Genomic DNA, 42,458 nt, shown 5'->3' on the forward strand with positions numbered 1-42,458 from the left:
AATGAGTTTTTATATTTTCCTAAAGGTACAATCCCTCCTTCGCGGATACTCAATTTCGCATCGGGAATAATCTTATCCATATCAATGGCATTTACCCGACCTAGACCTTTACACTTGGGACAAGCTCCGTGTGGAGAGTTAAAAGAAAAGCTATGTGGCGCTGGTGTATTGTAGGATATTCCCGTTGTAGGGCACATCAATAAACGGCTATAAAATCGTAGCTCGTCCGAATCCTTATCCAGAATCATGGTGATTCCTTTTCCATGCTTCATAGCGGTTTGCACCGATTCTTTTAAGCGTTTATCGCCTACTTCTTCTACCACTAACTTATCAATCAGCACTTCGATGCTGTGATTTTTATATCGATCGACCTTATAGCCATGATGAAGCTCGACAATTTCGCCATCGACCCGGGCATACAAAAAACCTTTACTTCGAATTTGCTCGAATAGCTCCTTATAGTGACCTTTGCGACCTTTTACAATGGGAGCAAGAATCAAGATTCTTTTATCCGCAAATTTTTCATGAATTAAATCGATAATTTGCTCATCGGTATATTTCACCATTTCTTCGCCCGTTTCGTAGGAATAGGCTATACCTGCTCTTGCGTAGAGCAGTCGAAGAAAATCGTATAGTTCGGTAATCGTTCCAACAGTAGAACGAGGATTTTTGTTGGTGGTTTTTTGCTCAATAGAAATAACAGGACTCAAACCTGTAATTTTATCTACATCCGGGCGTTCCATTCCCCCCAAAAACTGTCGGGCATAAGCCGAAAAAGTTTCAATATATCTTCTTTGTCCTTCGGCATAAATGGTATCGAAAGCCAAAGAGGATTTTCCACTTCCACTTAAACCTGTAATTACCGAAAGTTTGTTTCTTGGAATGCTTACGTCTATATTTTTGAGGTTATGAACACGAGCGCCTAAAACTTCGACATTTTCGGTCTCCAGCTGTTCTTCCCCATTGCTGTTCTTTTTACTTGTACTACTCAATTTACAATCTCCTTTTACACCCACTTAATTTGCTACTTTACTGCAATCGAATCTGAAGGGTTTTTATATTCAGAAAATGCAAAATTAATATATCCTTTGGCAGGAAGCGTAATTTCGTACTCTTTTTTAGATAAATTTGTGAGATAAGCTTTACGAAGCCAAGGGTTAAAATGCTTTAGTATCTTATAATTAACTCCATTTTCCTTTGCAAAGACAGCAAAATCGTCCACTTTACCAGTCACTTTTACTTTCCGAGTAGGAATATTTGGATACAAATCGGATAAGCGGTATCGAAAACCAAATTCTTCAGAATTCTCCATTATTCTTTTAATAGCCATAATTCGAAATACATACCGACCTGTTTCTTCGCCTAAAAGCAAATCGAAATAATCGCCAGCATCCTGTAATTGCAATTGCTTATCGATAAACCTTCTGCCTGCATTGTAGGATGCGGCAACCAAAGTCCAGCTTCTGTATTTCTCGTAAGACTGCTTTAAGTACTTACAAGCCGCAATGGTCGATTTTTCTATATTATATCTCTCATCCACCTCTAATTCAACCTCTAAACCATAATCCTTTGCTGTTCCTTTCATGAACTGCCATATTCCTACTGCACCAGCAGATGACTCGACCGTAGGAACTAATCCGCTTTCGATCAATGCTAAATATTTAAAATCATCGGGTATCCCCTGCTCTTTTAATATTGGTTCGATAATAGGAAAATAACGATTGGCTCTTTTAATAAAGAGAAGTGTTTGCGATTGCCAATAGGTGTTCACCAACAATTCACGATCGAATGATTCTTTTACATCCCATCTATCCAAGGGAATATTTTCACCGGCAAAAATCATTTTTTCGGGCATTTTTAATGCATACACATTGTATTTACTCATATACTCGCTTCCAATATGTTCCGTAGTGGGATCGTCGACCTTTGAATAGTTAAAAAGTTGAGCTGCCATGTAAATACCTACAAGGACTACGATAAAAATGATGCTGTTTTTTAATGAAGTATATGGATTCATGCTTATTTTTTTTATTTGGCTATCAAAAGTATAAGATTCTACTGTATTTCAATCAAAAATGTTCCGAAATATTATCTATTTCCATCCCTAAAAAATACTTGTTCATCAAGAATGATTCTAAATAATTTAAATGAACTATTTCCCAAGTTTTTTTGGTTTTAAAAGCAACAAAATTGTTCCGATTTCGTTGTATCTTAGATAAGCTATTGCATCACAACACCTATTGGTAATTACGCACCTATTCCAAAATCCAACAGAATGAAAAACTATCTTTTTATTCTTTCTTCCTTTTTGGCTAGCATCTTCTTAGCAGCATGCGATGGTGACGCTACGATCAACTTTCCTACCAATATTATTCAAGATTCAAGAGTGTCGGACTCTACTTTTCAGATTCTTTTAGACGATGCCAGGTTGCTTTGCTTAAACTTGTATTTAAATGAGGAGACTCAAGAATTAAACGATATCGAAATTAATGAATCGCATGTAGCACCCTTTGTGTCGGCGCTTCAAATGGTGTTTTTAGATTCGCTGTTACCAGCTACTCAGGAAATCAGGAACTATCAAATTCATGCTCTTTGCAGGCTGCAGTTGCACCAAGGAATACTGCTTTCCGATACTATAAATACACCTATTAACTCGTGGTATCGGAATGGTTATTCCGACTACAAAGCCTTGGATAATTACATTTACAAATACAGTATTAGTCTTGATTCCATCGGAAATAACCAATACAAATACCAATCCGAAATTGGCATCAATCAGTTGGCGCTGGCCTCGGAGCTAAAAAGCATGGCTTTTATTCTTAACGCCAAAGCTAGCTCGTGCATAGGCGATGGTTCGCAAATTGAAATTATGGATTATTCGTCCGATTTTATTCACCTAATTTATAGTTACGGCTGGGGCGATTGTCCTTCGGGATGTATCAATAGACATTATTGGGAATTAGGTGTGTATGGTTCTGGCATGGTTGAAATTATTGCAGAATCGGGCAGTAAATTACCATAAAAGCAAAGCATTATTCCGTTTTCCCTTTTCGGTTTTCTCCGAAGAAATAAGACCAAAGCGCGAACGGCTATAGCTTCCCATTTCGCACTCGTTTTCAAAATCCTTTTTTTACTTGAGCCTTTTTTATAAATTCACTTCTCAATAAATTAAAAGGAAATTATGCAATACAATTTTGATGAAATAATTGAAAGAAAAAATACAGACTCTATAAAATACGATGCCCTGGGAAAATTCTTTGGCAAGGACGATCTTCTTCCCCTTTGGGTTGCCGATATGGATTTTAAAGTTCCACCATGTATTTCGGATGCCATTCTTAAAAGAGCCAATCATGAAATTTACGGCTACTCTTTTCGCAGCGACAAGTGCATTGAGAACATTCAAAACTGGCTCAAAACCAGACACAATTGGTCGGTTCGTAAAAAGTGGATCTCCACTAGTCCGGGAGTAGTTACCGGCCTATCTCTTTTGCTAATGAGCTTAACCAATAAAGGAGACAAAATAGCGGTTCAACCTCCTGTTTACAACCCTTTTTATCAGGTGGTAAATGACACCAAACGAGAGTTGGTTTACAACCCTTTGATAAGAACCGAAACGGGCTACGAAATGGATTTTAAGCAACTCGAAGAATTGGCAAAAAATGGAATAAAAGCATTGATACTGTGTAATCCTCACAATCCGGTTGGAAGAGTATGGACAAAAAAGGACTTGCTTCAACTTGGAGATCTTGCCAAAGCCTACGATTTTTTTATTATTTCTGATGAAATTCATCAGGATTTAATTTTAGAAGGATACAAACACATTCCGCTTGCTTCCTTATCCGAAGATTTAAACCAAAGAACCATTACCTGTATTGCTCCTTCGAAAACTTTTAATGTTGCAGGCTTATCGAGCTCCTTAATTATTATTCGAAATTCGGTATTTCGGAAAAAATACAAAAGATTGGTATCGGCCTTGCACTTAGATTTGGGAAATTTATTTGGACAGGTTGCTATGCAGGCCGGTTACGGGGAAGGAGCCGAATGGCTGGATCAGCTAATGATCTACTTAAAAGGCAATGTTGATTTTCTAAGAGAATATCTAAAGGAACATATCCCGGGAATAAAATTGGTTGAACCCGGAGCCACTTATTTACTTTGGTTGGATTACCGGGCGCTTGGAATTTCGACTGAAGACCTGCATCGCTTATTAATTAATAAAGCAGGTTTGGCAGTAAACGAAGGAACCAAGTTTGGCCCCGAAGGAGAAGGATATCTTCGCATTAACATTGGATGCCCAAGATCGGTACTCGCCATTGCTCTCGACAAAATAAAACAGACAGTAGATGAATTAAAGCATTCCTAATGAACTAATTCCAAGAAGTTTTACTCGCAAGTGCGGAGAAATTACAATTAAATGCAATAAATAATCGGTTGGGAAGGGTTACCTTTTAGCAAATAAGAGAATAAAGAGGTGAGATTAGTTTAGAAGCTAAATATCTTACAAAAATAAACGACGATTAACTGTTGGTTTTCTCACAAAACCTGCATCTGTTTTTTACACCCAAACCCCCGACAAACTGCTATCGGGGGTTTATTTTTACAAAAAAACATACTTTATTGGTCATCCACATCCTTCCTTCGCAGTATATCGCGTCTCTGTGTTAAAAACGTTCGTTCTGCGGATAAATCATTCCATCCTGTGGATTTACAAGCTCTTCTGCGGATCAATCGACAGGTTCTGTGGCAAAAAATGCTGATGATCTAAAAATATCTATTGCTCTTACTAAAAATCTAAAAGAGGTGGCAATAGAAATAGAACCAGACTGGTCTACTTATTTTTACATTAAAAAAGATGGGAAATGGGTGATCAATGAAGATAAGAAACCTTTGATAAACTATATAGAGTAAGCTCTCCACTTTAAAACAGCCCCAAATTAGAAACGATTTGGGGCTATTTTTATTTGCACATTGGCATTTGCATGAATTAAAGATGCAATAAACACAATTTTCTCCCTTTCCGGCGGGTTTGTTCTTACCTAAAAATAAATTACTTTCGGGTGCTCAAACACACAATATTATGAACTGGAATAAGCCTTGGTTTCAATTTTCTATCCTTTTACTATTAGCCTTTGTATGGGGCAGTTCTTTTATTCTCATGAAAATTGGTTTAAAAAGTTTCACCAGTGAGCAAGCTGCTGGTATCAGAATGCTTACGGCCTCTTTAGTTCTGTTGCCCTACTCCATTAAAAATTTAAAATTTCTACAGCGAAAAGACCTAGTAAATCTGCTAATTGCCGGTTTTATTGGAAGTTTTATTCCAGCATTTCTCTTTACCAAAGCACAAACTCAAATTGATAGTGCTTTAGCGGGAATGCTAAACTCCATGACTCCGATATTTACTTTAATTATTGGAATGCTTTTCTACAAAACTAAAATGAAGTGGCTACAAATAACTGGTTTGATACTTGGATTTTTTGGAGCCATTGGTCTAATTACATCGGGTCAAGATTTATCCTTCGGAAAAATCAATAGCTATGCCTTACTTATTGTACTCGCCACTGTTTTTTATGGAATAAATATCAATGTAGTTAAAGCACGCTTATCCCACTTAAGTGGTGTTCAAATTACCTCATTGGCATTCTTTTTTACCGGACCTGCTGCACTAATTTATTTGGCGACAACCGATTTCGAACCTGTTTTAGCATCAGCAAACTGGCCCATTCATTTCTTAGCACTATGTACTTTAGGAATTATTGGAACTGCGTTGGCAATGCTACTAATGAATAGTTTAATTCGTTATGCTTCGGCTGTTTATGCCTCATCGGTAACCTATATTATTCCTGTATTTGCAATTTGCTGGGGAGTACTCGATGGAGAGAAAATAAACGTTCTGCACATTAGCTGTATGGTGCTAATTCTTTTGGGTGTTTATCTGATCAATCGGAAAAAATAAGTCTGCAAGTCGCTAGTCGAAATTCAACTCCAGAATCATTTTCACTTTTGAACTTACTGCTTTTCCTCCTGATTCGGCTGGATACCAATCTCCTGAATCTAGTAGCAAACGTTCAATTTCTTTTACTAAAACAGCATCAGGATTGCCTTTAAACCTGATATCGCTTAAAGCACCATTGGCTTCTACTTCGAAAGTAAATTTTACTTTGTGAATACCTTGCAGGAGTTTAAACTTCTTACTTTCTAAGTTTTCGATAAGGTAATCTTCAAACTTAGAAACAGTGGCAAATTGATTTGGCTTGGCTTCATGCCAGTGTGTATTTCCACGCTCTGTTTTACTTGTTCCGTAGCCTACAACTACTACTTCACTTATTTCATCTTGATTCATTTCAAGAACAACCAATAAAGAAGAGTCGGCTAATGCATTTACCTCTTTTGGCTCAAAACCGACAAAAGAAGCCACCAATCTGTAATCTTCATTCGTATCCGATGCATTCAATTTAAATTGTCCATCCAAATCGCTAACTACACCATTTGCAGTTCCCTTTACCACTATGCTAACCCCAGGAATCGGTTTATCCTCCTCATCCACCACTTTTCCTGATATTATCCGTGAACTTTGTAAGGCATTATTTGCAACGGCTTTTTTGGCAGATTTTAATCTTCTTACTTTTTCAACTTCCGCCCCCTCGAGCTTCTTATCGAGAGCTCCTAGCATATCTCTTGAAGATAAGTCTGTTGCTATTTCAGAATCTTCCTCTTCTATAACGGAATAAACAGTCGATTCAATCTCTTCAACTTCTTCACTTTTTACAAGAGGAACAATTTCGTCTTCCACCTCTTTATCCTCACTCACAACCAACAACTCCTCTTCCATGACCGCTTCGGCATCAGAAATTTCCATTTCCAAATCCTCATCAAGCATTTCCATCATATCAACAGATTCTGTATCCTGATTTACTATTTCGGGTTCGGCAATAGGGCTTTCTATTTTCGGTGTTAACTCTTCCATTTGGTCACCAATCATTTCATCCGGCACAGAATATTGATTCAAATAGTAAAGCACCGACCCCAAACCAAGTAGAAGTATCACACTTGCCGCATAAGGAAACCAAATTGGTATTCTACGTTTCTTTTCTTTTGTACGAGCTTGAAGAAAATGATCCAAATCAGTCATGTCTTTTTTAAAATCCTCAACATCCAATTTCGACAAACCATCGAAAGCCTCGCTCTCGAAAGCATCTTGCATCATCTGTTTTTCAAAAGCGTGCTTTTCCGTCTTCTCCAGCTTGTTGCCGAAGTAGTCTAAAAAGTTTCGATATGTCAATCTGCCTTTAAACTTCATGTTCTTTTTCCAATTGCTCCAAACAAATTTTCAGGTTACGCTTCCCATTCTGAATGTAGCTTTTCACTTTTTTCTCTGCGATTTCTAATTCCTCAGCTATTTCTTTATATCCTTGTTCCTGATAATAAAACAGCTGTACGCAATCCTTTTGCTCTTTTTTTAATCGCTCGATACAATGCTTTAAATTCTCTTGCATCGACGAATTCAAGTCCTCATCTATAGGATGCACAAATTCTGCAGATTCCATATTTTGCTCTACAGAATATTTTTCAAATCGATTTTTAGTCGCCTTTTCTTTTCGAATTTCCATCAAGCAAAAATTCTTAGTTACTACAAACAACCAGCTCTTAAAATTCTTTATCTCAAATTTAGGGATTTCAATGATCAAACGCTCAAAAATCTGCGTTACCACATCTTTTGCCTGTTCCCTATCTTTTAGGTATTTCAAAGCAACACCATAAACCAAATGCATGTATCGGCCAAAAAGTTCTCCTAATGTTTCCAGGTTACCATCCGCCAAATAATCCAACAGTAAGTGTTGATCATCCTTATTTTTTAGATTTTTTTTCGATTGAAACATTCAGAAGATTTGCTTGATAAACAAAGAGTTTGCTTCTGCTAGTTAACTAAAAAGAAAAAAAGATGAAAATTTTTTATGGAATTTGTTTTGCTCTTGCATCCTATAGGCAAAGACAGACAAATTAATAAGAACTAAAAAAGATAAATCATGAAGACAAAAGCATTATTTCTAAGCATTGTAGGCATACTTATTAGCTGTAATTTATTCGCGAACATCATTTCAGGAACTGTTTCTGATGAAAGTAAAATGCCTATACTAGGTGTAAGTATCATTATTAAAGGAACTGTAAATGGTGTTATTACTGATTTTAATGGACAATACAGTATCGAAGCTGATAAAGGCGATGTATTGGTATATTCCTTCGTAGGTATGATTGCACAAGAAGTAAAAATAACGAATCAAGACAATATTGATATTGTTCTTGAATCAAGTAAAATTGGTTTGGATGAAATCGTAGTAGTTGGTTATACTACACAAAGAAAATCATCTTTAACTGGCAGTGTAGCAGGCGTAAAAACAAAGAGAACACTTTACAGGAAGAACAAACCTGTAACTTCACAAGACAAAGCAGAAAATGTTTATTCAATACAAGATTGTGATATGGAAATGGAATTTAGTGAATGTATTTCTTATCCCATAAATGAAGAATTTAATACGGAAGGTTATTCTACAATCCATGAAAACGGGTATAAGAGTGCTGTTAAAAGTCCATTGTCTACTTTCTCGATTGATGTAGATGCGGCATCGTACAGTAATGTTCGTCGTTTTTTAACCGATGGCCAAAAACCTCCAGTTGATGCAGTTCGTATTGAGGAAATGATCAACTATTTTAATTACGATTACGCACAGCCTATGGGAGAACACCCATTTTCTATTAATCATGAGCTAGCTGAGTGTCCTTGGAATTCAGAAAATAAATTGCTTCATATCGGATTGCAAGGGAAAGAAGTTCTGAATGAAAATTTACCTGCCTCCAATCTGGTTTTTTTGTTGGATGTTTCCGGATCGATGGATGCTTCGAACAAACTGCCTTTACTAAAAAAAGCATTTAAATTATTAGTCAATCAATTGCGCGAAGACGATAGAGTAGCCATAGTTGTTTATGCAGGAAACTCTGGATTGGTTCTTCCATCAACTTCAGGATCAAGAAAAGAAGACATTTTAAATGCACTGGAAAGATTGAATGCAGGAGGATCTACTGCCGGAGCTTCTGGTTTGCAATTGGCTTATAAAGTTGCCAGTGAAAATTTTATTAATGGCGGGAATAATCGAATTATTTTGGCTACCGATGGCGATTTTAATATTGGACAATCGAGCAATGCAGAAATGGAACGTTTGATTGAAAAAGAACGCGAAAAAGGAATTTTCATATCCGTTTTAGGTTTTGGAATGGGAAATTACAAGGATAATAAAATGGAAATTATAGCTGACAAAGGAAATGGAAACTATGCCTACATCGATAATATTTTGGAAGCAAAAAAAGTTTTGGTTAACGAATTTGGCGGTACTTTATTTACAATTGCCAAAGATGTGAAAATACAAATTGAATTCAATCCTGCTGTTGTAGCCGAATATCGATTGGTTGGTTATGAAAATAGAATGTTGGCAAGCGAAGATTTTGCTGATGATAAAAAAGATGCCGGAGAATTGGGATCTGGCCATAGTGTAACGGCAATTTACGAAGTGAAATTGAATGAGAACAATAGCAAGAAAAATCAGGGTTTAAAATATCAGAATACCCATTTAAATACTATTGCCACGAACAGCAACGAATTTGCCACGGTAAAATTTCGATACAAAAAACCAGAAGGCACAAAAAGTCAACTACTCGAAAAAATAATTCCAAATACTTGTCTCCATCAACAAAAAGTATCGAACAATTACAAGTTCTCTGCAGCTGTTGCAGGCTTTGGACTTCTTTTGCGAGATTCAAAATTTAAAGGAAACTGTTCTTACGATATGCTGATTAATTTGGCACAAGAATCGAAAGGAGACGACAAAGAAGGATACCGAAGCGAATTTATCCAACTAATGAAACTTGCCAAACAATTATAAACACAGAAAAGAGGCATCAAGCATGCCTCTTTCTTTCAAATATCGCCATAAAGTTTCTAATGATGGGATATTTAGTAATTTTGCACAGAATACAAAAATACGATACCCCGATGTTTTTAAAAAAATTAGATCCACAGCTTTTAGAAGCGATTGAAGAATATGGTTTTGAAACTCCAACGGAAGTTCAAAAAGCTTGCATCTCTAAAATAAAAAGTGGTGTTGATTTATTTGTTAAAGCTCCTGACAATTCAGGGAAAACACATACCATTATTATTAGTTTAATTCAGCAACTAAAAGCCGAATTTGAGGATGTACCAAGAGCTATTGTTGTTGTTTCGGATAGAGAAAAAGCAATTCAACTAAAAGAACAATTTTTGGCACTTAGTCACAATACCAGTCTACGAATATTTAGCGAAGGCGATGCAGGAAATTTACACACCCTTCGCGATAAGGTATATGCAGGATCGGATATTGTAATTGCAACAGCCCGAAAATTTAACGAATTGTATTCGTTTAGCGGAATTAATCTTAGCAATTTAAAAATGGTAGCAATTGACGATGCCGATTTAATTATTAAAGAACAAATTGTGTCCGATATTAATCGCCTTTCTGATAATCTTCCAAAATCGCAAAGAATAATTTTCAGTACTAAAATCACCAATAAAATGGATGATTATATGGAAAACTACATGAATTCACCAATGGTTTTGGATTTTGAATAAAAAAATAAGCCTCCAATTTTCATTGGAGGCTTATTTTTCTTAGCGTAAATAAGCTTTAAACATCCAGTTTAGCTTTTCAAAATAAGAAACATAGGCAGGTAATATATCCAAAGTTCCTTCGTCTCCATTTTCATTTGCCTCCACAATTACCTCTTTTACTTTTTCGATTAAGATATTGTGCGACTGAATAACTTGATTCACCATTTCGGTACCAGAGCAGTTCGAGTTGGCTTCCTGTATGCTTGAAATTGCAACGTAATCGGAGAAATTCCCAAGAGGATGACCATCCAAAGTTAATATGCGCTCTGCAATTTCGTCAACCTTATCACTTGCATCGTTATATAACTCTTCAAATTTGTCGTGCAACTGAAAGAAGTTACTTCCCCCTACATTCCAATGAAAATTTCTTAAATTCTGATAGTACAATTGATAGTTGGCTAGTAATACTTGTAACTGCTCTATTTCTCTTTCTTTCGCATTTAAATCTGCTACGGCTTCGTTACTTTTTACATTTTTCATGATTTCTTATTTTTTAGTTTTACTGTTTTATTTCTAATTATCTGATACAAATATCCGACGATTCGAATTATTAAACTTTATACTACCATAAGAAAAACTTATTAATATGCTTACAAAGCAATACTTTCAAGGAACTTGAAGCTACCCTATAAAGAAAGATTAAAAATAAAGTAGGGTAAAGCCTTACTTATTTCGGTTCTATAGTAATTACATAAAAACTAAATAAGTAAAAAGATGATTCATAACAAACTCGATAAACTATTTGGACAAGCCGGATCGATTCTCGGTTGGATAATCATGCTATTAGGAATATACTGCTTCTTTTTCCCTCTTACCCTACTCTTACTTCTTATAGGATCGTTTATGGCCTTTTCTTATTCAGGAATTTACCTTGATAAAGCACATGGAAAATATAAATTCTATTACGCTTACTTTGGAGTATTTAAATCGGGGTCGTGGAGAAGTTTAAAGAACATCGACCGTGTGGCAGGAATTTCCTCTATCCTAGTAAGGGATTCTTATGCCACAAAAAATAAAGTGGCAAATTTAAAAATGGAGGATTGTTTTGTTGTTTTATTTCTAAAAAACCGCAATCGAAAAATTCCTTTTAAAAGATGTAAAGACTTACTGGAAGCCAAATTGGAAGCACAAAAAGTTGCACATTTATTAAACTTAACCATTGTGCAATAATACCAATGCAGTCTGATTTTTAGGTGGTAAAAAAAATAATTCAAGCTATTATCTCAAAAAAAAAAGGACCTCAAAATGGAGGTCCTTTCTATTCTATCGATTTTTTAAATTTAGAACATATAATCCCAAACAGGTAGTAATATCGGACTTGTATTAAGCGCTGCCTTCGCTTTGTCGTCCAAATAGTTTTTGTTGATTACCACGCGAAACATGTATTCCGAAAACCATTCATCTGTAAAAGTAATGTATCCATTATTTCCAGAAGTAGCTCCCCATGAGTTTTCAAACTCCCATTTCACAGGCTTTTCATTTTCATCTACATCAACACCTATTAGTGCCATTGCATGTGAAGAACCTGATTGTCGGGTTAAAATTCTGGCTTTTTTATCCATATCAAATTCTACCCCCATTAACGATTCGTAATCGTAGGTATTCAAATCCATTACGCCCGCTTTTCTGTTGTGTTGTTTCCCAACATCGCAAGATGCATACATTGCTTCATTGTTCTTTATGGAAGCCATTGCAAACTGCTTAATCTGATCGTTTGGTAAATTTAAATACGTCCAGTTAATACCTTCCGAAACATTTCTGTAATTCTTAATTTCGTATACTTTATAGTAATCACGAGTAGGATCATTCATAATCATCACCAATTCTGTTTTTGCAAAATCAGGATTTATTTCCGCCAAAAATTCTTTTGGAGTGTATAATTTGCTTTCGCTGATTTTTCCATCCACGTCCTTAAATCTCCAGGTAAAATTTACCGGAGGCTCGCCCAAGCTTAAAGCTAACATGCGATAAATCGACTTTAAGACCTCCACTTTTGCCAAACGAACCTCTTTTACAGAAGCTTTTCTGGCAATCATATTTCGGAGCTTGTACCCTTCACCTCTTAATTTCTCATTTATCAAGCTGGTAATTTCGCGAGTTTTATTACTTGCTTCGGTTTCTGGCATTACCTCTGTTGGAACAACACCATATTTCTTAGCTACATTAAAAAAAGAATTCCAAACGCCACCATCATCTACCGGACCTTTAAAATAAAGTACCACCTCGCGGTCATCCATTTTTCTATCTGCAGTTGCCATCACATTCTCAAGAAATAAATTCGATTTCTCGAACAAATCCCAGAAATAGTTATAGTTATGAGAAAAATCAAAAGAATTTAAATTAAATTTCTTCATTACATCAGGTCGAATTGTATTCATCGAAGTAAACATCCAGCATCTGCCTGAACTTTCCTGATTCGTAATTCCTTTTACATCTACTCTGTACTTGAAAAAATGATCTGTTTTTCCAATTTTTTCATGATTCAAAGACAATTCTCGAATACTTTCCGAATTAGTAATTGCATTCTGAATTGCACGACTTGAAGCATCCAATGTGAAAGTAGATCGAATATCATTCAACATTTTCACATCTACGGCTCCCTTATTTTGTGCTATTGACATCGTACCACATGTCAACGCTAAAATAGAAACCAATAAAAATCTCTTCATCTGATTTAGTTTTTGTAGGTTGTTGTTTTTGAATATTTCCTACAAACTTAAAAAAACAGATCTAAAAACACGCCTAATTCCATGAGAAAAGCCACCCTTCAAACTGAAGGATGGCTTTTTATCTTGCATTAATTTCGAATCTTTTAAATATGTATCACCTCATCGTAAGCAGCAGCTGCGGCTTCCATAATCGCTTCCGACATGGTTGGATGTGGATGAATAGCCTTAATTAACTCATGACCTGTAGTTTCCAGTTTACGAGCAGTAACTAATTCTGCAATCATTTCGGTTACATTAGCACCCACCATATGAGCTCCAAGTAATTCGCCGTATTTCGCATCAAATATTAGCTTCACAAATCCTTCGTTTGCGCCAGCAGCACTAGCTTTTCCCGAGGCTGAGAAAGGGAATTTACCAACTTTCAACTCGTATCCAGCTTCTTTGGCAGCTTTTTCTGTCATCCCCATCGAAGCAACTTCAGGAATGGTATAAGTACATCCAGGAATGCTTGTATAATCAATCGGTTCCACCTTCATTCCTGCAATTTTCTCTACACAGCAAATACCTTCGGCCGAAGCAACGTGAGCCAAAGCAGGACCTTTAATAATATCGCCAATTGCATAAACACCTTCGATATTTGTTCTAAAGTAATCATCAACAAGAACTCTACCATTTTCAGTAGTCACTCCTACTTCCTCTAAACCAATATTTTCGGTATTCGGCGCAATTCCAACTGCTGAAAGTACAATTTCGCACTCGTGCACTTCAATTTCGCCCTTCTTATTTTTAATATTCACTTTTAAATTGCCATCCGATCCTTCTACCGATTCCACAGTAGAATTAGTCATGACTTTAATTTTATTCTTTTTGAAACTACGTCCCATTTGTTTCGAAACCTCTTCGTCTTCCACAGGAAGAATTTCTGGCAGGAACTCCACCAAAGTTACCTTAGTACCCATGGTAGAATAGAAGTAAGCAAACTCCGACCCAATTGCTCCAGAACCAACTACAATCATCGATTCAGGCAGTTTCTCTAAAGTTAAAGCTTTGCGGTATCCAATAATATTTTTTCCATCCTGAGGAAGATTTGGCAATTCACGGGAACGTGCTCCTGTTGCCAAAATGATATGTTTTGCTTCATGATTGGATTTACTTCCATCTTCCGCAGTTACTTCCACCGTTTTGTTACCTACTAATTTTCCAAAACCATTAATTACCTCAATTTTGTTCTTTTTAAGTAGGTATTGAATACCACCACTCATTTTTTCAGCAACACCACGACTACGTGCTACTACTTTTTCAAAATCAGGTTTAACCTCTCCTTCCACAGTTAAGCCATAATCTCCGGCATGCTTCATATATTCGAAAACCTGAGCTGACTTCAGCAAAGATTTGGTAGGAATACAACCCCAGTTCAAACAAATTCCACCCAATTCGGCTCGTTCAACAACTGCAACATTCAAACCCAATTGTGAAGCGCGAATGGCGGCTACGTAACCACCAGGACCGCTTCCTACTACTATTAAATCGTAACTCATTTTTATTTTGTTGTTTATGTTAGTACAATTTTCGTTTTACTAATTTATGTTTTCTTTTTTTAATACGGATCTTTTTTCGGCTTCAATTATTGGAAACAACACTTTTACGTTTTACCGAAAGCCTTACTAGCTGAACCAATTTAGCCAGCACAAACAAAATTACAAAAGCAAAAATAATAGTTGCTCCTGATGGTGCATTAATACGATAAGAAACCAACAAACCAATAAATGATCCTAAAATACCAAAAGCTATCGATCCGAAAATCATTTTCTTAAAATCGTTCGTAAACATATTGGCTATGGTTTGTGGAATCGTCAAAAACGATATCACCAGAATAATTCCAACCACTCTGATATTTAAAACAATGGCCAAAGCCACCAATGCTATCAGTAAATAATTTAGAAACTGAACCGGAGCTTTTTGGGTTCTTGCAAATTCCTCATCGAAAGCAACAAACAAAATAGGTCGCAACAGAAAAGAAAAAACAGCAATTGTAAATAGGCATAAACCCAACAAAAGGTATAAATCCAATGCTCCCACCGTTAAAATATTTCCAAATAAAAAACTCATTAAATTGGGTGCATAACCAGGAGTCATGTAAATAAAAATGATTCCCAAAGCCATCCCAAAAGCCCACAAAATTCCAATAACAGAATCTTGTCTCACGTCGGTTTTTTTCGAAATCCATTCAATTCCTAAGGCCGACAAAACACCAAAAACAGCTGCTCCAAATACTGGATTTAAGCCTAAATACCAAGCCAATCCAATTCCTCCAAAAGAGGCGTGTGTAATTCCTCCACTAATAAAAACAATTCGTCGGGCAACAATGTAAGAACCAATAATTCCACACGAAATACTTGCCAAAATTGCAGCCCCTACTGCATTTAGAAAGAAATTATATTGAAATAATTCAAACAGATCGTTCATATTTTATTTATGTTGCTTTAGTACTCGGTGAGGAACTTCTCCATGTGTAATTAAATCAATCGGACAATTATACGCTTTCAATTGTTCCTGCGAAATCACATTCGAATCGTGATAACAAAGTGTTTTGTTTACGCAAGCAATTGATTTCACATGCGAACATATTGTTCCAACATCATGCGATACAACAATAATCGCCATATGTGAATTTAATTGATGAAGAATTTCATACAATTCTCCTTCAAAATTACTATCAACATAAGTATCCGGTTCATCCAAAATCAATAACTGAGGATCCGAAATAATCGCCCTACACAAAAATACCCGTTGCATTTGTCCGCCAGACAACTCTCCAATATTTTTATTCTTCAAATGAATAATTCCCATTTGAGTCATTAATTCCTCTGCGCGTTGCTTATTATCACTATTATATCTTCCAAATATCTTTTTATGAGACATTAATCCTGAAAGAACCACCTCTTTAACAGAAATTGGAAATTTCTTATCAATTTGATTTATTTGTGGCAAATAGCCAATATTACAACGCTCACTTCCATCAGGAGATATTTCACCCTCCATCGGCTTTAAAATACCCAAAATTACTTTTAAAAGTGTTGTTTTACCACCTCCATTAGGACCAATGATCCCAAGGAAATCATTTTCCTTCACCATCAAATTCACTCCTTTCAATACGACTTTTTCCTCGTATCCTGCCGTTAGTGATTTTAATTCCAGAATTTTTCTCATTACCGCCAATTTCAGTTTTTAAGGATATGAATAATTCGTTTCATTTCCGTTAGCCAATCTTCAGCCAAGGGATCAATCACAACAACTTCTCCATCAATTTCGGCAACAATTGCTTTTGCATTCTCAACATTAAATTGTTTCTGAACAAAAACTTGTTTTATTTCCAACCGCTTCGCCTCCTCAATTAACTGTTTCATATAAGTTGGCGATGGCTCTTTCCCATCTACTTCAACAGCTATTTGTCTTAAATTATAATCTCTTGCCAAATAGGTTAAAGCTGGGTGAAAAATCATAAACGACTTTCCTTGTTTTCTCTTCAATGAAAATTCTGCAAGATTATCTAATTCATCTATTTCAGAAATAAATTGCTGATAATTTTTCTCATAAATATCCTTTTTCTCAGGAGCCATTTTAATTAGTTCCTGATACAAATTCGCACTAAGGATTTTTACTGATTTAAGCGATGACCAGATATGAGGATCAATTCCTCCTTCATGAAAATGATCGCCATGCTTCTCCTGACCCTTAATTAATTCAACACCTTTCGAAAGATCAACATCCTTAATATTATCAGCTCCTTCCAACAAATTACCCAGCCAAACGGTTTCGAAAGGAATGTTTCCAATTCTAAAATAGGCAACAGATTTAGCTACATCTGTCATTTGATTTGGCGTTGGCTCATAAGTTTCAGGACTAGCTCCAGGAGGTATCAATACGTTTACCTTAAAGTCATCACCAGCAATTCGCTCAATAAAATATTTCTGAGGCAATATACTAACGGATATTAAATTGGGTTCCTTCTCAATTTTACCTGATTGACAAGACATTATTATACTTGCAAGAAACACCAGAATTAATTTATTTATTACGTTCATTTATTCTGTTTGAATTGTTGTTTTTATTTAGATCTACTTTAAATAACAAAAGTAGATGTTTTTTTGTTTTTACAAAGATTTTCCTCTTTAAATTTCATTAGATAGCCCCTCGTGATTTGAATAAATTTAGAATATGAATTTAATGAAAACCAAGTCATTTAACAAAAAAAGACCCGAAAGATAAATTTAATTATCTCTCGGGTCAAAATATTTTTATATGCTAAGAATTACTGAATCAATTTTTCGATAGCAGCTTTTAATTCTTCACCTCTTAAATTTTTTGCAATAATTACGCCATTTTGATCTAAAATAACAGTAGCAGGAATTCCGTTAACACCATATAATTTAGCTGCGGAAGAACCCCAACCTTTTAAATCAGAAACATGATTCCAAACCAAACCATCGTCTTCAATTGCTTTTAACCATTTTTCTTCACTCTCATCTAAAGATACACCTAAAATCTCAACCCCTTTAGGGTGAAGCTCTTCATACATCTTAACTACATTAGGATTTTCTCTTCTACAAGGACCACACCATGATGCCCAAAAGTCAATCACTACCACTTTACCTTTAAAAGAAGATAAACTAAGTGGAGCTCCTTCGGTGGTATTCAATGTAAAATCAGGAGCAGGTTGTCCAATTGCAACTTTCTTCAATACTTCTATCTTTTCCTTAATTAAAGTAGCATAAGACGATGCAAGTGCATTTTCGCTCAGTAAAGCATAAACTTCTTCCATTTCTGCAACTTCAAGAGAAGATGTAATTTGATAAGCAAGAAATGCTGCAGCAGGAGTAGCTCCATTCAATTTTACAAATTCTTTACTTGCAATAAGCTTATCTGCTTCCGATTTATTGAATTCAGCTTCGATAGAATCCATAACAACTTGATTCTTTTCTTCACCTGCTTTTTGATATTCAGCATATAAAGCTTGTTGTTTTTCTTGAAATCCTTTCTGTATATCTCCGAAGCCTCCTAAAATATCTTGATTTGCAGAACCAAGCACCTTAGCTTCTCTTAAGTTTTCAACATTTGCATCAACAGTGATAATAGAATTTTCTAGAAATACCTGAATTGCGCCTCCCTGACCATCTAATTGAATGTAATAGAGATCTGGACTTGCAACAGTTCCTTGAAAAGTAAAACCTGTAGCCGTCATTTCAGTAGAATCGGTTTTTACCAATTTATTATCCTGAAGTTTAGAAAGGAAAACTTTTCCTTCCGTTACACCTTCTACTTTTCCAGTTAATTTGTACTCTTCTTTAGAAGTACAAGCGCCTAAAAAAAGGCCAATCGCTGCTGTTGCGATAAAAAGTTTTTTCATGTGATTAAGTATTTTGATCTATATTTTTTACTAAACACTAAAACTAGCAAATAAAACCATGCGAAAGAAAAGTTTTCGATAAACAATGCGTTTTTACTCTTTATTTTTCACATCACTAAAATAAGCATCCAGCAACTTGTGTGCTGCAACAAACGAACTCATCTCATCATTTAAAACTTTTGTTTCAAAATCGGGAATTTGTCCTTTTATTACATCCAAATGATAAAAGCGATCACGTAATTGCTCATTAATAGTCTCATACATCCAATATTTCGCCTGCTCGCGTCTTCGTCTGTCAAAATATCCATTTTGCTGTGTATGACTACAATAATCTAAAATATTATCCCAAATAGAATCGATACCAGTTTTTTCTAAAGACGAACAAGTAAGTACTTTAGGAATCCATCCAGATGGTGATTCCGGAAACAGGTGCAATGCATTTTGGAATTGAACCCTTGCCAATTGAGCCTTATGAATATTATTTCCATCGGCTTTATTAATACTAATTGCATCGGCCATTTCCATAATACCTCGTTTAATTCCCTGTAACTCATCACCTGCACCGGCAATTTTAATCAGTAAAAAGAAATCTACCATTGAATGTACAGCTGTTTCCGATTGACCAACACCAACTGTTTCAATTAAAATTGTATCGAAACCAGCAGCTTCGCACAGAATTAAACTTTCGCGAGTTTTACGCGCAACTCCACCCAAAGATCCTGCCGATGGTGAAGGTCGAATGTAAGCCTTTGGGTCCACTGCCAATTCCTCCATTCGTGTTTTATCGCCGAGAATACTTCCCTTACTTCTTTCACTACTTGGGTCGATTGCCAATACCGCCAATTTATGTCCTTGTCCGGTTACATGTTTTCCAAATGCCTCAATAAACGTACTTTTACCAGCACCTGGTACTCCAGTAATTCCAATTCGAACCGATTTTCCCGAATAAGGCAAACACTTTTCAATAATATCTTGCGCTATCAATTGGTGCTCAGGCTTTGAACTTTCGGTTAGAGTAATTGCTTGACTTAAAATACCAATATTTCCCGCTAATATTCCCGCAACATAATCTGCTACCGAATATGTTTTCCGCTTATTTAATTTTAGTCTATCAGCAATTTTTGGATTAATAGACGGTGGTTTACTTATTCCTGAATTCACTTTTAGCGCCTTATAATCAGGAGCATTTTCGATATGGTCTCTTTTATTTTTATCTGTCATGACAAGAATTTTCCATTTAGTACTACATGCGAAGTTATAAATTTACCGTGTAAAGACTTAGTAAACATCGCGAAATCTGTACATGTTTGTTAGCAACAAAAAAGGCTTTCCCTTGTGGAAAAGCCTTTGGTATCTTAATATTCAAATTTCGTTTAATTAGTTTTAGGCATCACAACGTTTCCCGAAACACGAAGTTTTACTTCTGAATCAACAGGGTCGTTAGTGATTACAGTAATCATTTTATTCTGACGACCTCTTTTTCCTCTTGAATTAAATACTACTTTAATTTCCGATGCTTCACCAGCTTTTATAATCTTAGTGCTTGGTGCAATTGCTGTACATCCACATGATGCTTTGGTTTTTCTGATAATTAAATCAGATTTTCCCAAATTTTTCATTGTAAAAGTATATTCAGCATTTTCGCCTTGAGTTATCTCCCCAAAATCAAATACATCATTCACGAATTCAACTTTAGGAGAATTTGCCAATTCTGTTTTCGATAAACTAGAAAAGTCTTCCACCAAATTGGCACTAACAGTAAGGCGGTTGCCCGATTTAAATTCCTGATTTACTAAAACATCTAAATAATCAATCACAAATCCCCAATCGTTCTTTTTACTGGCATCGTAAGTTGCTACAATTTGTCCTTTTTGTTTTGGTTGTAAATTTTCAGGAACCATTTTTAACGATAAATGAGCTGGTACTCGTTTAAAACCAATACTAATTGGCTGATCGCTATCATTATAAACATCCATTGTGGCTTCTTTCACATCTGTATTTTTCACTTTTGTGAAAGAAAGATGGTTATTTTGCAAACGCAAACCATTCATTTCCCGTGGATACAAATCAGCCACCGTTTTCTCTCTGGCAATAACGGTACCACTAATTCTTAAAATAGTAATTGCAGGATTAGTATTTGCTGTTATTGTAATCGACTTATTGAAAGGACCCGGACGATTTTTAGGATCATAGGTTGCTTTCACAAAACCTTTTTGTCCTGGTGCAATTGGTTGCTTACTCCATTCCGGAGAAGTACATCCACACGAAGATCGTACCTGATTAATAATTACCGGTTGACTTCCGGTGTTAATAAATTCGAACGAGTAAGATGTTAATCCATCCTCTTCCTTAAAAGTCTTGAAATCGTACTCCTTTGAATCAAATTTCATTACTGGTGCAGTATCTTGAGCAGACACAGAAAATGTGCTTCCTAAAATAGCTACTACCAACAAATAAAATACTTTTCTACTCATAACAATTAATTATTTTAATTACGGTGATTTTGTTTAATACGCTAAACAAATTAAAGAGTTCTATAAATTCTTGAAAATTTAGACGAACAAACAAAATTAACTATTTTTTACGAAAAGAAAACCTAAATATCGTTAAATAGTTGTTAAGGGAATTCCCTGACAATCATAACGTATTTTCAATATCCCAGCCTATCTTTATGCGTACTTAAACCATCAAGAGCCTCTTTTTAATGTATCGAAACAAAAACCGAACCAAATAATTTTATTTGAAATTATTGACCTTCAAAAAAGGATAATTTGCTATCTGTAATAAGTATTTAGTAGATTTGTTTGTAATTAAAGTCTACTTTTAAAATTAGAAAATTATTCCCTTTAATTCGAATTAGCCAAAATAAGAGAACTTCGTGCAAGCATATATTTTTTTTGAGAATACATGCAATTAAAACGAAATAAACGATTCACCACAAATGACAAATCTAAAAACAAAAATACTCGCATTTTCAGATCAGATTAATGCAGAAATAAAAGAAATAAGAGCTCACTTACACAGGCATCCCGAACTTTCTTTTCAAGAATTTGAAACCTCAAAATTCATTCAGAATTATTTGAACGAATTAGGAATTCCTTTTCAATCGGGCTTTGTTAAAACCGGTATTGTAGGAAAAATTGAAGGCAAAAACCCTTCTAAAAAAGTTATTGCGCTTCGTTCCGATATGGATGCCCTCCCTATCTCCGAAAATAAAAACAACAAGTATTGTTCTACCAACGAAGGTGTAATGCATGCCTGCGGACACGATATGCACATGGCAGGCTTATTAGGAACAGCTAAAATATTAACCGAATTTAAAAATGAATGGGAAGGTACCGTTTTATTAATTTTTCAGCCTGGAGAAGAGTTATTACCTGGAGGTGCCAAATTAATGATGGAGGAAGGTGCTTTAAACCCTGAACCAGAATGGATACTTGGCCAGCACGTTTTACCAGATATGCCAGCAGGAACTGTTGGATTCCGATCGGGAATGTATATGGCCTCTGGTGATGAGATATATCTTACCGTAAAAGGCAAAGGCGGACATGCTGCAATGCCACACAAGTGTACCGATACTGTTCTTGTTGCTTCCCACATAATCGTTGCATTACAACAAATTGTTAGCCGACATTGCGATGCACGAATTCCTACAGTGCTTTCGTTTGGAAAAATGATTGCTAACGGAGCTACAAACATCATTCCCGACGAAGTAAAAATTGAAGGAACCTTTCGCACTATGAATGAAGAATGGAGAGCGAAGGCCAAACAATTGATCACCGACATTGCACAAACAACAGCTAAAGGAATGGGTGCAAGTTGCGAAGTAGATATTCGTCACGGCTATCCTTTTTTAGTGAACGATGAAAATAGTACCCAAGAAGCTAAAAAAAATGCGATCGATTTATTGGGCAAAGATAAAGTGGTAGATATGGATATTCGAATGACCACCGAAGATTTTGGTTTCTACTCTCAAAAATATCCGGTTACATTTTACCGTTTTGGAGTACAATCGGATAAAAATGGTTCTTTACACACTTCCTCTTTCGAAGCAAATGATAATTCTTTAAATACATGCATGACCACAATGGCCTATTTGGCAATTAGCTATCTGAACAAGTAGTTGCTCTAAGCATCTAAAACCAACGATTTAAACACATTACCATTATTTATTCTGCCTCATTAAAAATCTAATTTTTACTTGTAAGGCGTCTTGTTCATTATTTAATCTGTTTCAAAATAATATATTTATAGTCGATTTTCTTTCTCCATTAAAAATATGATATTACATTTGTCACAGTATTAACATTAAAATTTAAAGAAAATGGCTTACGTAATTAACGACGACTGTATTTCTTGCGGTTCTTGTGAAGGGGAATGTCCTGTTGAGGCAATTTCTATGGGTGATGAGCATTATGTAATTGACGCTGATCTTTGTACTGATTGTGGTACTTGCGTTGACGCTTGTCCTGTGGAAGCTATTCACGCAGAATAATCGTAATTTAGCGATATTTAAAAGCCAGTGAGAGAATCACTGGCTTTTTTATTGGAATACAATTTCATCCATTTTAATATCATGCTCATCAATGGGTACATGATCTAAAACCTGAAAATCGAAACAAATTCCTATTTTAAAAGCACTTAGCGACTGTAATAATCTATCGTAATAAGCTTTTCCTCTGCCCATTCTGTTCTTTTCTCGATCGAAAGCAATTCCTGGAATCAGAATCAATTCAATTTCATCCTCTTGCATAAATACAGATCCTTCAGGTTCTGGTATTCCATAATGTTCTCCTTCAATCAGATTATCTATTCCTTCGAATAATTTTAGATCTAAGGTTTCTCCTTTTACACTCGGCAAAATCACTCTTTTCTCCTTGGCCCATTTGCAAACAAAATCGTGCGTGTAAACTTCGTCCCTCATCGACCAATAGAGCATAATGGTTTTGGCTTCGATAAATTCTGGGAGTTGTTCTAAGCTTTTCAAAATAGGAACACTCAACTTTTTTTTCTGCTCCAAAGAATAGTTTTGCTTCACAACTCTAATCTCCTTTCGAATTCGCCTTTTTTCAGCTTCAATACTTTGTTTTGACACATTCATTGTTCCTACTTATTCATAAATATCAGTTCTTCTGTCCTTAAAAACATCATTTTTCGGAGTTATCATTTTGTCTCTGGCCATTTCTGGATCTATATCGACAAACAAAATTGTCTCCGACTCTCCCGCCTCTGCCAAAACCTCGCCTTTAGGATTCACAAATATAGATTGCCCTGTGAAAGAGAGGTCCTTTTCTGTTCCTATTCGATTTGCTGTCGCAATAAAAATTCGATTTACCAGAGCATAGGAAGGAATTACCGATTGAGCATAAGGCAATACCAAATTTGAAGGATGAAGAATTATATCAACTCCCTGCAAGGCTAATTTACGCCAAACTTCTGGAAACATCCAATCGAAACAAACTAACATTCCTATTTTAACCTCATCAACAGTAAAAACAGGAAGTCCCAAATTTCCTTTCTCGAAAATATTTTTTTCATTCATGAACAAATGAAGCTTTCGATACGAACCAATTACTCCTTTTTTATTCAATAAAACAGCCGAATTATATAGCAAATCACCTTCCCGCTCCAAAAAACCAGTAGCCACTGTAAAATTATATTGCTGACAGGCTTCCTTTATAAACTCAAGAAAAACACTATTACCAACGGTCTCTGAAAGTGCGAAAGCCTCCTCTTTCGAATGAAAATTATAACCAGTATTTGTCAATTCCGGCAATACGAGTAAATCGGCATCTTTAGCCTTGTGAAGCAGGGCCTTTAGAAAATTCATCGTTGCTTCTAAATCACCAAAAACCGGAGCAAATTGAATCAAAGCTATTTTCATCTGTTTTTAGGTTTTTTATGGCTGATAAGCAGATTCACGCAAAATAACAGCATAATCATTTTCGGTCATCAGTTGCTTAAGTGTGATCTCCTGATGTGTTGCCATATATTCTTTAACAATCTGTAATCCAATCCAAATACCAGTTCTCGAAGGTGATTCCTGTGGCATTCCAGGAGTAAACGGCCCATCGTTAATGTATTTAATAACCGTGCGATATTCGCTGATAAACAAATGCTTTTGTTCGATAATATATCCCCACATTAACTCGTCATTCTCCTTGCACCATTCCAATTCCTCCTGCGAATATTTCATTACATCTGCCTCGTTTTTTTCGGGCATCATCGCTTGTAAAAAGTATCTTATTTTTCCCTGATAAATCATATTACTGATTAAATCATCTTTTAAAGGAGTAAACGGAAATTCCGTTAACGCATAAGCAAGTACAACATCCTGAACAATTCTTTCTGGAATCATATTTTTTCTGGCATACATCGGTGTTCCCAAGTAGGAATAAAACACGCAATCTTTTCCCAAATACTTATCCAAGCTTATCCCAATTAAATTTGGCGCAACCACAATAGATTGATTAAAACCTGAAATTTGAGAATAACAATTCGGAATCGTTTTTTCGGGAAAATAGTACTTCAAATACTTAAATGCTTGCTCCAAATCCTTCTCCTCTTTTTCAAGATTCGGAAATTTTTCAGCAACACTATCGGCAACCTGACTCATAGTTGAATCGGATAAAAACTGATTCAAATACATCATGTAATCAGGATCATTTGCATCGCCTAAAGCAATCACTTTGTTGCTATACAATTGCAATACCTCAGGATATCGCTTTCGCAGTTGATTTAAATCAGAATCCTGTTTTACAGCAAAGAGCTCCTTCTCGAAACGTTGAATTTTCACGTCCAGTTCCATATTAGAAACATCCGGACTTTTAGTGCCAGATTTACAGGAAAAAAGAAAAACAAATAGTAAGATTAAAAAAAAACTGCCTGTATTTTTATACGAATACCACTTCATGTTTGTGAATTAATAAGTAGGTGATTGTTCTTGTGATTCCCAAAAATATTAAAAATAAGTTAAGTCGGGTTCAAAATTCAGTTTTTCCTTAAGTAGTCTTTTATTAAAACCTGGCTGCATTTAATTTCTTGCCAATTCATTTTTTGCAGATCGAAGGAATACCTATTCCATATTTTTATCACTAAATTTGCTCAGGCTGAAAATTTAAGACAGTTTCAAATATTCAATTATTAAAATGAGATGGCGGATTTACAGATCTTTCTTCTCCGCCTGAAAAATTTCTGGACTCATATTTTTAAAGATGAAAATAGCATTAGCACAATTAAACTATCATATCGGTAACTTCGAAAGCAATACCGACAAAATTATTTCTGCAATCGAAAAATCGCGCAAAGATGGTGTTGATTTGGTTCTTTTTTCGGAATTGGCAATTTGTGGATATCCGCCCAAAGATCTACTGGAACGCAAAGAATTTGTAGAGAAATCTAAATTAGCACTGGAAAAAGTAGCACAACATTGCATTGATATTGCAACTATTGTTGGAGGACCATCGGTAAATCCACATCCAAAAGGGAAAAACCTTTACAATTCGGCATATTTTATATCCAACGGAAAAATAGAGAGCATTCATAACAAAACGCTTCTACCAAATTACGATATTTTTGATGAATACCGTTACTTTGAACCCAATACTGAATTCTCGTTGGTGGAATTGAAAGGTAAAAAAATTGCCATTACCATTTGTGAAGATTTATGGGAGAAACAACCTGTAGACAATAATTTTGCAAAATCGGAATTGTATAATGTTTCGCCAATGGAAGAATTAAGCAAACTAAAACCCGATTTTGTTGTAAACATTGCAGCCTCTCCTTTCTCGTACAATCAGCAAGACTTACGAACAAATATTCTAAAAGCAACCTGCGAAAAGTATCAACTTCCTATTTTTTACGTGAATCAGATTGGTGCACATACCGAATTAATTTTTGATGGCGACTCGTTGGTTCTCAATTCGAAGGGAGAAGTAGCCAAACGATTAAATTATTTTGAGGAAGATTATCAAATTGTTAGTCTTAATGAAATTGAGAAGCAGAAAGCAGAAGCAAGAAATGTAGATTATATCGAAAAAATTCATGATGCTTTGGTTTTAGGTCTGAAAGACTATTTCGGAAAAATGGGATTCACCAAAACAACCCTTGGTTTATCGGGAGGGATTGATTCTGCAGTAACAGTAGTACTAGCAGAAAGAGCTCTTGGAAAAGAAAACGTAAGAGTTTTATTGATGCCATCGGAGTTTTCATCAGATCATTCGATTAAAGACGCCGTTGACTTAGCCGAAAATTTAGGCATTGCATATGATATTGTGCCAATTCAGGACATTTTTCAAGAATTTCAGAACTCTTTACGTCCAATTTTTGGCGACCTTCCTTTTAATGTTGCTGAAGAAAACATACAGGCTCGCGTAAGGGGGACACTAGTTATGGGCTTATCGAATAAGTTTGGACATATCCTATTAAATACCTCGAACAAAAGTGAATCGGCTGTTGGATACGGCACGTTATATGGCGATATGAACGGTGGTTTATCGGTATTAGGCGATGTTTATAAAACTGATGTTTTCAAACTAGCTTGGTTCATTAATAAAGACAAAGAGGTGATTCCTGAAAACTCTATTGTAAAACCACCATCGGCAGAATTACGTCCCGATCAAAAAGATTCGGATTCTTTACCAGATTACGATGTGTTAGACGGCATTTTATTTCGATATATAGAAAAAAATATGTCTTCGGAAGAAATTATTCAGGATGGTTTCGAAAAAATTACGGTGCAAAAAGTACTCCGATTAGTCAACATGAATGAATACAAAAGATTCCAGACTCCGCCTATTTTACGCGTTTCTTCGAAGGCTTTTGGCTTTGGTAGAAAAATACCCTTAGTAGCAAAACACTAATTAATGGGTATAAACACCTACATAATAGCATGTTGTCGAACATTACTTAAATAATGAATTATTTCTGCATTCGTTTTCTCATTTCATTTCATTTATATACTTTTGAAGTGTTTTAAAACATACAACGTATTTTAAATCCATATTCCACTTTAGTATATGATTGAGAACGATAGAAAATCCAGAGAGATTATTTGTGGGGAAGTAATTAACAATTCCAGTTCAGTATTTAATGTTCTTACTCCGTCTGAAAAAGAGGAGTTAATGGCAAACATGACCTGTTCTTTTTTTAAGAAGGGGGAATACATATACAAAGAAGGCGAAAGACCAATTGGACTTGTATGCTTGTCGGATGGAAAAGTGAAGATATTTAAGGAAGGCGTAGGCGGTCGTGAGCAAATTGTTCGAATGGCTAAACCTATTGGCTTTATAGGATACCGTGCCCTTTTTGCGGAAGAAAACAATATTGCTTCGGCTGTTGCCATTGAAGATTCGGTGACTTGTACGGTTAGCTACGAATTAATTCTGAAATTGATAAAATCTAATTCGGAACTTTCTTTGTGTATAATTCGTTCCCTATCTACCGAATTAGGATTTTCGAACAACCGAACCATCACGCTAACTCAAAAACATATTCGGGGAAGATTAGCTGAATCTTTGCTGTTTCTGCGCGATACTTATGGTTTTGAAGATGATGATGCAACCATAAAAGTTTATCTTTCGAGGGAAGATATTGCCAATTTATCGAACATGACTACTTCGAATGCAATTCGTACTCTTTCTACTTTTGCAAGTGAAGGTGTAATTTCTATTGATGGTCGGAAAATTAAGATATTAGATAAGGTGCGATTAGACCGGGTTAGTAAGCTTGGATAAAAGCTAAAACCAAAAAAATATAGAAGCCATCTCGTTAGGGATGGCTTTTTTCATGCATTAATAATTGCTTAGAGCAAGCACCGCTGAGCAAAAATTCGCAACTTGTGTGTTAGGGATTGAAACGTTTACCCCACAGCGAAGAATGAGCGAGGAGTAATAGTGAAAAGCCCGACACGAGGAACGAGTGAAACACCCAAGGTTTTTTTTATCCTTGAAAATAAACGCGTTTTACCCGACGCGAAATGGTAGTGAGAATTTCGTAAGGAATGGTATCCAATTGCGCGGCCAATTTACTTACCGGATAATCATCGCCAAAAATAAGTACCGAATCGCCCTCCACTGCATCAATGTTTGTAAGGTCGATCATACTCATATCCATACAAATATTACCAATTACAGGTGCAGTTTGGCCATTTACCAGCACTGTTCCAAGACCGTTACTCAACTTCCGGTTAAAACCGTCGGCGTAACCAATTGGAATTACTCCAATTCGTGTATCGGTCTGTAACTGCCCTTTTCGACCATATCCTACCGTATTCTCTTTCGAAACTTCTTTAATTTGAGAAATAGTGGTTTTTAAACTACTCACATTCATCAGTTTTTCTTGATGAACGGAACTTATACCATAAAGACCAATTCCCAAACGAACCATATCAAATTGCGCCTGCGGAAAACGTTCAATGCCTGCCGAATTTAAAATATGCCGATCGATATGATAGGAAAACTGAGCTAAAATTTGATCGCTCCACTTGGTAAAAGTAGTAATTTGCTGTTTGGTAAAATCGTTATGTATTTGCTCATCGGCTCCCGCCAAGTGAGAGAATACCGAACTAATAAAGAAGTGCTCATTATTTACAATCATTGCCAACAGCGAATCTAGTCCCTGATGAACAAAACCCAAGCGATTCATTCCGGTATCCAATTTTATGTGAATTGGATAGTTTCTTACTCCGTTTCGTTTCAATGCCTTTTCGAATTCCAAGCAAATGGTCTGGTTGTATATTTCAGGCTCCAAATGATACTCAATCATTGTATCGAAACTATGAGACTCTGGATTCATCACAATAATTGGAATGGTGATTCCTGCATCTCTCAACTCAACTCCTTCGTCGGCTATTGCAACGGCTAAATAATCAACACGGTGGTACTGCAGTAAATTAGCAATTTCGGTGGATCCACTTCCGTAAGAAAATGCTTTTACCATCACAATTAACTTGGTAGCAGGTTGCAGTAAAGATCTAAAATAGTTTAAGTTATGAACCATGGCACTCAAATTCACCTCTAAAACCGTTTGATGCGCCTTGTACTGAAGTGCATTTGAAATTCTCTCGAAATGAAAATTTCGCGCTCCTTTTATCAAAATAATTTCATTATCGAACTGATTTCGATTTAAATCGGCCAAAAACACTTCGGTAGATCGATAAAAAGAAGCATTGCACTTAAATAGTTTAGCTTGAGAAGAAATATCTTCACCAATACCAATTAGTCGGGTAATTTTTTTCTGTTCTAATAATTTAGATATGGCTTTGTAAAGCTGATAATTGGTATAACCAGATTGAAAAATATCCGACAAAATTAAGGTTTTACGCTTATCGTTTTGCTGCTGATTCATTAAATCCAATGCTATTGCAAGCGAACCCAAGTCTGAATTGTAATAATCGTTAATCAGCGTACAATCGCCAATCCCTTCCTTAATTTCCAGTCGCATGGCAACTGGTTCCAACTTCAAAAAGCGCTCTTTTATGCTGTCATCGTCAACATTCAAGTTCAACAAGCAAAGCCAACAAGTAATTGCATTATCAATAGAGGCTTTATCGGTAAAAAACAAGCATATTTCTTTCGTTTCTTCCTTATATTCCGCGCTTATGATGGTGCAATTCCCTTTTATTTCTTCCGATACAATTCGTAAATTGGCTTCCTGATTTCGTGACCAGCAAATCAGTTCTTTACTTTCTGCAAAACGAAGTTTAAGCGCTTTATCAACAAGTTCTTCATCGGCACAGTACATTATCGAATTACAGAATAGGAATAGTTTTATCTTTTCCTCTAACTTTTGCAAATCATCCTTAAAATTCTCTCGATGAGCATCGCCCAAATGAGTGAAAATTCCGACGGTAGGCTGAATAATTTTCGAAAGTGATTCCATTTCATCCACTCGCGAAATACCAGCCTCAAAAATGGCTAAACTAGCCTCTTCGTCCATATTCCAAACCGAAAGCGGAACACCAACTTGTGAATTATAACTTTTAGGACTGCGAACGATAGAATACGACTCGTTAAGTAATTGGTACAACCATTCCTTCACAATGGTTTTTCCATTGCTGCCAGTAATTCCAAATACCGGATACTCAAAGCTCTTTCTTCGATTCTGCGCCAAATCCTGCAATGCACAGAGTGTATCTGCAACTAAAACAAAAGCTACATCAGGAAAAATAGTGAAATCAATCATCTCCAAATTGCTCACTACAAAAGCACGAACTCCTTTCTGATATAAATCGACAATGTAGGAATGACCATCATGTCGTTCTCCGACTAAAGCAAAAAATAAAGTTTCTTCGGGCAATTGTAATGATCTGCTGTCGATAGAGAGATTTTTAACAACAAGATTCTCATTCCCATAACAAATGCCTCCTGTTACAGAGGCTACAGTTTCAATAGTATAAACTTGTGGAGCGGTCATATTACACTTCCTTATTTTGTTTTTGCAGCGCGATAAATTTTTTGGTAACAATGCCTGCAGAGAGGCTCGTACTCACTCTTTTCGCCCAATAAAACTAATTTATCAGCTTCGGCTAAACGATGTGAATAATTTGCTAAATTGCCACAACGCATGCAAACTGCATGAACTTTGGTTACATACTCGGCAGTGGCCATTATGCTAGGAATTGGACCAAAAGGATTGCCTTTAAAATCCATATCTAAACCCGCAACAATAACACGAATACCTTGATTTGCTAATTCGTTACAAACGTCGGATAAACCAGCATCGAAAAACTGTGCTTCATCAATACCAACTACATCAACATTACTAGCAAGCAGGAGTATATTCGCAGAGGTTTCGACCGGAGTAGATCGAATGGAATTAGCATTATGCGAAACCACCTCATCTTCAGAGTATCTCACATCAATATGAGGTTTGAATATCTCCACATTTTGGCGGGCTATTTTTGCCCGATTTAATCGACGAATCAATTCCTCGGTTTTACCCGAAAACATCGACCCAACAATTACTTCGATCCAACCGTTACTGCCAGCTCTGTTAATATCATTCTCAAGAAACATGTGATAAACTTTAGGTTATTTTACATAGATAGACAAAAGTAAGAAAACACTTTAACACTTGCATTACCGACTTGCTAAACTTTTGAACCATATGCCTCAAAAATTCTTTAGTTTGAACCGAAAAATCCGCTTAAGTCATCAATACAAAAAAAAATGCTTTACTTTTGTAAACTAGAATAGGCAATTCTAATTATTTTATAATAATTCTGGTCATGGATAATAAACTAGTCATTCAACTACTTAAAAGTAAGACAGAAGAAATTCAAAACTTATTGGTGCATTTTGCAAATAAACCTGCCGACCTTGAGGATGGTATTGATTTACTTGATTCCAGAATACAGGGATTAAGTCACGATTTTAAAATCCTGAAAAGGAATTGTGAAAGACAACCAGACGAACAATTTTCTGTTATTAAATCGACAGAAAGTACTCCTTTTGTTCCCGAAACAATACAAAAAGAACCAGAACCTCAAGAATCAAATCTTGCGAAGGAAATGGAACCTATAATTACCGAAAAAATTGAGCTGGAAGAGAAAAAAACACTCGTATCATCAGTCAGTAACGAAAGTATTCCTGTAGCACCTACCCAATTAATTGGCGAAAAAATGTATTCTCACAAACTTGCAGATGTACAGTCTGCAATTGGAATTAACGATCGCTTTTTATTTGCTCGTGAGCTTTTTGAAAACAATATGGATGCCTATAACACAGCAATTTCCTTTGTAAACAAAGCGCCTAATTTTGATTCTGTAATGAATTGGATTAAAGTAGAAAAAGAATGGGATTTGGAAGATCCAATTGTTGTTCAATTCATCGAAATCACCAAAAGAAAATTTTAAACATGTCAAAACTATTCCTTGTTCCTACCCCAATTGGAAATTTAGAAGATATTACTCTAAGAGCCTTAAAAGTATTACAAAGTGTTGATTTAATTCTTGCAGAAGACACAAGAACATCGGGCTTTTTATTGAAGCATTACCATATTTCGAAACCATTACACTCCCATCACAAATTTAACGAGCATAAAACTGCCGATAATATAGTTAATCGAATTAAAGCCGGCGAAACTATTGCTTTAATTTCTGATGCCGGAACACCAGCAATTTCTGATCCTGGTTACTTTTTAGTAAAACACTGTTTGGATAGCGGAATTGATGTAGAATGTTTACCCGGAGCAACCGCATTTGTTCCTGCTCTTGTAAATTCAGGTCTGCCCAACGAAAAATTTTGTTTCGAAGGTTTTCTTCCACAAAAAAAAGGCCGTCAGTCTAAATTAGCCGAACTAGCCGAAGAATCGAGAACGATAATTTTTTATGAATCACCTCACCGTTTGGTAAAAACGCTGGAACAATTTGCTGAAGTTATGGGTGCAGACCGAAAAGCTTCTGTATCTCGGGAACTAACCAAATTATACGAAGAAAACGTTCGTGGCACACTCGCTGAACTCATTGCGCATTTCAATGAAAAAACTGTTAAAGGGGAAATTGTAATTGTTGTTGGCGGTAAAATTGTGGAAAAAAAGAAGAAAGAATACATTAAGAAAGACCGTATTTAATTACAAATTATCAATTAATAATTACGAATTCAGTTCTTCCTTAAGAGATAAAGTTTTAATAAACTAATATTTACTCATTCGTAATTTTTAATTCTTAATTAGCATTAGTCTTCGTGTGAGAATTTCGGACAAGAAATAGCCTTATCTCCTAATTTTTTCACTTTCTGACGACGTTTCAACTTTCTGATTTCTCTAGGGTTAGAGTAATTGTAATTATAAGTAAGAGAAATTTCTAAACCTCCTTTATTCGAGGATGCTACCTGCAAATCAGAAACATTAATATCATAGGTAATCATAAATTTCATGCGATTTTTCTCGTATCCAAATGCAGGAATAATATCCTGAGTAAAACGATACCACAAGCCATAATGAAGAATTGTACCTTTTTCACCATATAACATCATAAAATTGGCCCCAGCAATCCACTCATTTGCACTTTTCTCTGTTGTAAACATGATTTCGGGCTTCGCATATATTCTTGGTGATATTCTCGACTCTACCCCTCCATGCCAAGCAAATCGCCTTTTTAGATTATTTGTAATAGCATAAAAAGACTCACTAGGTTGATTAATATGACTAACAGAAACGCCCATAAAATATTTTGATTTCCCTTTAAAATAGGTAACCATTGAACCAGCTGAAAAATCGGTATAAAATAAGGATTGCGTTCCTAAAGGTTCTCCTGTTTGATAATTAGGATCGAATAGTGTTCCATCCCACTGGTCATCAAAAACCAATTTATTGTAATCTACTGACTTATTGACTAACTCTAAACCAAGACCTGCGTGAATAAACAATGTATTCCCAGCATTCAAACTCTTATTTAAAGATCCTGAAAACATCACTTGAGTTGTCTTTAAACTACCTTCTCCAGCCTTATCGTTGAAAATCATTCCACCCACTCCCAACCAAGACGAGCTTAGTAATTGAGTAGACAATTTACCATCAACAAAAACAGACTGAGAAACAAAAGGGGTGGTAACACTATTCCACTGATTACGATAGTTTAACCCTCCTCGAAGGTTATAATCTGAATTTCCAGTCAACGCTGGATTTAACAATAAAGGAATAGAATAGAATTGAGAAGAGTGCACACGTTGAGCAGAGACCTGACAGACTCCAAAAAACGATACCAGTATAAAAAAAACTAAACTCTTCCTCATATCATAGTTTACGGGTCTTTCAATCGATTCTTAAAATTTTCAATCGACAAAACGAAACATCCCACGCAAAAATATAAAAATGGGTAATAATAGCCTATTACCCACTGTAAAATATTTTATTTTACATTTATTTATTTTCGACAAATTATTCGGCATAAATATAATTAATAAGATGAAATTTAACAGTAACAATCCATTTTATTCATCAACTATATTAGTACAGTAGTGTAACATTTCCACGTTTTTGTACTGAACTACCATCTAGGAAGGTTACTTGTAGGAAGAAAACATAAACATCCATGTCTTGTTTTACTCCACGATAGGTTCCATCCCATCCTACATCTTGCCTGTTCGATTGAAATATTTTATGACCTAATCGGTTGTAAATAATCAAATTCATTGAACCAATATTGTTTCCACGAACAAAGAGCACATCATTTTTACCATCTCCATTAGGAGAGAAACCCGACGCCAGACCTACAAATTGATCGCCTTCTGGGTACAAAACATTAATTGTATCTCTACCCATACAACTTTGCTGATTGGTTACCTCTACCCAATACTCGCCTGCTTGATCTACATTCAAAGTTTGAGTGATATCATTTGTTGACCACTGATAGAAACTACCACTATTTTCAGCATTAAGGATTACTGTTTCTCCAGTTTGAGCAATAATGTCTTCACCAAGATCAACTATAGGAGTTGCATTAACCGTTAATTCGATACAATCTCCTTCTGTATTGCCAAATGGATCTGTTACTTCCACACAATACTTACCAGATTGATCCACAAAAATACCTTTTTCTGTTGATTCTGAAGGAATCCACTTATAACTTGGATCGGAAGTAAATACTCTGTCAATAATTGGTTCTAGATATACTCTATCCCCCATACAAATTTCAATGTCACCACCTAAATCAACAGAGAATTTGTGACCATCTTTTTTAACAACACTGATTTCATCGGTATTGTAGCAAGAATATGCCGCAGTAACCTTTACAGAATACACATTTTCATCACTTACTGTAATTGTTTGAGTATTTTCTCCTGTATTCCATTCGTATACCAAGCCTGCTTCAGAATTACCTGCATCCAAAGTTGCAGTTTCGCCATCATATAAAGTAAAATCTTCACCTAAATCAACAATAGGTAAGGCATGAACAATTACTTCAATCTCATCTGTTTTTTCATTACCTGCATCATCTCGCATTGTTACAGAATATGTACCAGACTCACTCACTGTAAGTGTAGAATTTCCAGCACCATTAGACCATAAATAAGCATAGTTTTGAGAGATACTTGGATTTGGATTTAGAATCACTTCTTCTCCATCACAAATATTAATATCAGCACCTAGACTAATCGCAAACACATCACTTGAACTACTTATAACAATTTCATCGGAACCAACACAACCATTTAAACTAGTAACATTAACACTATAGGTATTACTAGTATTCACGCTTATGCTTTGACTGGTTTCACCAGTAGACCAAGAATAAGTTAATCCAGGATTTCCTGCATCCAACACCTTAGTTTCGGCTTCGGCCAATTCATAATCTGCACCTAAATCAACAATTGGAGCTTTTAATACTTCCACATTAACACTTGCCGATGATGATTTACCTGTGTCCGAATCTTTGGCGGTAACAGAATAAGTTCCAGACTCTGTAACTGCTAAAGTAGGTTCTTTTGAACCATCGGACCATAAGTAAGTGTAGGTTCCACCAAAATCGATGGTAGGAGTTAAAGTTGCACTCTCTCCTTCACAAATACTAATATCGCCACCTAAACTAACAGAGAAGGATTCAACAAGGGTGATATCTGCATAAATAGTATCTCCAGCACAATCGAAAGCTGTTCGCTCTAAAAGTTTTATTTGATAGTCACCCGGAGTATTTCCCCACTGTACATCAAAGCTTAATTCACTATGATACTTATCGCTCAGTTTTGTTGTAGTTTCATTTAAAACTGTTGCTCCAGCAGGAATAAATAGTTCGTAATTCTCGTTCTTTTCAATAGTAGCTGTGTAGGATTGAATAGTTCCCGACTGAATAACAGGCTCATAATCTCCCCATACCGTATTTGGCAAGGCCATTACATCTACCTCTAAAGTCTGATTCACCAGATCTTCAGTTACCGGAATTCCTGATACTGTCTTCGCATCGACTAATAAAATTTCAGCACGATGAGTTTTCCCACTTGTATTCGGTATTTCGAGTTCGAACTCAAAAGAATTTACATACAATTCTTTTGCTCCATCAGGCATTACTGCAGGCGCACGATCTACCGAAATTTTAAATGTCCAAGGTTTCGGACCCGAATAATTAACGGTAACATTTATTTTCCCATTTGCATCTCCACCATTATTTGCAGAACAAACATATGGCACTTCTAAATCATCAAACTCTGCTGTTGGAGCAGCTCCATCAACCACAACCATCATAATTAAAGGCTCACCAAAACAACGCGTTCCTAAATCCTCTGGATATACCTTTACTACATATTCGCCTTCATTATCGAATACATAATCGCCAGACTCAAATGTTTCTGATGTAAGATATGCAACAGCTCGAGTAGCTGTATGAGTTACCGACCAATGGTATGCATAACCGGTAACTTCATCCACCTTAAAATTAAGTGTTGTTCCCTTAACCACATACTGCTGTGCCACAACAGCCCATCCTCCCAAGAGGATGGCTATTGCGGTAAGCAGTGTTTTATGTAGTAAGGTTCTCAACATGTTATTTTTTTATTTTTTTCAAATCTAATAATTTAATATATTAAATACTAGTTAAGAGTAATAGCACCTGAAATTGTAGGTTTTCCGTGAACAGTTACACTTCTTGTGTTATTCGCAACATCTGCATCAACAGCTACGATACCTAAATCGGCAGTTGTTGCACTAATCAATTGAATGCTTACAGTTTGATCACCTGCAGTTAAATTTTCAAAATCTGAAATACTTAATTGGCCAGTTAATGGAGTTGCATCACCTGCAGCACCCATTGTTACAACTAGAGTCGATTTTGTTCCATCAATTGCAGTTTTCTCATATGTTAATTCGAATGGAGCTACACCACCAGTAAATACAACATCAAAGTCACTAACAGTTAAGGCTCCTCCTATCAATGGAGAACAACTAATAACGGCATCATTTGCAGGCAAGTTAGCAAACATAACCGAAGAAGCACCTACAACTAAAATTTCAGATGTTCTTGTTTCTGTCAAACAGCCATTTGCATCAGTTCCAAATACAGTAACATCAAATGTTCCTGGAGCATCCCAAATAAGTGTCATCGAATTTCCTGTTTGTGCAACTAAATCAGTACTCGTTCCACCTGTGGTAGCCCAAGTATAAGTTACTCCCGCAACAGGATCTACATTATACGTATGAGAAGTATTAATCGTCACGGTTTGGTCCTGTGCATTAACAGTTCCTACGAATGCGATTAAGCTAATAAATAGCAAGCCAAATATTTTAGTCAGTTTCATAGTAGTTTAATTTAAGTTTATGATTGATATTATTGGTTTCTTATTAATTGTTCGTGTATGTATTTCCTGACCTGAAACTATCTTTAAAGTTCCCCCATAACTATTGGTCGCACTTGTTATGGTTATATGATTTATTTTATCTGAATTTACATCTTCAATAACGCCCACTACTTGGAGCATTTTATCTGCAAAATTTACAATTGCAGTTCGATCAACAGCATCATCTAAATGGTAATTTACTGTAATCGGGTATTGTGATTCTGGCAACTCGGTACCTGAATTAAACATGGCTACTAATTCTGTAGCAAATTGTGGATCTAAATCAGCACAATCTTCTGATGTAAGATCTTTAAATACAATCGTGGCTTCAGTACCAAATACCTCCACTGGTATAGCTCTTCGAGAAGAACAAAAATTCGTTCCTGAATTAAACTCTTCCACAATTGCGTAATATTTGCCTTCATTTAAAAAGGTAATGTCAACTTCCGCTTTTTCAAATTCTCCCCCAACAAATAAAAAGTCATCATCTCCTCCTAATCCATCATTATCTGCTAATAAAGCATCCTTTTGATCTGCCCAATCGTTCACCTTATAAACTTTCCATTCATAAGTATTCCCAACATGATCAGTAATAGTAAGTTTATGCGTACTTCCAGGCAATATCACATACGGACTCTGTGCCTTAGCTGAAGCCAAAGCCACCATCGTAACAATTACGAGGATCAGAATTCTATGTAGTGTACCTTTAAACAAATCTTTCTATTTTTTATGTTTGAATTACCTTCCCAGATCGTAATCCGGGAAGGATTCTATATGTAAGTCAACAAACTTTACATTAATTAGTCAATCGAGATATCTGATGTTTTAGGAGAAGGTAAGATAACAATCGCATCTTTTGCTTTATTATTATCCACTGTTCCATTTTCATTAACATCTCCAGTATGAGTATTGATAGATACTGCTGAAGCTGTCAAATTCAAATTAATTGACTCACTTGCAACAGGACCAGGAGTATTAGGCACATCAACCTTCAATATGATAGATGATGTACCAAGAGCTACGGCAACGTTAGTACCTGCAACTGTAGCATCTGTTGAAGTTACAGTTCCTGCTGTAGCAACATAGTCGAATTTCCATGTCCCTTCAGTCCATGCAACACCACCTGCCGTCATCGAAACTTTAAAATAACGAACAGAACCTCCAAAATCGTCAGATCCACGTGTTATAATTTCTCCACTCTTATCATTACAAGTTGAAAGAACTGTCAAGTCTGGTGTTGTAGCTGTATAGTCAACCAAAGGTGTACCTGCGACATCACAAGCCTCAACTAAAAGATCAATATCTCCACCATCTACTCGAATACTAATCTGACGAAGAGTAGTACAAGCACCACCAGTATTCTGTTCAGTCACCTGAACCAAGTAATCACCTGAAGCCAACCATTGAATCTCAACTTCATTTAAATCTACAGCCGATGGACCAGTAATAAATGAGTATGTTCCTGCAGGAGCTTCTGCTGTTCCCGCCGAATTTAAAACAGCCCAAGTATATGTATTACCTGCATGATCCCCACTAGGATCTGTTAAATTCACTTTAAAAGTATGCTTCGAAAACACATTATGTGTAGCATCCTGTGCGTAAGTTCCAAATGCAATTAAAGAAATTGCAAGAACCATTGTTATTTTTAATAATCTTTTCATGATCAATAAATTTAAGAGTTTTTAATTAGTCCGTAGTTATACCTGTAGTTGCAGGTACTGCTTTTACAATGTAAGATACTTTATTACTTGCATCACCTGTTTCACTATCTGGAGTACCTAACTCATCTTTAGCATTTGAAACAGCTAATTCCATAGTAAAATCAGTATCCTGTCCATTCACTCCAGCAGTATTTTTATTTGTACTATAACTTATAGAGAAAGTCACCTCTGAAACTCCTGCAGCAACAACTACATTATTGCCAGTAGCAGTTCCATCAGTTATAGAAACAGCAGTAACATCACCTAAGTTAAAACTTCCAGCAATATCAGTTAAAGCATAATCAAACGACCATTTTTTCGTGTTATCTCCGCCTGTCATTTTAACTTTAAAATCACGTGATGTAGTTCCAAAAATATCCGTTGAATTATCACCAAGAACATCGGCATCATCAACAGGAGAAAGAACTGTTGCACATTCTTCAGTGGCACTAACAAGTTCCGCAAAAACATCAAAGGTATTTGTACCAACTTTCACAGCAATTTGACGCACTGTTGGACAGGCAAAACCTACATCTGTTCTTGATTCTACAACCTGTACAATATAATCACCATCAACTAACCATTCGATATCTACATAAGTACCATCAAGAGCTGTTTTATAATTAAATTGTGTTCCGTTACTACCAGTCGTAACACTCCAAGCTAATGTCGTCGTAGCAATACTACCTTTAGTAATTGTATATCTATGAGTTGAACCCGCAAAAGGAGTAGTACCCGTATTTTGTGCTTGAGTATTTGTAAACATCAATACCCCAACAAAAACCATTAAAAGTTTATATAAAGATTTCATATCGTATATAATTTTCTTGTTAACTCTATATTAATTAAAGGTAATATCTCCAGTATCTGGAAGACCGTAAATTGTAACATTTGCAGTTTCATCATCTCCTGTTACAGTATCATTTCCAAAGCTATCTTTTACATTTGTAATTTGAACTTTGAAAGTTTTGTCTCCTCCATCAGTAGTATTAGGTACTGAAATTACCAAACTATGAGTATCACCAGAAGCGTTAACACCTGTAGCTGCTATTTCATTACCTGCACCGAAACCAACAGTTTGGTAATCAAAAGTCCAATCAGTTGCTCCATTGGTTTTGCTCAAAACAAAAGTTATATCTGTATTTGCTGCAGTAGTCGCACAATCCACTGCAATAGTAGCATCTGCAATCACCACATCGAAGTCATCACCAACATTTACTTCAGCTGTTTTTATAGTAGAACATTCAATTCCACCATGAGATTCTTTCTCAGTAAATGTTAAAGTGTAGGTTCCTGGTTGCTTCCATAAAATCTGAATAGCAGCATCATTTAAAGCTGTCCCTCCTTGTAGATCCCAAGAAACTCCCTCTCCATTATTCCCAGTAATAGCCCAAAGAAGTGTATTCGTACCACTCTCCGGAACTACGGTGTAAGTATGTGTTTCTCCAACACTCCTCGTATCTTGTGCCATAGCACCATATCCTAGGAGTAGGAAAAAGCATACGCTTAAAAGTTTTGTAAAATTTGTTTTCATGTTGACTATATTTAATTTTTAATAATTTATTCCTGATGGTGTTGGTTTATGATTCACCGTAACCGTATATGTTTCTTCATTTGAAAAATTTCCACTAGCATCTAACACTCTAACGTAAATTGTTGATACTCCTTCTGTAAAACTATATCCTGATGGATCGGATGCTGAAACTGTTCCTACCGCCTGTATTCCATATGCATTTGCATAAGAACCATCTGGCAATTGAATACGATACTCTACTGTAAAAGTTGATGAACAGCCATCTGAATATCTACCAACTGGAAGTTCTAAACCTGTTAGCACCTTCGTCTGAGCAACTTCATCTTCTGCACAATCATCAATAGATAAATCTGATAAATCAGCAAGAACAGGAGCTGTAATATCGTTTATAACAACATTCTGAAATACATCAATATCATTCCCATTACCATCATCAAAGTTCCAAGTAATAACATGAGTTCCTTGAGTATTATAAGTCAGTGCATCTGTTGTGGTTCCAGTAATTGTTCCTGCACAAGCATCGGTGGTAGTTGGTGCTACCGCTGTTGCTGAACACTCACCAGTTACATCTGCTAATGTTAGTTCAACTGGGTCTGTATTATCTTTTATAACAACATTCTGTGTTTGTGTACTGATATTCCCAACAACATCTTTATAAGTCCAAGTAACAACCGTAGTGCCTTGAGTAGTTATTGGTAAACTTGCATCGTTAGTTACTGTTACAGCAGAACAATTATCTGTTGCACTTGGTGCTGTCAATGAAGTTACCTCACACTCTGCAGTTACGTTTGGCAATGAAGCCAAATCTGCAACCGGTGCAGTAGCATCAGTAATAATTACATTCTGTGTTTGTGTACTGGTATTCCCAACTACATCTTTATAAGTCCAGGTAACAACAGTAGTTCCTTGTGAAGTGATTGGCAAACTTGCATCGTTAGTTACTGTTACTGTCGAGCAGTTGTCTGTTGCTGTTGGTGCAGTTAAACTAATCACTTCACACTCTGCGGTTACGTTTGGCAATGAAGCCAAATCTGCAACTGGTGCAGTAGCATCAGTAATGATTACATTCTGTGTTTGTGTACTGATATTCCCAACAACATCTTTATAAGTCCAGGTAACAACAGTAGTTCCTTGTGTAGTTATTGGCAAACTTGCATCGTTAGTTACTGTTACAGCAGAACAATTAT

At 35.9% G+C, this 42,458-nt stretch carries 39 protein-coding genes (1 of these 39 only partly in view); 13 read left to right on the forward strand and 26 right to left on the reverse strand.

Translation table 11 applies throughout. The features are described from left to right. Positions 1-950, reverse strand: partial view of an excinuclease ABC subunit UvrA gene (gene uvrA, locus BZG02_RS04750; protein ID WP_101260305.1) — the 5' end (the start) only. The gene continues 1,870 nt to the left of window position 1, outside the view; 950 of the gene's 2,820 nt are visible here — the first part of the coding sequence; its start codon is at positions 948-950; its stop codon lies beyond the left edge, outside the window. A 74-nt stretch (positions 951-1,024) separates the two neighbouring features. Further along, positions 1,025-2,017: a lytic transglycosylase domain-containing protein gene (locus BZG02_RS04755; RefSeq protein WP_101260244.1), complete on the reverse strand. Its 993-nt coding sequence runs from the start codon at positions 2,015-2,017 to the stop codon at positions 1,025-1,027. Between the two features lie 258 nt (positions 2,018-2,275). Here BZG02_RS04755 and BZG02_RS04760 point away from each other — a divergent pair, with 258 nt between their 5' ends. The 4 genes from BZG02_RS04760 (at position 2,276) to BZG02_RS04770 (ending at position 5,953) form a co-directional block, all read left to right on the forward strand. Further along, positions 2,276-3,022, forward strand: a complete 747-nt coding sequence (locus BZG02_RS04760; RefSeq protein ID WP_101260245.1) for a hypothetical protein — start codon at positions 2,276-2,278, stop codon at positions 3,020-3,022. 159 nt (positions 3,023-3,181) lie between these two features. Continuing rightward, the gene (locus BZG02_RS04765; protein WP_218972140.1) at positions 3,182-4,363 is read left to right on the forward strand and encodes a MalY/PatB family protein; all 1,182 of its coding nucleotides are present in this window, start codon (positions 3,182-3,184) and stop codon (positions 4,361-4,363) included. Between the two features lie 377 nt (positions 4,364-4,740). Then, complete coding sequence (locus tag BZG02_RS20755; RefSeq protein ID WP_180335634.1) at positions 4,741-4,908, forward strand: hypothetical protein; 168 nt, start codon at positions 4,741-4,743, stop codon at positions 4,906-4,908. A 169-nt stretch (positions 4,909-5,077) separates the two neighbouring features. Continuing rightward, a complete protein-coding gene (locus tag BZG02_RS04770) occupies positions 5,078-5,953 on the forward strand; it encodes a DMT family transporter (RefSeq protein ID WP_101260247.1) in 876 nt (291 codons plus the stop codon). Positions 5,954-5,965: 12 nt separating this feature from the next. Here BZG02_RS04770 and BZG02_RS04775 read toward each other — a convergent pair whose 3' ends face one another. After that, a complete protein-coding gene (locus tag BZG02_RS04775; protein ID WP_101260248.1) occupies positions 5,966-7,297 on the reverse strand; it encodes an energy transducer TonB in 1,332 nt (443 codons plus the stop codon). Beyond that, the gene (locus BZG02_RS04780; protein WP_101260249.1) at positions 7,287-7,877 is read right to left on the reverse strand and encodes an RNA polymerase sigma factor; all 591 of its coding nucleotides are present in this window, start codon (positions 7,875-7,877) and stop codon (positions 7,287-7,289) included. The genes BZG02_RS04775 and BZG02_RS04780 overlap by 11 nt, the downstream gene beginning before the upstream one ends. A gap of 147 nt (positions 7,878-8,024) precedes the next feature. Here BZG02_RS04780 and BZG02_RS04785 point away from each other — a divergent pair, with 147 nt between their 5' ends. Together BZG02_RS04785 and BZG02_RS04790 are read left to right on the forward strand one after the other, a co-directional pair. After that, complete coding sequence (locus BZG02_RS04785; RefSeq protein ID WP_101260250.1) at positions 8,025-9,932, forward strand: vWA domain-containing protein; 1,908 nt, start codon at positions 8,025-8,027, stop codon at positions 9,930-9,932. A gap of 110 nt (positions 9,933-10,042) precedes the next feature. Continuing rightward, the gene (locus tag BZG02_RS04790; protein ID WP_180335635.1) at positions 10,043-10,654 is read left to right on the forward strand and encodes a DEAD/DEAH box helicase; all 612 of its coding nucleotides are present in this window, start codon (positions 10,043-10,045) and stop codon (positions 10,652-10,654) included. 39 nt (positions 10,655-10,693) lie between these two features. On the opposite strand, the gene BZG02_RS04795 is transcribed toward BZG02_RS04790, so the two are convergent. Continuing rightward, positions 10,694-11,173 (reverse strand): Dps family protein, encoded by a 480-nt coding sequence (locus BZG02_RS04795; protein WP_101260252.1) that lies wholly within the window; start codon positions 11,171-11,173, stop codon positions 10,694-10,696. Between the two features lie 234 nt (positions 11,174-11,407). Here BZG02_RS04795 and BZG02_RS04800 point away from each other — a divergent pair, with 234 nt between their 5' ends. Next, positions 11,408-11,863 carry a hypothetical protein gene (locus BZG02_RS04800; protein WP_101260253.1) on the forward strand — a complete coding sequence of 152 codons (456 nt, stop codon included), beginning with the start codon at positions 11,408-11,410 and terminating at the stop codon, positions 11,861-11,863. Between the two features lie 110 nt (positions 11,864-11,973). Here BZG02_RS04800 and BZG02_RS04805 read toward each other — a convergent pair whose 3' ends face one another. The 8 genes from BZG02_RS04805 to BZG02_RS04840 form a co-directional block, all read right to left on the reverse strand. Next, on the reverse strand, positions 11,974-13,362 hold the full coding sequence (locus tag BZG02_RS04805; RefSeq protein WP_101260254.1) for a C1 family peptidase: 1,389 nt from the start codon (positions 13,360-13,362) through the stop codon (positions 11,974-11,976). Between the two features lie 143 nt (positions 13,363-13,505). Beyond that, entirely contained in the window at positions 13,506-14,900 is a 1,395-nt protein-coding gene (gene lpdA / locus BZG02_RS04810; RefSeq protein WP_101260255.1) for a dihydrolipoyl dehydrogenase, read from the reverse strand. A gap of 82 nt (positions 14,901-14,982) precedes the next feature. Beyond that, entirely contained in the window at positions 14,983-15,828 is an 846-nt protein-coding gene (locus BZG02_RS04815; RefSeq protein WP_101260256.1) for a metal ABC transporter permease, read from the reverse strand. A gap of 3 nt (positions 15,829-15,831) precedes the next feature. Continuing rightward, entirely contained in the window at positions 15,832-16,572 is a 741-nt protein-coding gene (locus BZG02_RS04820; RefSeq protein WP_101260257.1) for a metal ABC transporter ATP-binding protein, read from the reverse strand. 11 nt (positions 16,573-16,583) lie between these two features. Next, on the reverse strand, positions 16,584-17,447 hold the full coding sequence (locus BZG02_RS04825; protein ID WP_101260258.1) for a metal ABC transporter solute-binding protein, Zn/Mn family: 864 nt from the start codon (positions 17,445-17,447) through the stop codon (positions 16,584-16,586). Between the two features lie 227 nt (positions 17,448-17,674). Next, entirely contained in the window at positions 17,675-18,769 is a 1,095-nt protein-coding gene (locus BZG02_RS04830) for a TlpA disulfide reductase family protein (RefSeq protein ID WP_101260259.1), read from the reverse strand. A gap of 93 nt (positions 18,770-18,862) precedes the next feature. Then, on the reverse strand, positions 18,863-19,990 hold the full coding sequence (meaB, locus tag BZG02_RS04835) for a methylmalonyl Co-A mutase-associated GTPase MeaB (protein WP_101260260.1): 1,128 nt from the start codon (positions 19,988-19,990) through the stop codon (positions 18,863-18,865). Positions 19,991-20,142: 152 nt separating this feature from the next. Beyond that, positions 20,143-21,243: a DUF1573 domain-containing protein gene (locus BZG02_RS04840; RefSeq protein WP_101260261.1), complete on the reverse strand. Its 1,101-nt coding sequence runs from the start codon at positions 21,241-21,243 to the stop codon at positions 20,143-20,145. 467 nt (positions 21,244-21,710) lie between these two features. Between BZG02_RS04840 and BZG02_RS04845 the strand changes: the two genes are divergently transcribed. Then, positions 21,711-22,892, forward strand: coding sequence for a M20 metallopeptidase family protein (locus tag BZG02_RS04845; protein WP_101260262.1), 1,182 nt, complete (start codon positions 21,711-21,713; stop codon positions 22,890-22,892). A gap of 201 nt (positions 22,893-23,093) precedes the next feature. After that, positions 23,094-23,264, forward strand: a complete 171-nt coding sequence (locus BZG02_RS04850; RefSeq protein ID WP_096429549.1) for a DUF362 domain-containing protein — start codon at positions 23,094-23,096, stop codon at positions 23,262-23,264. Positions 23,265-23,312: 48 nt separating this feature from the next. Here the strand turns inward: BZG02_RS04850 and BZG02_RS04855 are convergent, their stop codons facing one another. The 3 genes from BZG02_RS04855 to gldB are packed head-to-tail and all read right to left on the reverse strand — an operon-like array spanning position 23,313 to position 25,682. After that, entirely contained in the window at positions 23,313-23,870 is a 558-nt protein-coding gene (locus tag BZG02_RS04855; RefSeq protein WP_101260263.1) for a 5-formyltetrahydrofolate cyclo-ligase, read from the reverse strand. A gap of 9 nt (positions 23,871-23,879) precedes the next feature. Then, entirely contained in the window at positions 23,880-24,653 is a 774-nt protein-coding gene (locus tag BZG02_RS04860) for a nitrilase-related carbon-nitrogen hydrolase (protein WP_101260264.1), read from the reverse strand. A gap of 15 nt (positions 24,654-24,668) precedes the next feature. Then, complete coding sequence (gldB, locus tag BZG02_RS04865) at positions 24,669-25,682, reverse strand: gliding motility lipoprotein GldB (RefSeq protein ID WP_101260265.1); 1,014 nt, start codon at positions 25,680-25,682, stop codon at positions 24,669-24,671. Between the two features lie 301 nt (positions 25,683-25,983). Here gldB and BZG02_RS04870 point away from each other — a divergent pair, with 301 nt between their 5' ends. Then, on the forward strand, positions 25,984-27,630 hold the full coding sequence (locus BZG02_RS04870; protein WP_101260266.1) for an NAD+ synthase: 1,647 nt from the start codon (positions 25,984-25,986) through the stop codon (positions 27,628-27,630). A gap of 156 nt (positions 27,631-27,786) precedes the next feature. After that, entirely contained in the window at positions 27,787-28,503 is a 717-nt protein-coding gene (locus BZG02_RS04875) for a Crp/Fnr family transcriptional regulator (protein WP_101260267.1), read from the forward strand. A gap of 205 nt (positions 28,504-28,708) precedes the next feature. Here the strand turns inward: BZG02_RS04875 and BZG02_RS04880 are convergent, their stop codons facing one another. Together BZG02_RS04880 and BZG02_RS04885 are read right to left on the reverse strand one after the other, a co-directional pair. Next, the gene (locus BZG02_RS04880; protein WP_101260268.1) at positions 28,709-31,183 is read right to left on the reverse strand and encodes a bifunctional UDP-N-acetylmuramoyl-tripeptide:D-alanyl-D-alanine ligase/alanine racemase; all 2,475 of its coding nucleotides are present in this window, start codon (positions 31,181-31,183) and stop codon (positions 28,709-28,711) included. Between the two features lie 11 nt (positions 31,184-31,194). After that, positions 31,195-31,785 carry a thymidine kinase gene (locus BZG02_RS04885; RefSeq protein ID WP_101260269.1) on the reverse strand — a complete coding sequence of 197 codons (591 nt, stop codon included), beginning with the start codon at positions 31,783-31,785 and terminating at the stop codon, positions 31,195-31,197. Positions 31,786-31,997: 212 nt separating this feature from the next. Here BZG02_RS04885 and BZG02_RS04890 point away from each other — a divergent pair, with 212 nt between their 5' ends. Together BZG02_RS04890 and rsmI are read left to right on the forward strand one after the other, a co-directional pair. Next, a complete protein-coding gene (locus BZG02_RS04890) occupies positions 31,998-32,624 on the forward strand; it encodes a hypothetical protein (RefSeq protein WP_101260270.1) in 627 nt (208 codons plus the stop codon). Positions 32,625-32,626: 2 nt separating this feature from the next. Next, on the forward strand, positions 32,627-33,340 hold the full coding sequence (gene rsmI, locus BZG02_RS04895) for a 16S rRNA (cytidine(1402)-2'-O)-methyltransferase (RefSeq protein ID WP_101260271.1): 714 nt from the start codon (positions 32,627-32,629) through the stop codon (positions 33,338-33,340). Between the two features lie 104 nt (positions 33,341-33,444). Here the strand turns inward: rsmI and BZG02_RS04900 are convergent, their stop codons facing one another. The 8 genes from BZG02_RS04900 to BZG02_RS20760 all read right to left on the reverse strand — a co-directional run. Beyond that, entirely contained in the window at positions 33,445-34,503 is a 1,059-nt protein-coding gene (locus tag BZG02_RS04900; protein ID WP_101260272.1) for a PorP/SprF family type IX secretion system membrane protein, read from the reverse strand. A gap of 214 nt (positions 34,504-34,717) precedes the next feature. After that, positions 34,718-37,246 (reverse strand): T9SS type B sorting domain-containing protein, encoded by a 2,529-nt coding sequence (locus BZG02_RS04905; RefSeq protein ID WP_101260273.1) that lies wholly within the window; start codon positions 37,244-37,246, stop codon positions 34,718-34,720. A 47-nt stretch (positions 37,247-37,293) separates the two neighbouring features. Continuing rightward, positions 37,294-37,998 (reverse strand): PKD domain-containing protein, encoded by a 705-nt coding sequence (locus tag BZG02_RS04910; protein ID WP_101260274.1) that lies wholly within the window; start codon positions 37,996-37,998, stop codon positions 37,294-37,296. A gap of 6 nt (positions 37,999-38,004) precedes the next feature. Then, positions 38,005-38,751 carry a hypothetical protein gene (locus BZG02_RS04915; RefSeq protein WP_143470420.1) on the reverse strand — a complete coding sequence of 249 codons (747 nt, stop codon included), beginning with the start codon at positions 38,749-38,751 and terminating at the stop codon, positions 38,005-38,007. An 86-nt stretch (positions 38,752-38,837) separates the two neighbouring features. Continuing rightward, positions 38,838-39,698 (reverse strand): hypothetical protein, encoded by an 861-nt coding sequence (locus BZG02_RS04920; protein ID WP_101260276.1) that lies wholly within the window; start codon positions 39,696-39,698, stop codon positions 38,838-38,840. Between the two features lie 25 nt (positions 39,699-39,723). Continuing rightward, positions 39,724-40,548, reverse strand: a complete 825-nt coding sequence (locus BZG02_RS04925; RefSeq protein WP_101260277.1) for a hypothetical protein — start codon at positions 40,546-40,548, stop codon at positions 39,724-39,726. Positions 40,549-40,578: 30 nt separating this feature from the next. Further along, positions 40,579-41,271 carry a hypothetical protein gene (locus BZG02_RS04930; RefSeq protein WP_101260278.1) on the reverse strand — a complete coding sequence of 231 codons (693 nt, stop codon included), beginning with the start codon at positions 41,269-41,271 and terminating at the stop codon, positions 40,579-40,581. A gap of 18 nt (positions 41,272-41,289) precedes the next feature. Further along, positions 41,290-42,458, reverse strand: a 1,169-nt coding sequence (locus BZG02_RS20760) for a hypothetical protein (RefSeq protein WP_218972141.1), incomplete at its 5' end; no start/stop codon positions are given.

This window comes from Labilibaculum filiforme, from assembly GCF_002843315.1.
In the GTDB taxonomy this organism is placed as follows: Bacteria; Bacteroidota; Bacteroidia; order Bacteroidales; family Marinifilaceae; genus Labilibaculum; species Labilibaculum filiforme.

Excerpts from the sequence above, each read along its gene's own strand:
- BZG02_RS04755 (WP_101260244.1), bottom strand. The coding sequence starts at position 2,017 with ATGAATCCATATACTTCATTAAAAAACAGCATCATTTTTATCGTAGTC.
- BZG02_RS04760 (WP_101260245.1), top strand. The coding sequence starts at position 2,276 with ATGAAAAACTATCTTTTTATTCTTTCTTCCTTTTTGGCTAGCATCTTC.
- BZG02_RS04765 (WP_218972140.1), top strand. The coding sequence starts at position 3,182 with ATGCAATACAATTTTGATGAAATAATTGAAAGAAAAAATACAGACTCT.
- BZG02_RS04770 (WP_101260247.1), top strand. The coding sequence starts at position 5,078 with ATGAACTGGAATAAGCCTTGGTTTCAATTTTCTATCCTTTTACTATTA.
- BZG02_RS04775 (WP_101260248.1), bottom strand. The coding sequence starts at position 7,297 with ATGAAGTTTAAAGGCAGATTGACATATCGAAACTTTTTAGACTACTTC.
- BZG02_RS04780 (WP_101260249.1), bottom strand. The coding sequence starts at position 7,877 with ATGTTTCAATCGAAAAAAAATCTAAAAAATAAGGATGATCAACACTTA.
- BZG02_RS04785 (WP_101260250.1), top strand. The coding sequence starts at position 8,025 with ATGAAGACAAAAGCATTATTTCTAAGCATTGTAGGCATACTTATTAGC.
- BZG02_RS04790 (WP_180335635.1), top strand. The coding sequence starts at position 10,043 with ATGTTTTTAAAAAAATTAGATCCACAGCTTTTAGAAGCGATTGAAGAA.
- BZG02_RS04795 (WP_101260252.1), bottom strand. The coding sequence starts at position 11,173 with ATGAAAAATGTAAAAAGTAACGAAGCCGTAGCAGATTTAAATGCGAAA.
- BZG02_RS04800 (WP_101260253.1), top strand. The coding sequence starts at position 11,408 with ATGATTCATAACAAACTCGATAAACTATTTGGACAAGCCGGATCGATT.
- BZG02_RS04805 (WP_101260254.1), bottom strand. The coding sequence starts at position 13,362 with ATGAAGAGATTTTTATTGGTTTCTATTTTAGCGTTGACATGTGGTACG.
- lpdA (WP_101260255.1), bottom strand. The coding sequence starts at position 14,900 with ATGAGTTACGATTTAATAGTAGTAGGAAGCGGTCCTGGTGGTTACGTA.
- BZG02_RS04815 (WP_101260256.1), bottom strand. The coding sequence starts at position 15,828 with ATGAACGATCTGTTTGAATTATTTCAATATAATTTCTTTCTAAATGCA.
- BZG02_RS04820 (WP_101260257.1), bottom strand. The coding sequence starts at position 16,572 with ATGAGAAAAATTCTGGAATTAAAATCACTAACGGCAGGATACGAGGAA.
- BZG02_RS04825 (WP_101260258.1), bottom strand. The coding sequence starts at position 17,447 with ATGAACGTAATAAATAAATTAATTCTGGTGTTTCTTGCAAGTATAATA.
- BZG02_RS04830 (WP_101260259.1), bottom strand. The coding sequence starts at position 18,769 with ATGAAAAAACTTTTTATCGCAACAGCAGCGATTGGCCTTTTTTTAGGC.
- meaB (WP_101260260.1), bottom strand. The coding sequence starts at position 19,990 with ATGACAGATAAAAATAAAAGAGACCATATCGAAAATGCTCCTGATTAT.
- BZG02_RS04840 (WP_101260261.1), bottom strand. The coding sequence starts at position 21,243 with ATGAGTAGAAAAGTATTTTATTTGTTGGTAGTAGCTATTTTAGGAAGC.
- BZG02_RS04845 (WP_101260262.1), top strand. The coding sequence starts at position 21,711 with ATGACAAATCTAAAAACAAAAATACTCGCATTTTCAGATCAGATTAAT.
- BZG02_RS04850 (WP_096429549.1), top strand. The coding sequence starts at position 23,094 with ATGGCTTACGTAATTAACGACGACTGTATTTCTTGCGGTTCTTGTGAA.
- BZG02_RS04855 (WP_101260263.1), bottom strand. The coding sequence starts at position 23,870 with ATGAATGTGTCAAAACAAAGTATTGAAGCTGAAAAAAGGCGAATTCGA.
- BZG02_RS04860 (WP_101260264.1), bottom strand. The coding sequence starts at position 24,653 with ATGAAAATAGCTTTGATTCAATTTGCTCCGGTTTTTGGTGATTTAGAA.
- gldB (WP_101260265.1), bottom strand. The coding sequence starts at position 25,682 with ATGAAGTGGTATTCGTATAAAAATACAGGCAGTTTTTTTTTAATCTTA.
- BZG02_RS04870 (WP_101260266.1), top strand. The coding sequence starts at position 25,984 with ATGAAAATAGCATTAGCACAATTAAACTATCATATCGGTAACTTCGAA.
- BZG02_RS04875 (WP_101260267.1), top strand. The coding sequence starts at position 27,787 with ATGATTGAGAACGATAGAAAATCCAGAGAGATTATTTGTGGGGAAGTA.
- BZG02_RS04880 (WP_101260268.1), bottom strand. The coding sequence starts at position 31,183 with ATGACCGCTCCACAAGTTTATACTATTGAAACTGTAGCCTCTGTAACA.
- BZG02_RS04885 (WP_101260269.1), bottom strand. The coding sequence starts at position 31,785 with ATGTTTCTTGAGAATGATATTAACAGAGCTGGCAGTAACGGTTGGATC.
- BZG02_RS04890 (WP_101260270.1), top strand. The coding sequence starts at position 31,998 with ATGGATAATAAACTAGTCATTCAACTACTTAAAAGTAAGACAGAAGAA.
- rsmI (WP_101260271.1), top strand. The coding sequence starts at position 32,627 with ATGTCAAAACTATTCCTTGTTCCTACCCCAATTGGAAATTTAGAAGAT.
- BZG02_RS04900 (WP_101260272.1), bottom strand. The coding sequence starts at position 34,503 with ATGAGGAAGAGTTTAGTTTTTTTTATACTGGTATCGTTTTTTGGAGTC.
- BZG02_RS04905 (WP_101260273.1), bottom strand. The coding sequence starts at position 37,246 with ATGTTGAGAACCTTACTACATAAAACACTGCTTACCGCAATAGCCATC.
- BZG02_RS04910 (WP_101260274.1), bottom strand. The coding sequence starts at position 37,998 with ATGAAACTGACTAAAATATTTGGCTTGCTATTTATTAGCTTAATCGCA.
- BZG02_RS04920 (WP_101260276.1), bottom strand. The coding sequence starts at position 39,698 with ATGAAAAGATTATTAAAAATAACAATGGTTCTTGCAATTTCTTTAATT.
- BZG02_RS04925 (WP_101260277.1), bottom strand. The coding sequence starts at position 40,548 with ATGAAATCTTTATATAAACTTTTAATGGTTTTTGTTGGGGTATTGATG.
- BZG02_RS04930 (WP_101260278.1), bottom strand. The coding sequence starts at position 41,271 with ATGAAAACAAATTTTACAAAACTTTTAAGCGTATGCTTTTTCCTACTC.